Annotated in this window: 54 protein-coding genes (2 of these 54 only partly in view); 50 read left to right on the top strand and 4 right to left on the bottom strand. The window is 61.7% G+C overall.

The genetic code is table 11. The features are described 5' to 3' along the window. From flgE to ACI2KG_RS09745, 10 genes are all read left to right on the top strand, one after another. A protein-coding gene (gene flgE, locus ACI2KG_RS09790) for a flagellar hook protein FlgE (protein ID WP_404661730.1) crosses the window boundary here: on the top strand, positions 1-564 show its end. It extends 735 nt beyond the left edge of the window; only the last 564 of its 1,299 coding nucleotides appear in the window; its start codon lies off the left edge, out of view; the stop codon is at positions 562-564. Next, positions 564-752, top strand: coding sequence for a hypothetical protein (locus ACI2KG_RS09785; RefSeq protein WP_404661729.1), 189 nt, complete (start codon positions 564-566; stop codon positions 750-752). The genes flgE and ACI2KG_RS09785 overlap by 1 nt, the downstream gene beginning before the upstream one ends. Positions 753-962: 210 nt before the next feature. Continuing rightward, complete coding sequence (gene flgF, locus ACI2KG_RS09780) at positions 963-1,700, top strand: flagellar basal-body rod protein FlgF (RefSeq protein ID WP_404661728.1); 738 nt, start codon at positions 963-965, stop codon at positions 1,698-1,700. Between the two features lie 71 nt (positions 1,701-1,771). After that, positions 1,772-2,557, top strand: coding sequence for a flagellar basal-body rod protein FlgG (flgG, locus tag ACI2KG_RS09775; protein WP_404661727.1), 786 nt, complete (start codon positions 1,772-1,774; stop codon positions 2,555-2,557). A gap of 54 nt (positions 2,558-2,611) precedes the next feature. Further along, positions 2,612-3,307 carry a flagellar basal body L-ring protein FlgH gene (flgH, locus tag ACI2KG_RS09770; protein ID WP_404661726.1) on the top strand — a complete coding sequence of 232 codons (696 nt, stop codon included), beginning with the start codon at positions 2,612-2,614 and terminating at the stop codon, positions 3,305-3,307. Between the two features lie 12 nt (positions 3,308-3,319). Beyond that, positions 3,320-4,429 (top strand): flagellar basal body P-ring protein FlgI, encoded by a 1,110-nt coding sequence (locus tag ACI2KG_RS09765; protein ID WP_404661725.1) that lies wholly within the window; start codon positions 3,320-3,322, stop codon positions 4,427-4,429. Positions 4,430-4,466: 37 nt separating this feature from the next. Then, complete coding sequence (flgJ, locus tag ACI2KG_RS09760) at positions 4,467-5,636, top strand: flagellar assembly peptidoglycan hydrolase FlgJ (RefSeq protein ID WP_404661724.1); 1,170 nt, start codon at positions 4,467-4,469, stop codon at positions 5,634-5,636. A gap of 10 nt (positions 5,637-5,646) precedes the next feature. Next, positions 5,647-7,695: a flagellar hook-associated protein FlgK gene (gene flgK / locus ACI2KG_RS09755; protein WP_404661723.1), complete on the top strand. Its 2,049-nt coding sequence runs from the start codon at positions 5,647-5,649 to the stop codon at positions 7,693-7,695. A gap of 11 nt (positions 7,696-7,706) precedes the next feature. Beyond that, positions 7,707-9,275: a flagellar hook-associated protein 3 gene (locus tag ACI2KG_RS09750; RefSeq protein ID WP_404661722.1), complete on the top strand. Its 1,569-nt coding sequence runs from the start codon at positions 7,707-7,709 to the stop codon at positions 9,273-9,275. A 267-nt stretch (positions 9,276-9,542) separates the two neighbouring features. Then, positions 9,543-10,475, top strand: coding sequence for a ketoacyl-ACP synthase III (locus tag ACI2KG_RS09745; protein ID WP_404661721.1), 933 nt, complete (start codon positions 9,543-9,545; stop codon positions 10,473-10,475). A gap of 134 nt (positions 10,476-10,609) precedes the next feature. On the opposite strand, the gene ACI2KG_RS09740 is transcribed toward ACI2KG_RS09745, so the two are convergent. Together ACI2KG_RS09740 and ACI2KG_RS09735 are read right to left on the bottom strand one after the other, a co-directional pair. Beyond that, a complete protein-coding gene (locus ACI2KG_RS09740) occupies positions 10,610-12,469 on the bottom strand; it encodes an FkbM family methyltransferase (protein WP_404661720.1) in 1,860 nt (619 codons plus the stop codon). Beyond that, positions 12,466-14,205 carry a tetratricopeptide repeat protein gene (locus ACI2KG_RS09735; RefSeq protein ID WP_404661719.1) on the bottom strand — a complete coding sequence of 580 codons (1,740 nt, stop codon included), beginning with the start codon at positions 14,203-14,205 and terminating at the stop codon, positions 12,466-12,468. Before ACI2KG_RS09735 ends, ACI2KG_RS09740 begins: the two co-directional genes overlap by 4 nt. Before the next feature lie 170 nt (positions 14,206-14,375). On the opposite strand from ACI2KG_RS09735, the gene ACI2KG_RS09730 reads away from it, so the two are divergent. The 40 genes from ACI2KG_RS09730 (at position 14,376) to ACI2KG_RS09535 (ending at position 53,946) form a co-directional block, all read left to right on the top strand. Next, positions 14,376-15,512, top strand: coding sequence for a flagellin (locus ACI2KG_RS09730; protein WP_404661718.1), 1,137 nt, complete (start codon positions 14,376-14,378; stop codon positions 15,510-15,512). Positions 15,513-15,587: 75 nt separating this feature from the next. Continuing rightward, complete coding sequence (locus ACI2KG_RS09725; RefSeq protein ID WP_404661717.1) at positions 15,588-15,941, top strand: flagellar protein FlaG; 354 nt, start codon at positions 15,588-15,590, stop codon at positions 15,939-15,941. A gap of 93 nt (positions 15,942-16,034) precedes the next feature. Continuing rightward, on the top strand, positions 16,035-17,435 hold the full coding sequence (gene fliD, locus ACI2KG_RS09720) for a flagellar filament capping protein FliD (protein WP_404661716.1): 1,401 nt from the start codon (positions 16,035-16,037) through the stop codon (positions 17,433-17,435). Positions 17,436-17,527: 92 nt separating this feature from the next. Continuing rightward, positions 17,528-17,926, top strand: coding sequence for a flagellar export chaperone FliS (fliS, locus tag ACI2KG_RS09715; protein WP_404661715.1), 399 nt, complete (start codon positions 17,528-17,530; stop codon positions 17,924-17,926). After that, a complete protein-coding gene (locus ACI2KG_RS09710; RefSeq protein ID WP_404661714.1) occupies positions 17,923-18,306 on the top strand; it encodes a flagellar protein FliT in 384 nt (127 codons plus the stop codon). Before fliS ends, ACI2KG_RS09710 begins: the two co-directional genes overlap by 4 nt. A gap of 351 nt (positions 18,307-18,657) precedes the next feature. Further along, positions 18,658-20,133 (top strand): transcriptional regulator FleQ, encoded by a 1,476-nt coding sequence (gene fleQ / locus ACI2KG_RS09705; RefSeq protein ID WP_404661713.1) that lies wholly within the window; start codon positions 18,658-18,660, stop codon positions 20,131-20,133. 439 nt (positions 20,134-20,572) lie between these two features. Next, positions 20,573-21,790 (top strand): sensor histidine kinase, encoded by a 1,218-nt coding sequence (locus ACI2KG_RS09700; RefSeq protein WP_404661712.1) that lies wholly within the window; start codon positions 20,573-20,575, stop codon positions 21,788-21,790. After that, a complete protein-coding gene (locus ACI2KG_RS09695) occupies positions 21,790-23,145 on the top strand; it encodes a sigma-54-dependent transcriptional regulator (protein WP_404661711.1) in 1,356 nt (451 codons plus the stop codon). The genes ACI2KG_RS09700 and ACI2KG_RS09695 overlap by 1 nt, the downstream gene beginning before the upstream one ends. Before the next feature lie 206 nt (positions 23,146-23,351). Then, positions 23,352-23,684 carry a flagellar hook-basal body complex protein FliE gene (gene fliE, locus ACI2KG_RS09690; protein WP_003254438.1) on the top strand — a complete coding sequence of 111 codons (333 nt, stop codon included), beginning with the start codon at positions 23,352-23,354 and terminating at the stop codon, positions 23,682-23,684. Positions 23,685-23,699: 15 nt separating this feature from the next. Beyond that, positions 23,700-25,478: a flagellar basal-body MS-ring/collar protein FliF gene (gene fliF, locus ACI2KG_RS09685; RefSeq protein WP_404661710.1), complete on the top strand. Its 1,779-nt coding sequence runs from the start codon at positions 23,700-23,702 to the stop codon at positions 25,476-25,478. Then, positions 25,471-26,490 carry a flagellar motor switch protein FliG gene (gene fliG, locus ACI2KG_RS09680; protein WP_400613798.1) on the top strand — a complete coding sequence of 340 codons (1,020 nt, stop codon included), beginning with the start codon at positions 25,471-25,473 and terminating at the stop codon, positions 26,488-26,490. Before fliF ends, fliG begins: the two co-directional genes overlap by 8 nt. Positions 26,491-26,672: 182 nt before the next feature. Beyond that, complete coding sequence (gene fliH, locus ACI2KG_RS09675) at positions 26,673-27,467, top strand: flagellar assembly protein FliH (protein ID WP_404661709.1); 795 nt, start codon at positions 26,673-26,675, stop codon at positions 27,465-27,467. Next, entirely contained in the window at positions 27,457-28,812 is a 1,356-nt protein-coding gene (fliI, locus tag ACI2KG_RS09670) for a flagellar protein export ATPase FliI (protein ID WP_404661708.1), read from the top strand. The genes fliH and fliI overlap by 11 nt, the downstream gene beginning before the upstream one ends. Positions 28,813-28,818: 6 nt before the next feature. Continuing rightward, positions 28,819-29,271, top strand: a complete 453-nt coding sequence (gene fliJ / locus ACI2KG_RS09665; RefSeq protein WP_400613805.1) for a flagellar export protein FliJ — start codon at positions 28,819-28,821, stop codon at positions 29,269-29,271. A gap of 391 nt (positions 29,272-29,662) precedes the next feature. Continuing rightward, the gene (locus tag ACI2KG_RS09660) at positions 29,663-29,968 is read left to right on the top strand and encodes an STAS domain-containing protein (protein ID WP_400613807.1); all 306 of its coding nucleotides are present in this window, start codon (positions 29,663-29,665) and stop codon (positions 29,966-29,968) included. A gap of 8 nt (positions 29,969-29,976) precedes the next feature. Beyond that, on the top strand, positions 29,977-31,668 hold the full coding sequence (locus tag ACI2KG_RS09655; protein WP_404661707.1) for a SpoIIE family protein phosphatase: 1,692 nt from the start codon (positions 29,977-29,979) through the stop codon (positions 31,666-31,668). A 48-nt stretch (positions 31,669-31,716) separates the two neighbouring features. Continuing rightward, the gene (locus ACI2KG_RS09650) at positions 31,717-32,064 is read left to right on the top strand and encodes an Hpt domain-containing protein (RefSeq protein ID WP_400613812.1); all 348 of its coding nucleotides are present in this window, start codon (positions 31,717-31,719) and stop codon (positions 32,062-32,064) included. Between the two features lie 72 nt (positions 32,065-32,136). Continuing rightward, the gene (locus ACI2KG_RS09645; protein WP_404661706.1) at positions 32,137-33,396 is read left to right on the top strand and encodes a flagellar hook-length control protein FliK; all 1,260 of its coding nucleotides are present in this window, start codon (positions 32,137-32,139) and stop codon (positions 33,394-33,396) included. A 420-nt stretch (positions 33,397-33,816) separates the two neighbouring features. Continuing rightward, complete coding sequence (fliL, locus tag ACI2KG_RS09640) at positions 33,817-34,314, top strand: flagellar basal body-associated protein FliL (protein ID WP_400613816.1); 498 nt, start codon at positions 33,817-33,819, stop codon at positions 34,312-34,314. 9 nt (positions 34,315-34,323) lie between these two features. Beyond that, positions 34,324-35,292: a flagellar motor switch protein FliM gene (fliM, locus tag ACI2KG_RS09635; protein ID WP_003254418.1), complete on the top strand. Its 969-nt coding sequence runs from the start codon at positions 34,324-34,326 to the stop codon at positions 35,290-35,292. 47 nt (positions 35,293-35,339) lie between these two features. Further along, the gene (fliN, locus tag ACI2KG_RS09630) at positions 35,340-35,807 is read left to right on the top strand and encodes a flagellar motor switch protein FliN (RefSeq protein WP_400613818.1); all 468 of its coding nucleotides are present in this window, start codon (positions 35,340-35,342) and stop codon (positions 35,805-35,807) included. A gap of 12 nt (positions 35,808-35,819) precedes the next feature. Further along, positions 35,820-36,254, top strand: a complete 435-nt coding sequence (gene fliO / locus ACI2KG_RS09625) for a flagellar biosynthetic protein FliO (RefSeq protein WP_404661705.1) — start codon at positions 35,820-35,822, stop codon at positions 36,252-36,254. Further along, the gene (gene fliP / locus ACI2KG_RS09620) at positions 36,254-37,021 is read left to right on the top strand and encodes a flagellar type III secretion system pore protein FliP (protein ID WP_404661704.1); all 768 of its coding nucleotides are present in this window, start codon (positions 36,254-36,256) and stop codon (positions 37,019-37,021) included. Before fliO ends, fliP begins: the two co-directional genes overlap by 1 nt. A gap of 21 nt (positions 37,022-37,042) precedes the next feature. Further along, the gene (gene fliQ / locus ACI2KG_RS09615; protein WP_400613824.1) at positions 37,043-37,312 is read left to right on the top strand and encodes a flagellar biosynthesis protein FliQ; all 270 of its coding nucleotides are present in this window, start codon (positions 37,043-37,045) and stop codon (positions 37,310-37,312) included. 7 nt (positions 37,313-37,319) lie between these two features. Further along, positions 37,320-38,096: a flagellar biosynthetic protein FliR gene (gene fliR / locus ACI2KG_RS09610; RefSeq protein WP_404661703.1), complete on the top strand. Its 777-nt coding sequence runs from the start codon at positions 37,320-37,322 to the stop codon at positions 38,094-38,096. A gap of 2 nt (positions 38,097-38,098) precedes the next feature. Next, complete coding sequence (gene flhB, locus ACI2KG_RS09605; protein ID WP_404661702.1) at positions 38,099-39,241, top strand: flagellar biosynthesis protein FlhB; 1,143 nt, start codon at positions 38,099-38,101, stop codon at positions 39,239-39,241. Between the two features lie 422 nt (positions 39,242-39,663). Then, on the top strand, positions 39,664-41,793 hold the full coding sequence (gene flhA / locus ACI2KG_RS09600) for a flagellar biosynthesis protein FlhA (protein WP_404661701.1): 2,130 nt from the start codon (positions 39,664-39,666) through the stop codon (positions 41,791-41,793). An 11-nt stretch (positions 41,794-41,804) separates the two neighbouring features. Continuing rightward, entirely contained in the window at positions 41,805-43,112 is a 1,308-nt protein-coding gene (gene flhF / locus ACI2KG_RS09595; protein WP_404661700.1) for a flagellar biosynthesis protein FlhF, read from the top strand. 84 nt (positions 43,113-43,196) lie between these two features. Beyond that, positions 43,197-44,039, top strand: coding sequence for a flagellar synthesis regulator FleN (fleN, locus tag ACI2KG_RS09590; RefSeq protein ID WP_201206484.1), 843 nt, complete (start codon positions 43,197-43,199; stop codon positions 44,037-44,039). Next, positions 44,036-44,776, top strand: a complete 741-nt coding sequence (gene fliA / locus ACI2KG_RS09585) for an RNA polymerase sigma factor FliA (protein WP_400613835.1) — start codon at positions 44,036-44,038, stop codon at positions 44,774-44,776. Before fleN ends, fliA begins: the two co-directional genes overlap by 4 nt. Before the next feature lie 132 nt (positions 44,777-44,908). Further along, complete coding sequence (locus ACI2KG_RS09580) at positions 44,909-45,283, top strand: chemotaxis response regulator CheY (RefSeq protein ID WP_010955070.1); 375 nt, start codon at positions 44,909-44,911, stop codon at positions 45,281-45,283. A gap of 20 nt (positions 45,284-45,303) precedes the next feature. After that, positions 45,304-46,092 (top strand): protein phosphatase CheZ, encoded by a 789-nt coding sequence (locus tag ACI2KG_RS09575; protein WP_400613839.1) that lies wholly within the window; start codon positions 45,304-45,306, stop codon positions 46,090-46,092. Positions 46,093-46,104: 12 nt separating this feature from the next. Further along, positions 46,105-48,345 carry a chemotaxis protein CheA gene (locus tag ACI2KG_RS09570; protein WP_404661699.1) on the top strand — a complete coding sequence of 747 codons (2,241 nt, stop codon included), beginning with the start codon at positions 46,105-46,107 and terminating at the stop codon, positions 48,343-48,345. 46 nt (positions 48,346-48,391) lie between these two features. After that, a complete protein-coding gene (locus tag ACI2KG_RS09565; RefSeq protein ID WP_404661698.1) occupies positions 48,392-49,522 on the top strand; it encodes a chemotaxis response regulator protein-glutamate methylesterase in 1,131 nt (376 codons plus the stop codon). Beyond that, on the top strand, positions 49,522-50,262 hold the full coding sequence (locus tag ACI2KG_RS09560; protein WP_201206453.1) for a flagellar motor protein: 741 nt from the start codon (positions 49,522-49,524) through the stop codon (positions 50,260-50,262). Before ACI2KG_RS09565 ends, ACI2KG_RS09560 begins: the two co-directional genes overlap by 1 nt. Positions 50,263-50,265: 3 nt before the next feature. Next, the gene (gene motD / locus ACI2KG_RS09555; protein WP_400613845.1) at positions 50,266-51,123 is read left to right on the top strand and encodes a flagellar motor protein MotD; all 858 of its coding nucleotides are present in this window, start codon (positions 50,266-50,268) and stop codon (positions 51,121-51,123) included. Positions 51,124-51,343: 220 nt separating this feature from the next. Then, complete coding sequence (locus ACI2KG_RS09550; RefSeq protein WP_404661697.1) at positions 51,344-52,132, top strand: ParA family protein; 789 nt, start codon at positions 51,344-51,346, stop codon at positions 52,130-52,132. Continuing rightward, complete coding sequence (locus tag ACI2KG_RS09545) at positions 52,132-53,025, top strand: chemotaxis protein CheW (RefSeq protein ID WP_404661696.1); 894 nt, start codon at positions 52,132-52,134, stop codon at positions 53,023-53,025. Before ACI2KG_RS09550 ends, ACI2KG_RS09545 begins: the two co-directional genes overlap by 1 nt. Before the next feature lie 44 nt (positions 53,026-53,069). After that, positions 53,070-53,549 carry a chemotaxis protein CheW gene (locus tag ACI2KG_RS09540; RefSeq protein WP_400613852.1) on the top strand — a complete coding sequence of 160 codons (480 nt, stop codon included), beginning with the start codon at positions 53,070-53,072 and terminating at the stop codon, positions 53,547-53,549. Between the two features lies 1 nt (position 53,550). After that, positions 53,551-53,946 (top strand): DUF2802 domain-containing protein, encoded by a 396-nt coding sequence (locus ACI2KG_RS09535; RefSeq protein WP_300031043.1) that lies wholly within the window; start codon positions 53,551-53,553, stop codon positions 53,944-53,946. A 32-nt stretch (positions 53,947-53,978) separates the two neighbouring features. Here the strand turns inward: ACI2KG_RS09535 and ACI2KG_RS09530 are convergent, their stop codons facing one another. Both ACI2KG_RS09530 and ACI2KG_RS09525 read right to left on the bottom strand, forming a co-directional pair. Next, positions 53,979-56,663: a dermonecrotic toxin domain-containing protein gene (locus ACI2KG_RS09530; protein WP_404661695.1), complete on the bottom strand. Its 2,685-nt coding sequence runs from the start codon at positions 56,661-56,663 to the stop codon at positions 53,979-53,981. A gap of 171 nt (positions 56,664-56,834) precedes the next feature. Then, positions 56,835-57,181, bottom strand: partial view of a dermonecrotic toxin domain-containing protein gene (locus ACI2KG_RS09525; protein ID WP_404661694.1) — the 3' end only. Its footprint extends 2,362 nt past the window's final position; the window shows 347 of its 2,709 coding nt (coding positions 2,363-2,709); the start codon falls outside the window, past its right edge; it ends in the stop codon at positions 56,835-56,837.

The following is a 57,181-nucleotide window of genomic DNA, read 5'->3' as shown; positions in this document are numbered from 1 at the left end:
GTCGGTTCCACTAGTGACGACTTCACCGTCGACAACCTGGGCAAGCTCACCCTGATCGACTGGGTTCCGGCCTCTCAGAATGCTGATGGCGAGATGGTTGCCAATGGTGCTTCGCCGGCTTCCGGGGGCATGCTGCTGGATGTCGTGGCAACCACGCAGTACAACACCACATCGGCACAAACCGCCAAGGTGGTGGATGGTTATGCGCCTGGGAGCCTGTCCTCGCTGTCGATCGATGCTGATGGTTATCTGTTCGGTACGTACAGTAACGGCCAGTCCAAGGTAATCGGCCAGGTGGCGCTGGCGACCTTTGCCAACATGCAGGGTTTGACGCCGGCGGGTGGCACCAACTGGAAAGAGTCCTACGCTTCGGGCGTGCCGGTGGTTGGCGCGCCGAACGCGGGTGTGATGGGTGATATCACGGCTGGCGCCCTGGAAGACTCCAACGTGGACCTGACCTCAGAGCTGGTCAACCTGATCAAGGCGCAGAGCAACTACCAAGCCAACGCTAAGACCATCTCCACCGAAAGCACCCTGATGCAAACCATCCTCCAGATGACCTGATGAGCCGCGCTATTGGACTGGCGTTGGCGCTGCTATGCGGGTTGCCTCTGGGGGGGGCGCTGGCGGCGCCAGCGTCCTGGTACAAGTACCAGAGCATCAGTACCGGTAAGTTCATCTGCACACAGGTCGATCCTGGCAAGCCATTCATCCGTTTTGCCGGGCCCTTCCGCAACGCCGCCTGCCGCTGAGCACCAGGCGGCGTTGTTGCAAGCGTCAACACCTTGCCGCCAACCGGCAAGAGGGTGCCGGATTGCCGGCGCCCAGTCTCTGCTACTGACGGAGCTACAGTGCCGAGCGCCCGTACATTCAGGGGTTTGACGGGGTGTGAGGTTTTGGCCCGAGACTTGCTAAAGCTAAACCATTGTAGTGGCGGCAGTGGTCCGTCAAGGGAGACGCTAGTGGACAAGATGCTGTACGTGGCCATGACGGGTGCCAGCCAGAACGCGCTGGCGCAAAAAGCCCATGCCAACAACCTTGCCAACGTTTCGACCATGGGCTTCCAGCGCGATCTGGAACAGGCACGCTCGATGCCGGTGTTCGGTGAGAGCCTGCCGTCACGCGCCTATGCCATGACCGAACGACCGGCCACCGATTTCGATCATGGCCCGCTGGTGGAGACAGGGCGTGAACTGGATGTCGCTGTCGATGGCGATGGCTGGATCGCAGTCCAGGCGCCAGATGGCAGCGAAGCCTACACCCGCACTGGCAGCCTGAATGTCGATGCGCTCGGTGTGTTGCGCACCGGCAGTGGCCTGGCGGTGCTGGGCAACGGTGGCCCGATCGCCATTCCGCCTGAGGAAAAAGTCGAAATTGGCCAGGACGGCACCATCAGCATTCGCTCCCAGGGCGAAAGCCCTGCGGTAATGGCGGAAGTGGACCGGATCAAACTTGTCAAGCCGGACCTTGCCTCGTTGACCAAGGGCACGGATGGCTTGATCCACACGCGCAACGGCCAGCCAGCCGCGGCGGATGCCACGGTGAAGATGGTTTCGGGCTTCCAGGAAGGCAGCAACGTCAATGCCGTTGACGAAATGACCTCCATCATGGCGCTGTCCCGGCAGTTCGAGCTGCAGGTCAAGATGATGACCGCAGCGAAGGAAAACGACGAATCCATGGCGCGCGTCCTGCAGATGTGAGCCAGGCGACTCCGATCAAACACCCTGTTCGACACTGACAGCCGCAGGGCTGTCGCGTAAGGAGAATTCAGATGCTTCCGGCTCTTTGGGTCAGTAAGACCGGCCTGGCCGCTCAGGACATGAACCTGACGACCATTTCCAACAACCTGGCGAACGTCTCCACCACCGGCTTCAAGAAAGACCGTGCGGAGTTCCAGGACCTGCTCTACCAGATCAAGCGCCAGCCGGGTGCGCAGTCCACTCAGGACAGCGAACTGCCAAGCGGCTTGCAGTTGGGCACCGGTGTGCGCATCGTCGGCACGCAAAAGAACTTCACCGCTGGCAGCTTGCAGACCACTGACCAGCCGCTGGACATGGCCATCAACGGTCGCGGTTTTTTCCAGGTCATCCAGCCTGACGGCACCATTTCGTACACCCGTGACGGCACATTCCACCTGGACTCCAACGGCCAGATGGTCACCGCCAATGGCTTGGCGCTGGAGCCTGCTATTGTAGTGCCCGCAGACGCGCAAACCTTTACCGTAGGTACCGACGGTACCGTTTCGATCACCACCGCCGGCAGCGCGGCAGCGCAGGTGATCGGCAACTTGCAGACCGCTGACTTCATCAACCCGGCTGGCTTGCAGGCCATTGGCAACAACCTGTTCCTGGAAACCGCTTCGAGCGGTGCGCCCAACGTCAGCACGCCAGGCCTGAACGGCTTTGGCACGACGCTGCAGAACACCCTGGAAAACTCCAACGTCAGCACGGTCGAGGAACTGGTCAACATGATCACCACCCAGCGTGCCTACGAGATGAACTCCAAGGTGATCTCGACCGCCGACCAGATGCTGTCGTTCGTTACGCAGAACCTCTGATCATTTGAATCATTCAGTACCCTGAAGTAGCTGTAGCACCGTGAGGTCGTTGTCATGAACCGTTTGTCTGTCCTTTTCGCCGTGGCGGGTGCTTGTGTGTTGGCGGGTTGCATGGCGCCGCCGGCCAAGCCCAACGATCCTTACTACGCCCCGGTGCTACCGCGCACGCCACTGCCGGCGGCGGCGAACAATGGCTCGATCTATCAGGCCGGCTTCGACCAGAACCTGTACAGCGACCGCAAGGCGTTTCGTGTCGGTGACATCATCACCATCACCCTGAACGAGAAAATGGCGGCCAGTAAAAGCGCCAATTCCTCGGTGGGCAAGGACAGCAACACCAGCCTGGGCCTGAGCTCGCTGTTTGGTGGGGGCGTATCGACCAACAGCCCGTTTGGCAGCGGCTCGCTCAGCCTTGATGCGTCCTACAGCGGCACCCGTGACACCAAAGGTGATGCCAAGGCGGCGCAGGGCAACAGCCTGACCGGTTCCATTACCGTCACCGTGGCCGACGTGCTGCCCAACGGTATTCTCTCGGTACGCGGGGAAAAATGGATGACCCTCAACACCGGTGAGGAGCTGGTGCGTATCGCGGGCTTGATCAGGGCCGATGACATCGCAACGGACAACACAGTGTCCTCTACTCGTGTGGCTGATGCGCGCATCACGTATTCAGGGACCGGTTCGTTTGCCGATGCCAGCCAGCCGGGTTGGCTCGACCGGTTCTTCCTGAGCCCGTATTGGCCTTTCTGAGTGCGTATCGCCATGCTCAAATACAAACACATGCTGGCCTTTTGCGCGGTGATGCTGTGCACCTTCGGCGCACAGGCCGAGCGCCTGAAGGATATAGCCAGTATTTCCGGCGTGCGTAGCAACCAACTGATCGGCTATGGCCTGGTAGTCGGCCTCAATGGCACGGGTGACCAGACCACCCAGACGCCGTTCACGCTGCAAACCTTCAACAACATGCTGGCGCAGTTCGGCATCAAGGTGCCGAGCGGTTCCGGTACCGTGCAGCTCAAGAACGTTGCGGCTGTGTCGATCCATGCCGACCTGCCGCCGTTCGCCAAGCCGGGGCAGGTGGTGGATATCACGGTGTCCTCCATTGGTAACTCCAAGAGCCTGCGTGGCGGCAGCCTGTTGATGACTCCGCTCAAAGGTATCGACGGCAACGTCTACGCCATCGCGCAAGGTAACTTGGTGGTTGGCGGTTTCGATGCCGAGGGGCGCGACGGCTCCAAGATAACCGTCAACGTGCCGTCTGCTGGCCGTATTCCGGGTGGCGCAACCGTAGAGCGTGCCGTGCCGAGCGGTTTCAACCAGGGCAACAGCCTTACGCTGAACCTGAACAGGCCGGACTTCACCACGGCCAAGCGTATCGTCGACAAGGTCAATGACTTGCTGGGGCCTGGAGTTGCGCAGGCGGTGGATGGCGGCTCTGTGCGTGTCAGTGCGCCTATGGACCCAAGCCAGCGTGTCGACTACCTGTCGATTCTGGAGAACCTGGAAATCGACCCGGGCCAGGCCGTGGCCAAGGTCATCATCAACTCGCGCACCGGCACCATCGTCATTGGCCAGAACGTGAAGGTTTCACCGGCTGCGGTCACGCATGGCAGTTTGACCGTCACCATTACCGAAGACCCGATCGTCAGCCAGCCGGGGGCGTTCTCCAACGGCCAAACCGCCGTGGTGCCGCGTTCGCGCGTGAATGCCGAGCAGGAAGCCAAGCCGATGTTCAAGTTCGGCCCCGGTACCACCCTGGATGAGATCGTCCGGGCAGTGAACCAGGTTGGGGCTGCGCCTGGCGACCTGATGGCCATTCTCGAAGCCCTTAAGCAGGCCGGCGCTTTGCAGGCCGACCTTATTGTGATCTGAGGCCCGGTGACATGGATCAGTACTGGAGCGCTTGCTCATGAAAACCGTGGACACCGGCGCTTACACCGACCTCAACCGGCTCAACGCCTTGAAAGTGGGTGATCGCGACAGCGAAGCCAACCTGCGCAAGGTTGCGCAGGAGTTCGAGTCGTTGTTCGTCAGTGAGATGCTCAAGTCCATGCGTGCTGCCAACAACGTGCTGGCCAAGGACAACCCGCTCAACACCGAGACCACCAAGCAGTACCAGGAAATGTACGACCAGCAGTTGTCGGTTAGTTTGTCTCGGCAGGGTGGGGGTATCGGCCTGCAGGATGTGCTGATGCGCCAATTGTCCAAAGGCACATCGGCGCGGCCTGGCGCCAACCCGTTCAATCGCCCGGCCGATGGCGGTCATGCCCTTGGTGCGGTGCGTGATACGGCCGTGGAAGGGCAGCCCTCGGCTGAGTCGCGCAGCGACGTGGCCATGCTTAACCAGCGACGTCTTGCGCTGCCGGGCAAACTCGCTGACCGTCTGCTGGCCGGGATCGTGCCGGGGGCTGGAGCCAGTGCGCCGGCCAGTAGCCTGCGGCGCGGCGGCGGTGCTGCCACAACCGCAGTGGGGGCCGATGGCGAGTACGGTGACTGGACCCGCTCGCCGGCCTTTGCAGAACTTATGGCCGGCGGTCAGCGCAGTACCGTGCAGGTGCCGCTGGCGCCGGGCAAAAGCGCGTTCGCCAACGCTGACGAGTTTGTCGCCACCTTGCTGCCCATGGCCCAGGAGGCCGCGCAGCGCATTGGCGTCGACCCCAAGATGCTGGTGGCCCAGGCCGCCCTGGAGACCGGCTGGGGCAAGTCGATCTTGCGCCAGGGCAATGGCAGCAGCAGCTACAACCTGTTCAACATCAAGGCCACGGGTATCTGGCAGGGCGACCAGGCGAGGGCGGTCACCAGCGAGTTTCGCGATGGCCAGATGGTCAAGGAGTCAGCGGCATTCCGTGCCTATGGGTCCTTTAGCGAAAGTTTCCATGACCTGGCCAGCTTGTTGCTGAACAATGAGCGCTATCAAGAAGTGGTGAAGTCCGCCGATAACCCGGAACAGTTTGCCAATGAGTTGCAAAAGGCTGGCTATGCCACCGACCCGAACTATGCGCGGAAGATTTCCGCCATCGCCCGGCAGCTAGACAAGTACCAGCAATTTGCAGCCAACGGCAACCAAACGACTCTATAAGGCTTGAAGTATGTCGAATCTGATCTCTATCGGGCTTTCCGGCTTGTCGGTCAGCCAAAGTGCATTGGCGACTACCGGTAACAACATCACCAACGTTGCGACGTCGGGTTATTCGCGCCAGCAAACGGTGAATTCGGCAGGGGCCTTGCAGAGCATTGGCGGCGCCGGTTATGTCGGTAGCGGCACCACGCTGTCGGAAGTGCGCCGCATCTACAGCGAGTTCCTGCAACGCCAAGTCAACTCCAGCACTTCGCTCAGTTCGGAGGCCAGTACCTACGCCTCGCAGGTTTCGTCGCTGGACTCCTTGCTTTCGGATAGCACCACCGGCATCACCAGTGTGCTCTCGTCCTTCTTCAGTGCCTTGCAAACTGCGTCGTCAGCGCCAAGCGACACGGCATCGCGCCAGTTGTTGATGACGTCGGCACAGACCCTGAGCAATCGATTCAATTCGATCGCTTCGCAGATGACGCAGCAGAACAGCAGCAATAACGGCCAGTTGGCCACGTTGACGGGACAGGTGAACTCCATCACCTCGTCGATTGCAAAACTCAACCAGCAGATCGTTGCGCTCTCGGCCAATGGTACGCAGCCGAATAGCTTGTTGGATGCGCGTGATGAGGCCGTCCGCCAGCTGAACGAACTGGTTGGCGTGACCGTGCAAGAGACCAATGGCAGCTATGACGTTTTCCTGGGTACTGGCCAGGCGTTGGTGACGGGCAATACCTCCAATGCCCTATCCGCGCAGGCGAGCGCATCCGACCCCACCCAGTACAGCCTTGTCATTCACTATCAGAACTACAGCACAGACGTGACCTCGGTTGCCAGCGGGGGGGAGATTGGCGGCCTGCTGCGGTACCGCGAGGACGTGCTCAATCCTGCGCTCAACGAACTGGGCCGCATGGCCATTGTGGTCAGTGACACCGTCAACAGCCAGTTGGGCCAGGGGCTGGACCTGAATGGCGACTTTGGCTCGATGCTGTTTTCCAGCACCAACAGCGCTGCCGCAATCAGCCAGCGTAGCCTGGCTTCGGCCGGCAACAGCGCAGGCTCTGGCAACCTGGACGTCACCATCAAGGACTCCAGTGCGCTGACGGCGTACAACTACGAGGTGAAGTTCACCAGCGACACGGACTACACGGTGACGCGCTCGGACGGTACCAAGATGGGGTCGTTCAGCCTTGATGACGACCCGGCGCCGGTTATCGATGGTTTCAGCCTGGCACTCAATGGTGGCGGCTTGGCGAAGGGTGACGGCTTCAAGGTCATTCCCACCAAGACCGGTGCCATCAATATTGCCACGGTCATGACGGACTACAACAAGCTGGCCTTTGCCGGCGCGCTGAGCGGCGTGGCTGGCTCGAGCAACAGCGGCACCGGAACGTTTAGCCTGCCGACCCTGACCAGCGAGCTGGATATCTACGGTGGCACCGAGCTGGCGCAGCAGCAAAGCGGTATCGAAAATGCCAGCCCCGTGAAGCTGGTGTTCGGCAACGCCAACTCCGGCACCCAAGGCTATACCCTCTATAACGCCCAGGGTGTAAGTATTGGCAGCGGCACCATCGTGCCGAACCAAGACAACACCCTCAGTGTCACCGTGCCAATGCTCGATGATGACGGTAACGCCATGACCGATGCCGACGGCAACGTCATGACGTACAGCTTCGAAATGACGGTGAGCGGGTCGCCTGCGGCCAATGATACCTACAGCGTGTCCTTCAACAGTTCCGGTGCCACGGACAACCGCAACGCTCAGAGCGTGCTGGCGCTGCAAACCTCCAACACCGTGGGGGTCAGCGGCACGAACGCCGGCATGAGTATCACCAGTGTCTATGCAACGCTGGTCGAGGGTGTCGGTGCGTTGTCCAGCCAGGCATCGATCGATTCCACGGCAACCGCTGCGGTACTGACTTCTGCCACTGACAGCCGCGATTCGTTATCCGGCGTGAGCCTGGATGAAGAAGCCGCCGGCTTGGTCAAATTCCAGCAGTACTACACCGCCTCGTCGCAGATCATCAAAGCGGCACAGCAAATTTTCCAAACACTGATCAGCAGTCTGTAAGGAGGGCGATCATGCGTATTTCTACTGGCCAGTACTTTGCCAACAGCACGACCAGCTACTCCAAGGCGTTTGCCTCGGTCACCAAGACCCAGGAGCAGATTTCGTCGGGGACGCGTATCCAGACCGCAGCGGACGACCCCGTCGGCGCTGCCAAGCTGCTCAAGCTGCAGCAGCAGAGCGCCAAGCTCGATCAGTACAGTGGCAACATCACCACCATCAACAATGCGTTGAACAACGAAGAGTCGATCCTGAGCAGTGTTACCGACTCGCTTCAGCGCGCGCGTGAGCTGGCGCTGCGTGCAGGCAGTGGTGGGCTGTCCGATGAAGACAGGGCGTCCATCGCTGGCGAGATTGGCCAGATCGAAGAGACGGTCTTCAGCTTGCTCAACAGCAAGGACTCCAACGGCAACTACATCTTTGCCGGCTCCAAGAGCACCACCCATCCCTATGTGCGCAACAGCGACGGCACCTATACCTATCAGGGGGACCAGACGCAGCTGAGCCTGCAGGTGTCCGATACCCTGAGCATTGCCACCAATGACACCGGCTACAGCATCTTCGAGCAGGCGGCCAACGTTTCCCGCACTCAGACGGTACAAGCCACGCCCGCTACAGACAGCGGCTTGCTCACGCTGTCTGCAGGTACTCTGACGTCGGTGCGCAGTTACAACAGCACCTTTACATCGGGTGAGCCTTACAAGGTCTCGTTCACCAGTAGTACCGAATTCACCGTGACTGATGCATCAGGTAAAGATGTCACCTCCGAAACCAGTACTGGCGGCATCATCGACCCGAACGACGAGGCGGGTACGACGTTCAGCTTCCGTGGCGTGGAGTACGCGGTCAACGTGACGCTGGATGAAGATCAGGCGGCAGATGCCGATAACCTGGTCAGCCAGTACAGCTTCAATTTGTCCAGTGTTCCGGACAGCATCACGTCCACGCGCTTGCCGAGCAACACCTCGACCGCGCAAGTTACCAGTGGCAGCGTTACCGATGCCCAGGCCTACGCGGCGGGTTTCCCTGGCGGTGGGGCGGTAATCAAGTTCACCAGTGCTACGGCCTATGAGGTCTATGCTGCACCGCTCAGCGAGTCTAGCAAGGCCATCGGCAACGGCACGCTAACCGGCTCCTCGGTTACCGTCGCTGGGGTTACGTTGAATGTTGCGGGTACGCCGGCGACTGGCGACCAGTTCACCGTTTCGGCTGATTCGCACGAAAACCAGAACGTTCTCAATACCCTCAACACATTGAAGACTGTGCTGAACGTACCCACGTCCGACGGCGCTACGTCGGTGTCTATCACCAATGCGGTGGCGTCTGCGATCGGCAACCTGGACTCGGCAAGCGATCAGATCGACATCGTCCGTGGCTCGATCGGTGCGCGTGGCAATGCCCTGGAGATTCAGTCGACTGAAAACTCCAGCCTGGGCCTCGTGAACGCCGCAACCCAATCCACTATCGCAGACACCGACATGGCAGAAGCCAGCGTCCAGCTGACGTTGCAGCAAACCATGCTGCAAGCTGCCCAGCTGGCGTTCTCACGCATCTCGCAACTAAGCCTGTTCGACAAGCTCTGACCATCGAGGCCGAACCGGGTCGCTGCCTTTTTAATTTAAAAGCAGCGCTCGATTCGGCTTTTTTGTATCTTAGTGTTCGGATGTGACGTCCCATTTTCAGTTGTGACCCATGGGTCAAAACGCGCATCTCCACTGTATTGTGCAGGCTGGCTCAGGCTGCGGGTGTATTGTGGCTTGTGCCAACCCCGGTTAATGTGGCCAGTTTTTCAGGCACCCCTCGATTCAGGCGAGCGGTGATCATCAGCTATTCAGTATTGGGAAGCCAGAATGATTGGCATTAAAAGCATCGCGAGCTACGTGCCCTCGGCCGGCCTTGATAATTACGCCCAAGGCGCAAAATTCGGCAAGGATGATGCCTTCATCCTGGGCAAGATCGGCTCGGCTTTCCTGCCGCGCAAGGATGATGACCAGGAAACCTCCGACCTGTGTGTCGAGGCCGTCAAAAACCTGTTCGCCAATAACCCGCAGTTGAACCCGGATTCTATCGATGCGCTTATCGTCGTTACCCAGAACGGTGATGAAGAAGGGCTGCCACACACCTCTGCGATTGTGCAAAGCAAGCTTGGCCTGCCGACTACCATTGCGGCGTTCGACATTTCCCTGGGTTGTTCGGGCTATGTCTATGGCCTGTATGCGATGAAGGGCTTCATGGAGGCGGCGGGGCTGAAGAACGGCTTGTTGATTACTGCTGACCCGTATTCGAAGATTGTCGACCCTGAAGACCGCAACACCACCATGCTATTTGGTGATGCCGCCACAGCCACCTGGATGGGTGAAGACCCGTCCTGGGTGCTCGGTAAGTCGAAGTTCGGCACGGATGGCTCCGGGGCGCCGCACCTCAAAGTCTCCGATGGCACCTTCTTCATGAACGGCCGCCAGGTGTTCAACTTCGCCTTGCTCAAGGTCCCGGCGCATTTGCAGGAACTGCTGGCAGACTCGAACCTGCAGCCCGGCGATATCGATGCCTTCTGCATCCATCAGGGCAGTGCGGCTATTGTCGATGCCGTGGCGCGGCGCTTCGACGAAGAGCAGCCAGAAAAATTCGTCAAGGATATGGTCGAGACGGGGAATACCGTGTCGTCCAGCATTGCCTTGCTGCTGGAGAAGCACATGTTCGACTCGAGCTGGAATCGCGTGGCGATCAGCGGGTTTGGCGTGGGGTTGTCGTGGGGTTCGGCGATTATCGAGCGGCGTGGCTGATCGGCATTCATCATGAAAAAAACCCGCTCGTAGAAGCGGGTTTTTTGTTAGTGAGCTAAGGCGCAGGCTGATGGCGGGTAGTCAAAAACCCGCCTTCGCTGTCGAATTTACGCTCACTTGGGGCGCTTGGGTCATCAAGCCTTTTTGAAGTGTAGCAAGGTGATGCGGCTATCCAGTTGCTCACCAGCGCCCATTGCAGCCTTGTGGGGTAGTTTCTGATACGTCTCCAGGCGGTACCCAAGTCGTGCCAGCCGGCAGATATACCATTCGGCATCTCTATAGCGGTGATTGAGCTTGAATGCGCGGTCCCAGCGAGTATCCATCAGGTCAAACAGGATGATTTCCGGTGTGGATCTGGAGAGCCCTTCCAGGATTTTTTCCAGCAGTGCGTCCGTGACAGCACCGAGCAATTCGCCCACGAGCGCAATCGTGCCGGGGAACCGCAGGCCAAAGTCCTCGGAGCCATTGGGTAGTGCCTCCTGAGCCTGGGTGGCGACGTCCACGGCAATGAGCAGTCCATCTGCAGCCAGCAATTCCAGTGTGCGGCGGCTCTCCAGATAACCGGTCAGAAACTCGGAGATCGACCAGCCGCATGGTGCCTGATCCTGGGCGAGTGGAACCTTGGGTGCCCAGTCGCGAGTTGCAGTCATGCCTGCATCGTAAAAGCCTTCACGAGGTGTATTGGGAACAAGCAGATAATTGGACGCAAAAACCAGCTCGAATGCCCGGTGTATCCGATAATCATTTTTGCTTACCCACGCCAAGAACCGCCCTTTGTTGGCATTGGCGATTTCGATAAGCAGAACCGGACGATTGCGCTGGATTAACTGCTGGGCGCCTTCCAGTACCTCCATCTCCATGCCTTCGACGTCAATTTTCAGAAGATCGACTGTAGTATCAGGGAAGCGATTGTCCAACGCGTCGATCTCAAGGCCGCCACCTGCATCTAGCTTGATGCTGGTAGCGCCAAGGTTGCTCGGGTCGACGTTGGCATAACTGGCTTTGGCAGGCGCAGCGCCGACGCCGATGCGTTCAATCGCAAAGCGCTCGGCGGGCACCTCATTGAGATTGAAGTTGGTTTCAAGCAAGTCCGCGATTGCATCGGCCGGTTCGAAGCAATGCACGTGAGCTGCATTGGCAATCTGGCTGAAGAAGAGTGCGTGGTTGCCGATGTTGGAGCCCACGTCGAAAACGCGGGCTTGACGCGGTAGGACAAGCAGGGTTTCGGTGAGTTCTTTTATCTCGAAAAACTGCTCGCGAGCAAGCTGGTTCTGGATCAGGTCCAGTGTATTGCTGAGGCGGAACTTTACCTCTTTGCCATTGAATGGCACGCCTGCAATAACTTCGTTGACGCTGCAGAACTCGCCGAATACACGTGGCATCGCAAGGTTCCAGTCGCTACCTGTTGCTGCCCTTGGACCGGTAGAGTGCTGCCCGCGAATGTTGTAAAACAGCGGCCTCTCAATTTTGATGGCGCGATAATTTCGCCAGATGCGCAGGTAGTACTCGAAGTCTTCACCGCAGTCCATTTCAGTGTTGAACGGCTGATTGGCAGCCGCTTCATAACGTACGAAGTGGCCGTTGTGCAGTGTCAGAAACGGATGGTTGATGAGCACTTGCTCCAGCGAAGTCAGCGGGCTGATCTCGTTTGGGCGGCGATCGATTTTTTGAGTGGCCAGATCAGCTTCGAAAATGGCGCCCCAGATCGCGTCATGTTCTTCGACCAGGTGTTCAACTTGTATGAAGGCGTCGGGGGCCATCAAGTCGTCTGCATCTACGAAAAAGATCCAGTCTGCTTGAAGTTTTCCGGCTTCTTGCACGCCCAGGTTGCGAGCACGAGATCGGCCTTGCCCCTGGGAATCATTAACAGGAATTATGTGAACTTCAGAGAACGGGCCGGTGCCATTGTCTATGGCTTGCTGAACCGATGCGATCAGGCGCTTCGAAAGTTCTTCGTGGCCCGGGCCGACGGGGGTAATTACGCAACATTTCATGCTTTGATCCCTGCAGATGATTGGGGGATGACACCGTCGACGGCCAGCTTTTCAATGACGCGATCGATCACATCCCTCCAGCTGAGAATTTCCCGGTTTCGGAATATCTGTACGCTGTTGTACCAATAGCTTGGCCCCTCGTTCATGCCCCAGCGCCAGTTCGGATTGAGTTGAATCAAGGCGTAGGTCGGCACGCCCAGTGCGCCTGCCAAGTGTACGGTCGAGTTGTCGACACTGATGACGGCGTCCAAAGTGCAAAGTTGTGCAGCTTGCGCTTCCATGATCGCAGTAGGGTCAACAGAGTCGTCGTGATAAATCGAAATGCCCGCCTCTCGAAGTGAAGCGAGGTCCGCCTCGGTGCTGTCGTACTGAAGGTCGATGAGCTGAACGTTTTCAAGTTTCGACAATGCTTTCAGGTCGTCGACCCCGACTCGCCTGCTCTGACGTTCGGTGTGTGCTGCCTTACCGCCGCGCCAGGAAATACCGATGAGCTTTTTGCCAGGGAAGAGCGCCTTGTAGCGATCTCGGGTTACCTGGATAAGCGCAGGGTCGGGTTTCAGATAGGCTGCGCCTTCACCGAAAGATTCACGGGTAGTCCGGAAGATTGCGGCAAGGCTGCCCATCGGGATCTGATAGTCTGCGTTCGGCCAGCGCTGCTTGAATACCCGGGTGCCGAGGTGTGCAATTTCGCCATCGGATTCTCTTCGCAAGAAGGTGACATCGGGGAACGTGCGTTCGAACAAGCTGTCCAGCCGAGCGTAAATTTCGTAGCACAGATTGCCGCCACGTTGCCGCAATTCGGCAAGCATGGTGCTGAACATGATGTGATCGCCGATTCCCTGCTCGGCCCATACCAACAACGTTTTTCCTTCAAGTGGCTCCCCGGTCCAGCGGGGGATGTTGAAGTGCTGGTTCTGCTCGCGCAATGCAATATCCCAGCGCCATTCGTACTGCCGCCAGCCATCCTCGAATTGGCCAAGGCGTAGCATTACGATGGCCAGATTGTTATGGATGCCCCCATGGTTTGGCTCCAGTTCGAGGACTTTCTGGTACTGGCTCACCGCTTCGGGGTAGCGACCCACCTGTTCCAAGGCTGTACCAAGATTGAAGTGCTGGGTTTGATTGTCGGGCGTCAACTCCAAGCCGGCTTGATAGCAACCAATGCAATCGTGGTAGCGCGCCAGTTGGTAATACGCCTGTGCCAGCAAGGTTAGCAGGTGGGATTGTTCAACCTTGCTAAACGGTTCTTCCAGTGCTTTGAGAACGAGTGGCTCTACTTCGTTGTAAGCCTGAGCGAGCATCAAGGCTTCATATAAAAGTTTGAATCGCCAAATATTGGGTTGGGCTTTATACAAGGCCTTGGCTTTCGCCAGCTGGGCAACATAGGGCTTGTGTTTATGCAGGTGTTGAAAAATCAGTTGATCAGCCGCTTTGTCGTAGGGTAGCGCCAAAGCTTGTTCTGCGTGCGAAACAGCTCTTTCGTAGTCTTCACGTTCAAACAGCAGATGAGCAAGTTGAGCATGGGCGAGGGTGCATGCGGGCGTCAGGCGAGTCAGCTTCTCATATAGTTGCAGTTGGGCGTCGACATCTTGGGTGCGCTCGGCCTTGACGAGGGCGGCGCCAATGCTTTGGATCTCGGCTTGAAGGTTTCTGCTTTGCATGAGGGCTTCCGTCTGCGTGGCGAGGTTTTGACGTTTGAGCGGGCCAAGCAAGAACGAGGCCAGCCATGTCTGCACACGTGGATACTGGCTTTGAGCCAGTTTTCAGAAAAAAATCAAAAAAAATTTAAAGTGCGTACGGATCCAGACGATAACCCCTACGAAGGTTCTGTGAGGCGCACCGCCGGATATCAAGCTCGGCCGCCCTGGACCCCATCTCCGTTTGGCTTATCGCAAGGAAATTAGTCATGGCTCTTACCGTCAACACCAACATCGCCTCTCTGTCGGTTCAAAAGAACCTGACCAAGGCCTCCGATTCGCTCAGCACCTCTATGACTCGCCTGTCGACCGGCCTGCGTATCAACAGCGCCAAGGACGATGCTGCAGGGTCCCAGATCTCCAACCGCCTCACCAGCCAGGTCAGCGGCCTGAACGTTGCGATCAAAAACGCCCAAGATGCGAACTCCATCGCGACCGCCGCCGAAGGCGCCCTGCAAGAATCGACCAGCATCCTGCAGCGTATGCGTGAACTGTCCCTGCAGTCGGCCAACGGTTCGAACAGCGCCGAAGACCAAGGTGCACTGAACCAGGAATTCAAATCCCTGACCGCAGAGCTGACCCGTATTTCCAAAACCACAACGTTTGGTGGTGGCAACTCGGGTATCAACCTGCTGGATGGTACTGCCGGTAACCAAGGTACTCTGACCTTCCAGGTCGGCGCGAATGCCAACGAAACTGTTTCGTTCACCTTGGGCGACATGGGCGCTAGCGCCCTCAAGGGTACAGCTGGTCTGGCAACTACCTCCCTGACTATTGATAGCACCGCCTATATCACGAGCACCACCACCCTTGCGGCAACCACGATCAGCATCGCAGGTGTCGATGTGGATATTGCCAGCGGCTCGTCGCTGTCCGATGCTGTTGCTGCAATCAACACCAATGTCAGTGGTATGACTGCTACTCTGAGTGCTACTGGCGGTTCGATCGTTCTGACTTCCAGCGAAGCGATTGATGTCATTGGCTCTGGCGGCACTATCAGCGGCGCTGCTGCGGCTGTCTCCACCTCCAGCTTCACCGTTCAGCAGTTGAACATCAGCGATGCTTCCGGTGCCCAGAAGGCTACCCAGGTCATCGACGCCGCCCTGAAGCAGATCGACACCCAGCGTTCGGCCCTGGGCGCCATCCAGAACCGTCTGGACAGCACCATCTCCAACCTGCAGAACGTTTCCGAGAGCGCCACTGCGGCCCTGTCGACCATCCAGGACGTGGACTTCGCGGCAGAAACCGCCGAGATGACCAAGCAGCAAACCCTGCAGTCCGCGGCAACAGCTGTTCTGGCCCAGGCCAACCAGCTGCCTTCCGCCGTACTGAAGCTGCTGCAATAAGGTTGGCCTGACGGCCGATAGTTGAGAAGGGGCGCATCGCGCCCTTTCTTGCTTTTCGCTTGAGAGGTGTGGTCTATGGACGTGAATCTCAATGTGAACGCTGCCGCAGGCAATGCCGCCAGCGCTCCAACGGTCGGCGCCATTGCCGGTCGGCAGGCCGCTGCTAGCGCACCTGCATCAACGCAAGACGATGCCCCTGCCTATTCGGCAGATGCGTTGAACCAAGCGGTAGAAGGGCTTCGTTCCCTGGCGCAGGCCTCGCACCGCAATCTCGACTTTTCCATTGATGAAGGCTCCGGTCAGACCGTGGTCAAAGTCGTTGCGAGCGACACCGGTGAGGTCATCCGGCAGATTCCTTCAGAGGTGGCGCTGAAGCTGGCGCAAAACCTGAAAGATGCCGACGGGCTGTTGCTGAACGTCGAGGCCTGAAGGGGTGGCGCGGATTTTGTATGCCTATTCCAAAGGCGTCGGAAATCCGCTGCTGCACAGTGCTGAGCGTCAAATTTTAAGGGAGTCTGAATAATGGGCACTTCCATTAATGGAGTCGGGTCTGGGTATGACATCGACACGATCGTATCGGCCTTGGTCAACGCGCAAAAAGCGCCAAGGCAAAGTCAGATCGATAAGGCGACCACGTCAGCCAACACCACGTTGTCGGCTATCGGATCGCTGAAAAGCGCGCTGTCAAAATTCCAGACCGCCATGGAAGACTTGGGCGAAAACAGCTCGTTCACAGGGTTGACCGCCAAATCGTCCAATGAAGAGGCATTGACAGCCAAGGTGAGCGCTGGTGCTGCCACTGGCACCTACGTTATCAAGACGACTTCGATCGCCACCAGCTCGAAGGTTGCCACGCGGTACATCGATACCGGTACCACGTTCGAGGCTGGGACCTTGAGCGTCAAGCAGGGCTCCGGCACAGCAACCACCATCAAGGTGGCCGCAGGAGCGTCGCTGTCCGATATCCGTGACAGCATCAACACCCAACTGAAGTCCAGTGGTATTACGGCCAACATCATCTCCGACTCGGAAGGCCAGCGACTTGTGCTGAGCTCTACCAAGACGGGTGAAGGTACTGACATCAGTATTACCTCCAGCAGTGATGCCCTGAAGGCGCTGACAATCGATGGTTCGGGTACCCAGGCCTCTGACGATGTCGGCGGTTATGTTGTTGCTCCGGCTGCTGATGCGGTCTACACCATCGACGGCCTTTCGATGAAAAGCGCCACTAACGAAATCACGACGGCAATCAGTGGCGTCGAGTTCACTTTGCTGGAAGACGATACCAAAGCCACGATCACGGTCGATACCAACACCGACGGTTTGAAGAAATCCATCAACACCTTCGTGGATGCTTACAACTCCCTGATGGCGTCGATCAAATCGTTGACCAAGGTGACCTCTACCACGGATGATGATGGTAATGCGACATCCACGGCTGCGGCGCTGACCAGTGATTCGTCAGTTCGTAGTATTGTGAGCGGCCTGCGCAATCAGTTGATCGGCAACTCCACGGATGGCGGCACGATCAAATTGTTGTCGCAGCTGGGTGTTTCGACCCAGAACGACGGTACCCTGTCCATCGATGACGACAAACTTGAAGCTGCGCTGGAAACCAATGCCGCCTCGGTGGAAGGGTTCTTCACGGGTTCGGGTGGTTTGTTGACGCGGATGTCCTCCACGCTGGATCTCTACGTCGCTGATGATGGCCTGCTGGACAAGCGCACCGATACTTTGAACGATACGCTGTCTGATCTGGCTACGCAGCAGACCAGCCTCGATCGCCGTATCACCAAGTACGAAGCAACGATGTACTCAAAGTACAACGCGATGGATACCCTGATCGCGCAGCTCAAGGCGACGAGCAGTAGCGTAATGACGACCTTGAACGCGTTGAACAACGCCAGCTCTGACGATTCATAGGTCGCAGTTGCCCTGGGGTTAAAGAGTGACGTTCCAGGGCCGATACAATGTTCAGTGGCGACCATCGCCGAATACATGATAGGGGCAGCGTAATGAACCGTATGGCCGCGCTTCGGCAATACCAGAATGTGAACACCCAGTCGGAAATCCACGGCGCTTCGCCACATCGGTTGATCCAGTTGCTGATGGAAGGCGGGTTGAGCCGTATCGCTCAGGCGCGTGGAAGCATGGAGCGGGGTGAGCATCTGGAAAAAGCCAAGCTGATCACCAAGGCCATGGGGATCGTCGCCGGGTTGCGTGAAAGCCTTGATTTCCAGCAGGGCGGGCAGTTGGCGATGGATTATGCGCGCCTCTATGACTTCATGACGCGTCGTCTGGTAGAGGCCAACCGTTCCAGCGACCCTCGGATTCTGGATGAAGTCACCAAGGTGTTGCTTGAGCTGAAGATGGGGTGGGATGGTATCGCTCAGCAAGCCGCGGAGGTGTCATGAGCCAGGATAGCGGGGACGCTGATCGCCGCGCTCTCGAGGCTGCGACGGCGATGCAGGAGGGTGGCCAAGGTACACTCTCTGTGTCGCAGCGCGTCAGCGCTTCTCGCATTGCTTTGGCCGATGCGCTGGCCAGGGAAGACTGGGAGGCCGTCAGTGCGCTGGATATCGAATGCCGGGCTTGTGTGGAGGCCGTGCTGAACGAACCAGGTATAGACCGTGCGCGAGTGCATGCCGACCTGGAAGCACTGCTGGAGATCTATCGCTCGCTGGTCGCAGACGCCAGCGAGGCCCTCCAGGCTATCGCCCGGGAAGTGTCCGAGTTTCGGAAGTCGACCAGCCAGGCGAAAATCTACAGCCTCTTCTCCAATCAGGGTGCATGAGTCCGTCGCGCGTTTTCAGGCTGGGCCGGCTTGACTGAATTGACCTGTGTCACCGTTCGGGCATTTTTTTGTCGGCGCGGTCTGCTGCCGGGTCATCGGGACGGCAAGTGCTTCAATTTCGTGAGAGAATTCGCCTGTCGCGTTAAGCTCAAGCCGCTATGGTATACCATCCCTTTCAGTCGGAGGCGCATTTGTAAACTTCTGTGCGCCATTAATTTGACTACGCAATCTTTTTTGACTTTACTAGTGTCTGATCTCGAATTCCAGGCGTCCGAACACTGACCATTCAGTCGGAATGATGTCAAGCACGCCCCTGCAGGGCGCCGATATGACTAGGGAAGTTGCTATTGCATGTGGCGTGAAACTAAGATTCTGCTGATCGATGACGACAGCGCACGCCGCCGCGACCTTGCGGTGGTGTTGAACTTCCTCGGCGAAGATAACCTCGCGTGCGCCAGCCATGACTGGCAGCAGGCGGTCGAGCCATTGTCCTCGAGTCGCGAAGTGCTATGCGTACTCATCGGCACCGTCAATGCTCCGGGCAATCTTCTGGGGCTGCTTAAGACAGTGGCTGGTTGGGATGAGTTCCTTCCGGTTCTGCTTTTAGCTGAAATTTCTTCTGCCGAGCTGCCGGAAGACCTGCGCCGCCGGGTGCTTTCCAACCTGGAAATGCCGCCCAGCTACAGCCAGCTGCTGGATTCGCTGCACCGTGCCCAGGTCTACCGCGAGATGTACGACCAGGCCCGCGAGCGCGGCCGCCAGCGCGAACCCAACCTGTTCCGCAGCCTGGTCGGCACCAGCCGTGCCATCCAGCATGTGCGGCAGATGATGCAGCAAGTGGCCGATACCGACGCCAGCGTGCTGATCCTGGGTGAATCGGGCACCGGCAAGGAAGTGGTGGCGCGCAACCTGCACTACCACTCCAAGCGCCGCGAAGCGCCGTTTGTGCCGGTCAACTGCGGCGCGATCCCGGCCGAGTTGCTGGAGAGCGAACTGTTCGGCCACGAGAAGGGCGCCTTTACCGGGGCGATCACCAGCCGTGCCGGGCGTTTCGAGCTGGCCAACGGCGGTACCCTGTTCCTCGACGAAATCGGCGACATGCCGCTGCCGATGCAGGTCAAGCTGCTGCGCGTGCTGCAAGAGCGCACCTTCGAGCGCGTGGGCAGCAACAAGACCCAGAGCATCGATGTGCGCATCATTGCCGCGACGCATAAAAACCTCGAGACCATGATCGAGGGCGGCACCTTCCGCGAAGACCTGTACTACCGGCTGAACGTGTTCCCCATCGAGATGGCGCCGTTGCGTGAGCGGGTGGAAGACATCCCGCTGCTGATGAACGAGCTGATCTCGCGCATGGAACACGAAAAGCGCGGCTCCATCCGTTTCAACTCAGCCTCGATCATGTCGCTGTGCCGCCACGGCTGGCCGGGCAACGTGCGCGAGCTGGCCAACCTGGTCGAGCGCATGGCGATCATGCACCCGTACGGGGTGATTGGCGTGTCCGAGCTGCCGAAGAAATTCCGCTACGTCGATGATGAAGACGAGCAGATGGTCGACAGCCTGCGCAGCGACCTGGAAGAGCGCGTGGCAATCAATGGCCACACGCCGAACTTCAGCAGCCACGCCATGCTGCCGCCCGAAGGCCTGGACCTCAAGGACTACCTGGGCAGCCTGGAGCAGGGTCTGATACAACAGGCGCTGGACGATGCCAACGGTATCGTTGCGCGCGCAGCTGAACGTTTGCGCATTCGCCGGACCACCCTGGTCGAGAAGATGCGCAAGTATGGTATGAGCCGCCAGGGCGGCGAGGACCAGGCAGAGGATTGATGGATAGGCCGGGGTGTTTGCCTTGGCCTTTCTGGCGCCTGTGAGATCGAGCGCCGCCCGCGCGGCGCTTCGCGGGACAAGCCCGCTCCCACAGTCTGTTTCGGGCCAGTCACTTCTGTGAAGTCTCCACTGTCCGCCTTGTTTGTTTCCTTCGATTTAGGGGGCGCAACTGCTTTCCACTTATCTCCAGTCGTTCACCAAGGCGGGTACCGGTAATTGCACAGGAGAGATTGGCCCGAAACAGACTGTGGGAGCGGGCTTGTCCCGCGAAGCGCCGCGCGGGCGGCGCTCGATCTCGCAGGCCCTGCAAACCTCCCGGTAACCACCTTCCAGCCCTCGTACTGCCTTCCTCTCGCTAAACCCCCATCTCCGGCACGGCTATTGCTACACCGCTGGCAACATACCGTTTTTATGACGGTCAGCCACGCGAGAGAGCACGATGCCCCAGGCCGCCCACGTATCCCGAGCCCCCGATCAGCAGGGGCAAACCCCGGTCGAGCAGGACAGCCGCCAGGGTATCGAGCACGCCTTCGCCCTGTTCAACCAGGTGTCCAGCCAGCTCAGCCAGTCCTATAGCCTGCTCGAAGCCCGGGTCAGCGAACTCAAGGGCGAGCTGGCTGTGGTCAGCGCCCAGCGCATCGCCGAACTGAGTGAAAAGGAGCGCCTGGCCAACCGCCTGCAGAACCTGCTGGACCTGCTGCCCGGTGGGGTGATCGTGATCGATGGCCAGGGCCTGGTGCGTGAAGCCAACCCGGCGGCCTGCGAGCTGCTCGGTGAGCCGCTGATCGGTGAGTTATGGCGCCAGGTGATCGCTCGCAGCTTTGCCCCGCGAAAGGACGACGGCCACGAGGTCTCGCTGCGCGACGGCCGCCGCCTGTCGATCGCCACGCGCTCGCTGGACGCCGAACCCGGCCAGCTGGTGCTGCTCAACGACCTGACTGAAACCCGTCGCCTGCAAGACCAGCTGGCGCGTCACGAGCGCCTGTCATCGCTGGGGCGTATGGTCGCCTCGCTGGCGCATCAGATCCGCACGCCGCTGTCGGCTGCCATGCTCTACGCCAGTCACCTGGCCGATAGCGAGCAACCGCTAAGCGAGGAAACCCGCCAGCGTTTTGCCGGCACCCTGAAGGAGCGCCTGCACGAGCTGGAACACCAGGTGCGCGACATGCTGGTGTTCGCCCGTGGCGAGCTGCCGCTGGGTGATCGGGTTACCCCCAAAGCCTTGTTCCAGGCCCTGCAGCAGGCAGCCCAGACCCATGTGCAAGGGCATGCCATACGTTGGCAGTGCGACAGCCACTTGGGCGAGCTGTTGTGCAACCGCGATACCCTGGTCGGTGCCTTGCTCAACCTGATCGAGAATGCCATACAGGCCAGCGTCGGTGCGGCGCGGTTGAAGGTGCACCTGTTCCGCCGCGAGCGCACCTTGCACCTGTGCGTGAGTGATGCCGGCAGCGGCATCGACGCCGAGTTGCTGGCGCGTCTGGGTGAACCGTTCCTGACCACCAAGGCCACGGGCACCGGCCTGGGCCTGGCGGTGGTCAAGGCTGTGGTGCGTGCGCATCAGGGTACGGTCAGCCTGCGTTCGAAAGTGGGCCGTGGTACCTGCGTGCGGGTGGAGCTGCCACTGATCGACGGGCAATGGGCGGAGACCGTGTAATGGCAATCAATGTGCTGCTGGTCGAGGACGACCGCGTCTTGCGCCAGGCGTTGGGAGACACCCTGGAAATCGGCGGTTTTGCCTACCGTGCGGTGGGTTCTGCTGAAGAAGCGCTGCAGGCAGTGCAGGATGATGCATTCAGCCTGGTGGTCAGCGATGTGAACATGCCTGGCATGGATGGCCACCAGTTGCTTGGCCATCTGCGTCGCCAGCAACCGCAGCTGCCGGTGCTGTTGATGACGGCGCACGCGGCTGTCGAGCGGGCGGTCGAGGCCATGCGCCAAGGCGCCGCCGATTACCTGGTCAAGCCGTTCGAACCCAAGGCGCTGCTCAGCCTGGTCGAGCGGCATGCGGCCGGGCGGGTAAGCGGCGAAGAAGGCCCGGTGGCCTGCGAGCCGGCCAGCCGCCAGTTGCTGGAGCTGGCTGCGCGGGTAGCGCGCAGTGACTCCACCGTATTGATTTCCGGCGAGTCCGGTACCGGCAAGGAAGTGTTGGCCCGCTACATTCACCAGCAATCGTCGCGGGCGACGCAGCCCTTTGTGGCGATCAACTGCGCGGCGATCCCCGACAACATGCTTGAAGCCACCCTGTTCGGCCACGAGAAGGGCGCCTTCACCGGCGCCATTGCCGCCCAGGCCGGCAAGTTCGAGCAGGCCGAAGGCGGCACCTTGCTGCTCGATGAAATTTCCGAAATGCCCATGGCCTTGCAGGCCAAGCTGCTGCGCGTGTTGCAGGAGCGTGAGGTGGAGCGGGTAGGTGGGCGCAAGCCGATCAGCCTCGATATCCGCGTGCTGGCCACCACCAACCGCGATCTGGCAGGCGAAGTGGCAGCCGGGCGTTTCCGTGAAGATCTTTTCTACCGGCTGTCGGTGTTCCCACTGGCCTGGCGGCCGCTGCGCGAGCGCCCGGGTGACATCCTGCAGTTGGCCGAGCGCCTGCTGGCACGGCATGTAGCCAAGATGAAACACGCCCCGGTGCGCCTCTCACCGCAGGCACGGGCGTGCCTGCAGGCGCATGCCTGGCCGGGCAACGTGCGTGAGCTGGACAACGCCCTGCAGCGGGCGCTGATTCTGCAGCAGGGTGGGGTGATCGAGGCGGCGGATTTCTGTCTGGCAGGCGCCATTCCGTTGTCAGCTGGCACTGCGCCATTAGCTGAGGTGACTGCTGAGGCGAGTGGCCTGGGTGATGACGTGCGCCGCCACGAGTACCAGATGATCATCGACACCCTGCGCGCCGAGCGCGGCCGCCGCAAAGAGGCGGCCGAACGCCTGGGCATCAGCCCGCGCACCCTGCGCTACAAGCTGGCGCAGATGCGCGATGCCGGGTTTGACGTCGAGGCCAGCCTGTTCGGCTGAAGATCGAAGGGGCTGCTGCGCAGCCCATCGCCGGCAAGCCAGCTCCCACAGAGGCTCCCGCTGTACATGTGGGAGCTGGCTTGCCGGCGATGGGGCGCGAAGCGGCCCTGTTTAACCGAGATTCAAGGCTGGCACCTTTGTTGCTTTACGTAGGCTATTCGCCGCATGAGTGTCAAAAAAATGCGGCCGCAGGAGAGAGAAGGGTCATGAGCCAAGGTGTTGAATTCAATCGTCTGATGTTGGACATGCGGGCCATGCAGGCCGATGCCATGTCGCTGCCCAAGGTCACTGCCGCGCCCGAGCTGGCGCCGGGGCAGAGTACCTTTGCCGACATGCTCGGCCAGGCTATCGGCAAGGTGCATGAAACCCAGCAGGCCTCGACCCAGCTGGCCAATGCCTTCGAAATCGGCAAGAGCGGCGTCGACCTGACCGACGTGATGATCGCGTCGCAAAAGGCCAGCGTGTCGATGCAGGCCATGACCCAGGTACGCAACAAGCTGGTCCAGGCGTACCAGGACATCATGCAGATGCCGGTTTGAGGGCGGACGTAAACCATGGCTGAAGCAGTCGTCGACAACGTCCCTGCCAAACCCGGCAAGCCTGCGGGCAAAGCGCCGATCCCGGGCATGGCGTTTCTGGAAAACATTTCGCAGATGCCAATGCTGCGTCAGATGGGCCTCATGGTCGGCCTGGCGGCCAGCGTGGCGATCGGTTTTGCCGTGGTGCTGTGGTCGCAACAACCCGATTACCGTCCGCTGTACGGCAGCCTGTCGGGCATGGACACCAAGCAGGTCATGGACACCCTGGCCGCTGCCGACATCCCCTACAACGTAGAGCCCAACTCCGGTGCGCTGCTGGTCAAGGCCGACGACCTCTCCCGCGCGCGCCTGAAACTGGCTGCTGCCGGCGTGGCGCCAAGTGACGGCAACGTCGGCTTCGAACTGCTCGACAAGGAGCAAGGCCTGGGCACCAGCCAGTTCATGGAGGCCACCCGTTACCGCCGCAGCCTTGAAGGCGAGCTGGCGCGTACTGTGTCCAGCCTGAACAACGTCAAGGCCGCACGCGTGCACCTGGCCATCCCGAAGAGCTCGGTGTTCGTGCGTGACGAACGTAAGCCAAGCGCTTCGGTACTGGTCGAGCTGTACCCGGGCCGCGCCCTGGAAGCCGGGCAGGTGATGGCCATCGTCAACCTGGTCGCCACCAGTGTGCCGGAGCTCGACAAGTCCCAGGTCACCGTGGTCGACCAGAAGGGCAACCTGCTGTCCGAGCAGTTGCAGGATTCTGCCCTGACCGAGGCCGGCAAGCAGTACGACTACAGCCGCCGCATGGAAAGCATGCTCACCCAGCGTGTGCGCAACATTCTGCAGCCAGTACTGGGCAATGACCGCTACAAGGCCGAAGTGTCTGCCGACCTGGACTTCAGCGCGGTCGAATCGACTGCCGAGCAGTTCAACCCCGACCAGCCGGCGCTGCGCAGTGAGCAGTCGGTAGAGGAGCAGCGTGCCAGCAGCCAGGGCCCGCAAGGTGTACCCGGCGCGCTGAGCAACCAGCCGCCAGGCGCTGCTTCGGCACCGCAGACCACCGGTGGTGCCGCTACCCCGGCTGCGGCCATCCAGCCAGGCCAGCCGCTGGTGGATGCCAACGGCCAGCAAATCATGGACCCGGCCACCGGCCAGCCAATGCTCGCGCCGTACCCGTCAGATAAACGTCAGCAAAGCACCAAAAACTTCGAGCTGGACCGCTCCATCAGCCACACCCGCCAGCAACAGGGGCGCATGACCCGCCTGTCGGTGGCGGTGGTGGTGGACGACCAGGTCAAGATCGACCCGGCCACCGGCGACACCACCCGTGCGCCATGGGCGGCAGAAGACCTGGCGCGCTTTACCCGCCTGGTGCAGGACGCGGTCGGCTTCGACGCCAGCCGTGGCGACAGCGTGACGGTGATCAACGTGCCGTTCGCCGCCGACCGTGGCGAAGAAATTGCCGATATCGCCTTCTACCAGCAGCCGTGGTTCTGGGACATCGTCAAGCAGGTGCTGGGTGTGGTGTTCATCCTGGTGCTGGTGTTCGGTGTGCTGCGTCCGGTGCTGAACAACATTACAGGGGGCGGCAAGCAGGCTGCCTCGGATAGCGACATGGAGCTGGGCGGCATGATCGGTCTGGATGGCGAACTGGCCAACGACCGCGTCAGCCTGGGTGGCCCGACAAGCATTCTGCTGCCTAGCCCGAGCGAGGGTTACGAGGCACAGCTCAACGCAATCAAAGGCCTGGTGGCCGAAGACCCGGGCCGTGTGGCCCAGGTCGTGAAAGACTGGATCAACGCCGATGAGTGACAACCGAGCCGTTACCGCCAAGCTGAGCCGCGTCGACAAAGCGGCGATCCTGTTGCTGTCGCTGGGCGAGACCGATGCGGCCCAGGTACTGCGGCACATGGGCCCCAAGGAAGTGCAGCGGGTGGGTGTGGCCATGGCGCAGATGGGCAATGTGCACCGTGACCAGGTCGAGCAGGTGATGAGCGAGTTCGTCGACATCGTCGGCGACCAGACCAGCCTGGGCGTGGGCTCCGATGCCTATATCCGCAAGATGCTCAACCAGGCCCTGGGCGAGGACAAGGCCAACGGCCTGGTCGACCGCATCCTGCTGGGTGGCAACACCAGCGGCCTGGACAGCCTGAAGTGGATGGAGCCACGCGCCGTGGCCGACGTGATCCGCTACGAGCACCCGCAGATCCAGGCCATCGTGGTTGCCTACCTTGACCCGGACCAGGCCGGTGAAGTGCTGAGCAACTTCGACCACAAGGTGCGCCTGGACATCGTCCTGCGCGTGTCGTCGCTGAACACCGTGCAGCCGGCAGCCCTGAAAGAACTGAACCAGATCCTCGAGAAGCAGTTCTCGGGCAACTCCAACGCAGCGCGCACCACCCTGGGGGGTATCAAGCGTGCGGCCGACATCATGAACTTCCTCGACAGCTCGGTGGAAGGTGCGCTGATGGACGCAATCCGCGAAATCGATACCGACCTGTCGGAGCAGATCGAAGACCTGATGTTCGTCTTCAACAACCTGGCCGACGTCGACGACCGGGGTATCCAGGCGCTGCTGCGCGAGGTGTCCTCCGACGTGCTGGTGGTGTCGCTCAAGGGTGCCGACGAGCGGGTCAAGGACAAGATCTTCAAGAACATGTCCAAGCGTGCCTCGGAGCTGCTGCGCGACGACCTGGAAGCCAAGGGGCCGGTGCGGGTCAGCGACGTCGAAACGGCGCAAAAGGAAATCCTCACCATTGCCCGGCGCATGGCCGAGGCCGGCGAGATCGTGCTTGGCGGCAAAGGCGCCGAGGAAATGATCTGATCCTGCCGGCGACGCGGCCCCCTGTAGGAGCGGCCTTGTGTCGCGATAGGGCTGCAAAGCAGCCCCAGGATTTCAGCTTCGCAGCATAAAGTGCTGGGGCTGCTTTGCAGCCCTATCGCGACACAAGGCCGCTCCTACAGGGGGCGCGTTGGTTGCTAAAAGGCTTTTGAGTATTTGAAAACATGCCCACCAAAGAACATCACCCCAGCGACCTGATCCGCGCCCGCGACCTCGAGGGCGTGGACGTGTGGGCGCTGCCCAGCTTCGACCCGCAACCCGAGCACGTTCCGGAGCCACAGCCGGAACCTGAAGTGGTCGAGGATGAGATCGAGGAAGTGCCGCTGGAAGAAGTCCAGCCACTGACCCTGGAAGAGCTCGAAGCCATCCGCCAGGAAGCCTACAACGAGGGCTTCGCCACCGGTGAGCGCGAAGGCTTCCACAGCACCCAGCTCAAGGTCCGCCAGGAGGCCGAAGAGGCCCTGAAGGCCAAACTCGGCAGCCTTGAGCGGCTGATGGCCAACCTGATGGAGCCAATCGCCGAGCAGGACACGCAAATAGAGAAAACCCTGGTGCACCTGGTTGCGCACATGACCCGCCAGGTAATTGGCCGTGAGCTGCGCAACGACTCCAGCCAGATCACCCAGGTGCTGCGCGAGGCACTCAAGCTGCTGCCCATGGGCGCCGACAACATCCGCATCCACCTCAACCCCCAGGATTTCGAGCTGGCCAAGGCCCTGCGCGAACGCCATGAAGAAAACTGGCGGCTGCTGGAAGACAGCGCACTGCTGCCCGGTGGTTGCCGTATCGAAACCGCGCACAGCCGCATCGACGCGAGCATGGAAACGCGCATCGAGAAAGCGGTGGCGCAGTTGTTCGACCAGTTGCACGACCATTCCCTGCACCCGGCGGCGCCGGACGTGTCGGTAAACCTGGATGCGCCGCTTGAGCGCGCCGTGGATAACCCCGATGCGCCTTGAACGCACCAGTTTCGGCAAGCGCCTGGGCAGCTACGCCGAGGCCATCGAGCTGCCGGCCCAGCCCATCGTTGAGGGCCGCCTGCTGCGCATGGTCGGCCTGACCCTGGAGGCCGAAGGCCTGCGCGCCGCAGTCGGCAGCCGCTGCCTGGTAATCAACGACGACAGTTACCACCCGGTACAGGTCGAAGCCGAAGTCATGGGCTTTGCCGGCTCCAAGGTGTTCCTCATGCCGGTTGGCAGCATTGTCGGTATCGCCCCTGGCGCCCGTGTGGTGCCACTGGATGATGGCGGCCGCCTGCCGATGGGCATGAGCATGCTCGGCCGGGTGCTGGATGGTGCCGGCCGTGCGCTGGATGGCAAGGGTGGGATGAAGGCCGAGGACTGGGTGCCGATGGACGGCCCGGTGATCAACCCGCTCAACCGCGACCCCATCAGCAAGCCACTGGATGTAGGTATCCGCAGCATCAACGGGCTGCTCACGGTCGGCCGTGGCCAGCGCCTGGGGCTGTTCGCCGGTACCGGCGTGGGTAAGTCGGTATTGCTGGGCATGATGACCCGTTTCACCGAGGCCGAAATTATTGTGGTCGGCCTGATCGGTGAGCGGGGCCGCGAAGTGAAGGAGTTCATCGAGCACATTCTCGGTGAAGAGGGCCTGAAGCGCTCGGTGGTGGTGGCGTCGCCTGCCGACGATGCGCCCCTGATGCGCCTGCGTGCGGCCATGTACTGCACGCGCATTGCCGAGTACTTCCGCGACAAGGGCAAGAACGTGTTGTTGTTGATGGACTCGCTGACCCGTTTCGCCCAGGCCCAGCGGGAAATCGCCCTGGCCATCGGCGAGCCGCCGGCCACGCGCGGTTACCCGCCGTCGGTGTTTGCCAAACTGCCCAAGCTGGTGGAGCGGGCCGGTAACGGCGAGCCGGGTGGTGGATCGATCACGGCGTTTTATACCGTGCTGTCCGAAGGTGACGACCAGCAAGACCCGATCGCTGACTCGGCGCGGGGCGTGCTCGACGGGCACTTCGTGCTGTCGCGGCGGCTGGCGGAGGAAGGCCATTACCCGGCGATCGATATCGAAGCGTCGATCAGCCGGGTAATGCCGCAAGTGGTCGATGCCGACCACTTGCGCCAGGCGCAGAAGTTCAAGCAGTTGTGGTCACGCCTGTCGCAAAGCCGCGACCTGATCAGCGTGGGCGCCTATGTGGCCGGCGGCGACCCGGAGACCGACCTGGCCATTGCCCTGCAGTCGAGGCTGGTGGAGTATCTGCGCCAGGGCCTGCGCGAGAACGTGGGCATGGCGCAGAGCCGCGAACAGCTGGGGGCGATCTTCACGCCCCCGGCGGGCTGATAGGCCATGGCGCTGCCCGGACGCGCCGCGCGCCTGGCGCCGGTGGTGGACATGGCCGAAGAGGCCGAGCGCAAGGCCGCCCAGCGCCTGGGCCACTTTCAGCAGCAGGTGGCCACGGCCCAGGCCAAGCTGGCCGAGCTGGAACGCTTTCGCGAGGACTACCAGCAGCAGTGGATCAACCGTGGCGGGCAGGGGGTCAATGGCAGCTGGCTGGTCAATTACCAGCGCTTCCTCGGGCAGTTGGAAACGGCCATGACCCAGCAGCGCCAGAGCCTGGTCTGGCACCAGAACAACCTCAACAACGCCCGCGGTACCTGGCAGCAGGCCTATGCCCGGGTGGAGGGCTTGCGCAAGCTGGTGCAGCGCTACATGGACGAGGCCCGGCGCGCCGAGGACAAGCGCGAGCAGCGCTTGCTGGACGAGCTGTCCCAGCGGTTGCCGCGGCAGAATTATTTGTAGGGTTTGGGGTGTTCGCCTTGAGGTGGTTGTCGCCTGTGAGATCGAGCGCCGCCGGCGCGGCGCTTCGCGGGGCAAGCCCGCTCCCACATTTGTTGCAACGTGCCGAACCTGTCAGGCCATGGTTGCCAGCTTGGTGAAGCTGACTGGATTCCTGAGTGGCACCAATTCCGCCCCGCATGTCTCAAGCCTTACACCAAGGCTGACATCGCCTCTCCCACAGGCATGGCCACGTTGCAACAAATGTGGGAGCGGGCTTGCCCCGCGAAGCGCCGCGCGGGCGGCGCTCGATCTCCCAGGCGCTGGAGCATCCACGGCGAACACTTGCCACCCCTATCATCGCCTGCTAAACCTTAAAAGTGTTGCATCCGCCATCATCGAAGGAATCGCTAGCATGGCCGTCGAGACTGATTTTTCGCAGGATGGGAAAAAGCTGACGATCAAGATCAAGGGGCGTTTCGATTTCGGCAAGCATCAGGAATTTCGTGACGCTTACGAACGCCAGCCCAAAAAGCCCGATTCGGTAGTCGTCGATTTGAGGGACACCACCTACCTCGACAGCTCCGCGCTCGGCATGCTGCTGTTGCTGCGCGACCACGCGGGCGGCGATGAGTCGGATGTGCGGGTGGTGCACGCCAGCTCCGACGTGCGCAAGATCCTCGCCATTTCCAACTTCGAAAAACTCTTCGATATCAGTTGAGCGCCAGCATGCCTGCCGAACAGGCGTTGACCGTGCTGGTCGCCGAAGACGGTGCTGCCGACCGCCTGCTGCTGGCGCAAATCGTGCGCCGCCAGGGCCACCAGGTATTCACCGCAGAAAACGGCGAGCAGGCAGTGGCGCTGTTTGTCGAGCGGCGCCCGCAGCTGGTGCTGCTGGACGCGCTGATGCCAGTCATGGACGGCTTCGAGGCGGCGCGGCAGATCAAGGCCCTGGCTGGCGAAGCGCTGGTGCCGATCATTTTCCTCACCTCGCTGAACGAAGAAGAGGGCCTGGTGCGCTGCCTGGAGGCGGGCGGCGATGACTTCATGGCCAAACCCTACAGCGCGGTGATTCTGGCGGCCAAGATCCGCGCCATGGACCGCCTGCGCCGCTTGCAGGCCACCGTGCTGGAGCAGCGCGACCAGATCACCCGGCATCACCACCACCTGCTCAACGAGCAGCGGGTGGCCAAGGCGGTATTCGACAAGGTCGCCCACTCCGGCTGCCTGTCGGCGCCGAACATCCGCTACCTGCAGTCGCCTTATGCGCTGTTCAATGGCGACCTGATGCTGGCGGCATTCACCCCGGCAGGCGACATGCGCGTGCTGCTGGGCGATTTTACCGGCCATGGCTTGCCGGCGGCGGTCGGCGCCATGCCGCTGGCCGAGGTGTTCTACGGCATGACCGCCAAGGGCTATGGCATGGCGCAGATCCTGCGCGAGATGAACGTCAAGCTCAAGCGCATCCTGCCGGTGGACATGTTCTGCTGCGCGCTGCTGCTCAACCTCAGCATGCAGCGCGGCTCGGTCGAGGTGTGGAATGGCGGCATGCCCGATGGTTATCGTCTGTCGGTGGATGGGCAGGTGCTGTCGGTGCTGAGTTCGCGGCATCTGCCGCTGGGCATTCTCGCCGCCGAGCGCTTCGATGACAGCACCGAAGTGCTGCCGATGGTGTCGGGCGAGCGCCTGTTGTTGCTGTCGGATGGCGTGCTCGATACTGCCGATGACGAAGAGCGCCTGTTTGGCGTGCAGCGCCTGCTTACGGTGCTGGCCAACAACCGTGAACCGGCCCAGCTGTTCGACGAGCTGATGCAGGCCCTGGAGCGTTTTGGCGGGCGCCCGCGCGATGACATCAGCTTGTGTGACATCCGCATGTTCGGTGCCCAAGAGCGGGTGCCGGCGCCCATGATCTACGCTGATAGTGGCCGCTCCAGCCCATTGGACTGGTCGCTGGGCTTCGAGGTGCGTGGCGAGAGCCTGAAGCGCTTCAATCCGGTGCCGTACCTGGTGCAGTTGTTGCAAGAAATACACGGCCTGCGCGCACGTACCGGTAGCCTGCACAGCGTGCTCAGCGAACTGTATTCCAACGCCCTGGAACATGGTGTGCTGGGCCTGGACTCGCAGCTGAAAAGCGATGTACAGGGCTTTGCCGACTATTATCAGGAGCGCGCCCGGCGCCTGGGGTCGTTGACCGACGGTTTTGTAAGCATCAATTTCAGGGTTGAACCCCATGGCGACGGCGGGCGTCTGATGATCGAGGTCCGCGACAGTGGTGCCGGTTTCGATGTGCAGCGCGTGCTGGCGCGGCCTGCGCGCGACCAGGGGCTGAGCGGTCGTGGCCTGAACCTGGTACAGCGGCTGGCCAGTGAGGCGCGCTGGAGTGAGGGCGGGCGTTGCGCGCATGTGGCGTTCGTATGGTGAGCCACTGGGTGGCTCGGGCATAATCTGGCTTGATCAAGGAGTGAACAAGTGGCTGAAAAGCATATTGACCAGAAGGTAATCAGTGACCTGCGTGAGGTCATGGAGGATGGTTACCTGCAGTTGGTGCAGACGTTTCTCGACGACTCTGAGCGCCGGCTGGGCCAGCTGCATGCGGCCAAGAGTGCCGAGGAGCTTGGTGCGGCCGCTCACAGTTTCAAGGGCAGCAGCAGCAACATGGGGGCGCTGATCCTGGCCAGCCTGTGCCACCAGCTGGAAGAGCGTGCGCGGGATCGCCCGTTGTATGGCATTGAAGACCTGATCAGCCGCATTGATCAGGAATTCGTCGAGGTGCAGCGCTTCTATCGCGGTGAGCAACAAGGTATTTCCGCCGGTTGATAGGCGAGTTGGCGCGAGTCTTGCAATTCTCCGCCCGGATGATTTTCAAGTTCCATGCGCGGAGACCGCTCGATGCCTGTCGCACCCAACCCATTGTTGCAAGCCAATGCCATTGCCAACACCTCGCGTTCGGCCGCTGTGCAGGCGGACAAACCGCTGCAGGCGCTGGGCGACAAGGGTGATGGCTTTGGCCAGGTGATGGCCAGGCAGGGCCGCGACAAGGCTGCTGGGGCGGATGACAAGGTGGCCCAGGCCAAGCCCAAGGACAAGCCTGATGCGGCAGCGGGCGGCAAGAAAGACCCGGCCGACAAAAACGCTGTTGCCGATGACGGCAATAAATTGCCAGCAGACGATGCGGCGCAGGCCGATACCGGTTTGCGTGATGCCAGCCTGGTAGCTGGGCAGGTCACCGACGCCCAGCCGGGCGCGCAACTGATCCAGGCCCAGGCCGAGGCGGTAGCGCCGGTGCTGCAGGCCGCTACGGCGCAAGCCCAGGTGGCGCTGCCTGAAGGCTCTCCTGTTGAAGAAGCTTTCGACCCGGATGCCGACCCCTTAGCCAACCTGCCCACCCTGCGCCTGGCGCTGGAGCACAGTGCCCAGGCCAAGGGCAGTACCTCAGCACATGCTCTTGATCCTGCTCAGGCTCAAGGCGAGGATGGGCGGGCAGCCGTCAATACCTTGGCGAATCTGGTCGAGAATGCCGAGGGCGATAGCGGCGAGCCGGGTGACAAGGCCTTCGGCGCCTTGCTTGAAGAGGGCCTGAAGGACACCAAGAGCGCCAGCAGCGACACCCGTGTCGACGATTTCGCCAACCGCCTGGCCAGCCTGACCCAGGCGGCCACGGCCAAGACCGCCAACGCCGTGCCAGCCAGTGCCAGCCCATTGCACCAGCCGTTGCCGATGAACCAGAGCGCCTGGGCCGAGGGCTTGGTCAACCGGGTCATGTACCTGTCCAGCCAGAACCTCAAGTCGGCTGACATCCAGCTGGAGCCGGCCGAGCTGGGTCGCCTGGACATTCGCGTCAATGTTGCGGCGGACCAGGCCACCCAGGTCACCTTCATCAGCGGCCACGCCGGTGTGCGTGACGCCCTCGACAGCCAGGTTCACCGCCTGCGTGAGCTGTTCGCCCAGCAGGGGCTGGCACAGCCGGATGTCAATGTTGCCGACCAGTCGCGCGGGCAGCAACAGCAGCAGGGGCAGGCGCAGGGCAGCAACCTGTCCGGGGTGGCTGCACGCCGGGCCGAGCAGGGGCGCGGTGAGGTGGCCGACGGTGCCCGGCCGGTGGAGCGGCAGGTGGTTGTGGGTGACAGTGCGGTGGATTATTACGCCTGAGGCCGGGGTGCATGGCTTTAGGTTTTTAGCGCCTGTGAGATCGAGCGCCGCCCGCGCGGCGCTTCGCGGGGCAAGCCCGCTCCCACAGTCTGTTTCGGGCCAGTTACTCCTTTGAGATTGCCTCTGGCCGCCTTGTTTGTTTCACTCGATATCGGCTGTGCCGCTGTTCTTCATCAATCTCCAGCCATACACCCGGGGGGGGCGCGCCAAAGGCACAGGAATAATTGGCCCGAAACAGATGTGGGAGCGGGCTTGTCCCGCGAAGCGCCGCGCGGGCGGCGCTCGATCTCACAGGCGCCACACCTCTGCCGGTGGACCCATCCCGACCCCAACACAATCTAACAAGCCCGAAACTGGCATAACACTTGCTCAAGCCAAGCCATCCTCCCTTGAACCCCCGATGGACGACGGATTATTGGCATGGCGAAGAGCGAAGCAGTCAAAGACCCCGCCACTAAAGGCAAACTCAAGCTGATCATCATGGCCGTGGTAGGCCTGTTGCTGGCGATCGGCCTTTCGGTGGGCGCTACCTGGTTCATCATGCACAAGGGCGAGCCGGCGCCGGCCGCCGAAGCAGCAGCCAGCAACGCCAAGCCTGCGGCCATCTACGTGCCGCTGACCCCGGCTTTCGTGGTCAATTTCAACCAGAACGGCCGCCAGCGCTACATGCAGGTGAGCATCGCCATGCAGGCGCGCAACCAGGCCGACCTGGACGCGCTCAAGGTGCACATGCCGGTGATTCGCAACAACCTGGTGATGATGTTCTCCGGGCAAGGTTTCGACACCCTCGCCAGCAGCCCGGTAGGCCAGGAAATGCTGCGCCAGAAAGCGACCGCCGTGGTTCAGGAAGTGGCGCAGAAGGAACTTGGCAAGCCGGTCATCGACCAGCTGCTGTTCACCAATTTCGTATTGCAGTAGGAGTCCGCAATGGCCGTACAGGACCTGCTGTCCCAGGATGAGATCGATGCCCTGTTGCATGGCGTCGACGACGGGCTGGTGCAGACCGAGAGTGCATCCGAGCCTGGCAGTATCAAAAGCTACGACCTGACCAGTCAGGACCGTATCGTGCGGGGTCGCATGCCGACCCTGGAAATGATCAACGAGCGTTTCGCCCGTTACACCCGTATCAGTATGTTCAACCTGCTGCGCCGTTCGGCCGACGTGGCCGTGGGGGGCGTGCAGGTGATGAAATTCGGCGAATACGTGCATTCGCTGTATGTGCCGACCAGCCTCAATCTGGTCAAGATCAAGCCTCTGCGTGGCACTTCGCTGTTCATCCTCGACGCCAAGCTGGTGTTCAAGCTGGTGGACAACTTCTTCGGTGGCGATGGCCGCCACGCCAAGATCGAAGGCCGCGAGTTCACCCCGACCGAGCTGCGCGTGGTGCGCATGGTGCTGGACCAGTGCTTCGTCGACCTCAAGGAAGCCTGGCAGGCGATCATGCCGGTGTCCTTCGAGTACATGAACTCCGAGGTCAACCCGGCCATGGCCAACATCGTCGGCCCCAGCGAGGCGGTGGTGGTCTCCACCTTCCACATCGAGCTGGATGGCGGTGGCGGCGACCTGCACGTGACCATGCCGTATTCGATGATCGAGCCGGTACGGGAAATGCTCGATGCCGGTTTCCAGTCTGACCTGGACGACCAGGACGAGCGTTGGGTCAAGGCCCTGCGCGAAGACGTGCTGGATGTCGCCGTGCCAATGACCGCCACGGTCGCCCGGCGCCAACTGAAGCTGCGCGACATCCTGCACATGCAGCCTGGCGATGTAATCCCGGTGGAGCTGCCCGAGCACCTGGTGCTGCGCGCCAACGGCGTGCCGGCGTTCAAGGCGCGGCTGGGTTCGCACAAGGGCAACCTGGCCCTGCAGATCATCGACCCGATCGAACGCCGCTGACGGCGTGCCGGTCGCTTACAACGAATTGAATGCCTGTCGAGGAAACCATGGCTAACGAAAACGAGATCACCTCCCCAGATGACCAGGCACTGGCCGATGAGTGGGCTGCCGCGCTGGAAGAAACCGGTGCGGCCGGCCAGGCCGACATTGATGCACTGCTGGGCGGTGACACCGGCAGCAGCGGTGGCCCCGGCCGCCTGCCGATGGAAGAGTTCGCCAGCTCGCCGAAGCCGAACGAAAACGTCAGCCTCGAAGGCCCGAACCTGGACGTGATCCTGGACATCCCGGTGAACATTTCCATGGAAGTGGGCAGCACCGAGATCAACATCCGCAACCTGCTGCAGCTCAACCAGGGTTCGGTGATCGAACTCGACCGCCTGGCCGGCGAGCCACTTGATGTGCTGGTCAACGGTACGCTGATCGCCCATGGCGAAGTGGTCGTGGTCAACGAGAAGTTCGGCATCCGCCTGACCGACGTGATCAGCCCTAGCGAACGCATCAAGAAGCTGCGCTGAGTGAAGGGCACGATGCGCGCCATCGCGGCGCTTGCCGCGCTGCTGGCCAGCCACGCCTGCCTTGCCGCCGCTACGCCAGCCGCCACCCCGGTGGCTGCACCCGGCAGCCTCGGCGGGCAGCTGGCACAAATGGTGTTCGGTCTGCTGCTGGTAGTGGGCCTGATCTTCTTCCTGGCTTGGTTGCTGCGGCGCCTGCAGAGCACGGCGGTGAAGGGCGGGCAGCTGATCGAGATTGTCGGCAGCCGGGCCATCGGCCCGCGTGACCGCCTGCTGCTGGTTCAGGTAGGCAAGGAGCAGATCCTGATCGGCCATACCCCCGGCAGCATCGAGGCCCTGCATGTGCTGGCCGAACCTGTGCAGGTGCCGGATAACGCCCGTCAGGCGACGCCGGAGTTTGCCCAGCGGTTGATCGAGTTGATGGGCAAGAACCCTAAGGACAACAAGTGATGAGCGGCGCGCTGCGTACGTTGTTGGGCTCGTTATTGGCGGTGGCGCTGCTGCTGGCCGCGCCATTGGCCCTGGCCGCCGACCCGCTGTCGATCCCGGCCATTACCCTGTCCAATACTGCGGACGGGCAGCAGGAGTATTCGGTCAGCCTGCAAATTCTGCTGATCATGACCGCGCTGAGCTTCATCCCGGCGTTCGTCATCCTGATGACCAGCTTCACCCGCATCATCATCGTGTTCTCGATTTTGCGCCAGGCCCTGGGCCTGCAGCAGACGCCGTCGAACCAGTTGCTGACCGGCATGGCGCTGTTCCTGACCATGTTCATCATGGCCCCGGTGTTCGACCGGGTGAACCAGAGCGCGCTGCAGCCGTACCTGAACGAGCAGCTGACGGCCCAGCAGGCCATCGACACAGCCCAGGGGCCACTCAAGGACTTCATGCTGGCGCAAACCCGGCAAAGCGACCTTGACCTGTTCATGCGCCTGTCCAAGCGCACTGACATCGCCGGCCCCGACCAGGTGCCGCTGACCATTCTGGTGCCAGCGTTCGTCACCTCCGAGCTGAAGACCGCGTTCCAGATCGGCTTCATGATCTTCATCCCGTTCCTGATCATCGACATGGTGGTGGCCAGTGTGCTGATGGCCATGGGTATGATGATGCTGTCGCCGCTGATCATCTCGTTGCCGTTCAAGATCATGCTGTTCGTGCTGGTCGATGGCTGGGCGCTGATCATGGGCACCCTGGCCAGCAGTTTCGGCGGCGTCTGACGCCGTCAAGGAGAGCCGCCGATGACACCTGAAATTGCTGTCGACCTGTTCCGTGACGCCCTGTGGTTGACCACCCTGATGGTGGCCGTGCTGGTGGTGCCGAGCCTGCTGGTGGGCCTGGTGGTGGCGATGTTCCAGGCGGCCACGCAGATCAACGAACAGACCCTTAGCTTTCTGCCGCGCCTGTTGGTGATGCTGATCACCCTGATCGTTGCCGGGCCGTGGCTGGTGCAGAAGTTCATGGAATACATCACCACGCTTTACACCAACATTCCGCAGCTCATAGGTTGATGCGGCAATGCTGGAGCTGACCGACACGCAGATCGGCACCTGGGTCGCCACCTTCATCCTGCCGTTGTTCAGGGTGACGGCGGTGTTGATGACCATGCCGATCTTCGGCACCCGCATGCTGCCGGCGCGGGTGCGCCTGTACGTGGCTGTGGCCATTACCGTGGTGATCGTGCCGGCGTTGCCGCCGCTGCCCGAATTCGACCCGCTGAGCCTGCGTGGCCTGTTGCTGTGCGCCGAGCAGATCATTGTCGGTGCGCTGTTCGGCTTGGCGCTGCAGTTGCTGTTTCAGGCCTTTGTGGTTGCCGGGCAGATTGTTGCGGTGCAGATGGGCATGGCCTTCGCCTCGATGGTCGACCCTGCCAACGGCGTCAACGTCACGGTGATCAGCCAGTTCATGACCATGCTGGTGAGCGTGCTGTTCCTGCTGATGAACGGCCACCTGGTGGTGTTCGAGGTATTGACGGAAAGCTTTACTACCTTGCCGGTGGGCAGTGCGCTGGTGGTCAACCACTTCTGGGCGCTGGCCGGGCGCATGGGTTGGGTATTTGCGGCCGGCTTGCTGCTGATCCTGCCGGTGATCGCTGCGTTGCTGGTGGTGAACATCGCCTTTGGCGTGATGACCCGCGCGGCGCCGCAGCTGAACATTTTCTCTATCGGTTTTCCGCTGACCCTGGTCATGGGCATGTTCATCTTCTGGGTCGGCCTGGCCGATATCCTGTCGCACTACCAGGCGCTGGCCAGCGAAGCGCTGCAATGGCTGCGTGACCTGGCGAAGGCGGGCTGAGCATGGCAGAGAGCGAGAGCGGCCAGGACAAGACAGAAGACCCCACCGATAAGCGCAAGCGCGACAGCCGCGAAAAGGGCGAGGTTGCGCGCTCCAAGGAACTCAATACGGTGGCCGTGACCCTGGCGGGTGCCGGCGGCCTGTTGGCATTCGGCGGCCATCTGGCCGAAACGTTGCTGGCCCTGATGCGCATGAACTTCAGCCTGACCCGTGAGGTGATCGTCGACGAACGGGCCATGGGCGCCTTCCTGCTGGCCTCGGGCAAGATGGCGATCTGGGCGGTGCAGCCGGTACTCATCCTGTTGTTCGTGATTTCCTTCGTGGCACCTATCGCCCTCAGCGGTTTCTTGTTCTCCGGTAGCCTGCTGCAGCCCAAGTTCAGCCGCATGAACCCGCTGTCCGGGATCAAACGCATGTTCTCGATGAACAGCCTGACCGAGTTGCTCAAGGCGCTGGCCAAGTTTTTCGTGATCCTTATCGTGGCGCTGGTGGTGTTGTCCAGCGACCGCCAGGCCTTGCTGTCGATTGCCAACGAGCCGCTGGAGCAGGCGATCATCCACAGCCTGCAGGTGGTCGGCTGGAGTGCGTTGTGGATGTCGGCCGGGCTGCTGCTGATTGCGGCGGCAGATGTGCCGTTCCAGCTGTACCAGACGCACAAGAAAATGAAGATGACCAAGCAGGAGGTCAAGGACGAGTACAAGGACAGCGAGGGCAAGCCCGAGGTCAAGCAGCGCATTCGCCAGTTGCAGCGTGAAATGTCGCAGCGGCGCATGATGGCGGCGGTACCGCAGGCCGATGTGATCATCACCAACCCGACGCACTATGCGGTGGCCTTGCAGTATGACCCCGAAAAGGGTGGGGCGGCGCCGTTGCTGTTGGCCAAGGGCACAGACTTCATGGCCTTGAAGATTCGCGAGATTGGCGTGGAGCACAAGGTGCAGATCCTCGAGTCGCCGGCGCTGGCGCGGGCAATTTATTACTCCACTGAAATCGAGCAGGAAATCCCGGCCGGCTTGTACCTGGCGGTGGCGCAGGTGCTGGCTTATGTGTTCCAGATCCGCCAGTACCGCGCGGGCAGGGGCAAGCGGCCGGAGCCGTTGAAAGATGACCTGCCGATTCCGCCGGACTTGCGGCGCGACAGTTGATTGGTGGTAGGTGGCGGGTGTTCGCCTTGAGGTTTTTGTCGCCTATGAGATCGAGCGCCGCCCGCGCGGCGCTTCGCGGGGCAAGCCCGCTCCCACATCGGTTCGGGCCAATTTTTCCTGCCTCCTTCGCACTCGCGCCCTGGTGCATGGCTGGAGACTGATGAAGAGCAGTGGCGCAGCCGATATCGAAGGGAACAAACAAGGCGGGCAGAGGTGACCTCACAGGATGGATTGGCCCGAAACAGATGTGGGAGCGGGCTTGCCCCGCGAAGCGCCGCGCGGGCGGCGCTCGATCTCATAGACAACAAAAACCTCAAGGCGAAACCCCCGATTCACCCCAAACCACAAAGTTGGAAAGCTTCTTGCAATGCCAGCCGCAGGCGCCCCCTGGGCGTCAAAGTTTTGCATCAAGAGGACTCGCGGTGGATCGCACTCAGTTAATCAGCAACGCCCGTAACAACCTGGCCGGGCTCGGCCGGGGCAACCTGGGTGTGCCGCTGTTGCTGCTGGTGATGTTGGCAATGATGATGTTGCCGATACCGCCGTTCCTGCTCGACGTGTTCTTCACCTTCAACATCGCCCTGTCGATCGTGGTGCTGCTGGTCTGCGTCTATGCACTGCGCCCGCTGGACTTCGCCGCGTTCCCCACCATCCTGCTGGTGGCTACGTTGCTGCGCCTGGCGCTGAACGTGGCCTCTACCCGGGTGGTCATGCTGCACGGCCAGGAAGGTCACGGCGCGGCGGGCAAGGTGATCCAGGCCTTCGGCGAGGTGGTGATCGGCGGCAACTACGTGGTCGGTGGCGTGGTCTTCGCCATCCTCATGATCATCAACTTCGTGGTGGTGACCAAGGGTGCCGGGCGTATCTCGGAAGTGAGCGCGCGTTTCACCCTCGACGCCATGCCCGGCAAGCAGATGGCCATCGACGCTGACCTCAACGCCGGCCTGATCGACCAGGCCCAGGCCAAGCACCGCCGTGCCGAGGTGGCCCAGGAGGCCGAGTTCTACGGCTCGATGGACGGTGCCAGCAAGTTTGTCCGCGGTGACGCCATCGCCGGCCTGCTGATCCTGTTCATCAACCTGATCGGCGGCATGCTGATCGGCATGCTGCAGCATGGCATGAGCTTCGGCGATGCCGGCAAGGTGTACGCCCTGCTGACCATTGGTGACGGTTTGGTGGCGCAATTGCCATCACTGCTGCTGTCCACGGCCGCCGCGATCATGGTGACCCGCGCCTCGGGCTCCGAGGACATGGGCAAGCTGATCAACCGGCAGATGTTCGACTCGCCCAAGGCGTTGGCCGTGTCGGCGGCGTTGATGATTGTCATGGGCCTGGTCCCGGGCATGCCGCATGTCGCCTTCATCGGCTTGGGTCTGCTGGCCGGCGGCGGGGCTTACCTGGTGTGGAAAAAACAGCAGAAAGCCGAGGCCCAGGCATTGCAGGAGGCGCAGCGCCAGCAGGACCTGCTGCCTTCACCGCAGCGTGCGCAGGAAACCAAGGAACTGGGCTGGGACGACGTCACGCCGATCGACATGATCGGCCTGGAAGTCGGCTACCGGCTGATCCCGTTGGTCGACCGCAACCAGGGCGGCCAGCTGCTGGCGCGGATCAAGGGCGTGCGCAAAAAGCTGTCGCAGGACCTGGGCTTCCTCATGCCAACTGTGCACATCCGCGATAACCTCGACCTGCAGCCCAGCGCTTATCGCCTGACCCTGATGGGGGTAATCCTGGCCGAAGCGGAGATCTACCCAGACCGCGAGCTGGCGATCAACCCGGGCCAGGTGTTCGGCACCCTCAACGGCATTGCCGCGCGTGACCCGGCGTTTGGCCTGGAGGCGGTGTGGATCGACGTTGGCCAGCGTTCGCAGGCGCAGTCGTTGGGCTACACCGTGGTCGATGCCAGTACCGTGGTGGCCACCCACCTCAACCAGATCCTGCAGAAGCACTGCCATGAGCTGATCGGCCATGAAGAGGTCCAGCAACTGTTGCAGGTATTGGGCAAGGCCTCGCCTAAACTTGCAGAAGAGCTGGTGCCGGGTGTCATTTCCTTGTCGGGGCTGCTCAAGGTGTTGCAAGCCCTGTTGTCGGAACAGGTGCCAGTGCGCGATATTCGCAGTATTGCCGAGGCCATCGCGAATAACGCCGGCAAGAGTCAAGATACCGCCGCGCTGGTGGCGGTGGTGCGCGTCGGATTGTGTCGCGCCATCGTGCAAAGCATTGTCGGCGTTGAGTCCGAGCTGCCAGTGATTACCCTGGAGCCAAGGTTGGAACAGATTTTGCTCAATAGTCTGCAAAGGGCCGGGCAGGGTCAGGAAGACGGTGTTCTTCTGGAGCCTAGCATGGCCGAGAAGCTGCAACGTTCGCTGATCGAAGCGGCCCAGCGCCAGGAAATGCAGGGCCAACCGGCCATCCTGCTGGTCGCCGGCCCGATCCGCGCCATGCTGTCGCGTTTCGGTCGCCTGGCTGTACCGAATTTGCATGTTCTGGCGTATCAGGAAATACCGGACAACAAGCAAGTCACCATCGTTGCCACCGTGGGCCCTAACGGCTGAGGTAGTGGATAATGCAAGTTAAGCGATTTTTCGCCGCCGATATGCGTCAGGCCATGAAACTGGTCCGTGATGAGCTGGGCGCCGATGCCGCGATCATTGGCAACCGCCGCATTGCCGGCGGTGTCGAACTGACGGCCGCGCTGGACTACAAGCTGTCCGCCCTGGCCCCGCGTGTGCCCAACGCCGAGCTGGAAGAAGAGCTGCGCAAGACCCACACGCGCATCGCCACTGCCCAGGCCGAGCTGGATCACCGCCAGGACAGCAGCGACAACAACCGCCAATTGTTTGCCGGGCAGTCGCTGACCGCCGCCGAGCCGTTGGTCGAGCCGCATGTGGATGCCCCTGATACGCCCGTTGCCCCGGCTGCCGCGCCAGTCGACCCGCGCCTGTTCGATGCCATGCGCTCCGAGCTGTCGGGCCTGCGCGAACTGCTCGAAGTGCAGCTCGGCTCGCTGGCCTGGACCCAGCTGCAAGGCAGCAAGCCGCAACAGGCCAACCTCTGGCGGCGCCTGCAGCGTATCGGCCTGTCCGGGCCGATTGCCCGCGAACTGCTCGACCTGACCGCCAAGATCGAAGAGCCACGCCAGGCCTGGCGCATGCTGCTGGCGCACCTGGCGCGCATGATTGAAATCCCTGAGGTCGAGCCGATCGAAGAGGGCGGCGTGATTGCCATGGTCGGCCCGGCCGGCATGGGCAAGACCACCACCCTGGCCAAGCTGGCCGCGCGCTACGTGCTCAAGTACGGCGCACAGAACCTGGCGCTGGTGAGCATGGACAGCTTCCGCATCGGTGCCCAGGAGCAGCTCAAGACCCTCGGCCGCATCCTCAATGTGCCGGTCACCTATGTCGACCCGGGCCAGTCGCTGGCCGCGGCACTGGAACCGCTGCTGCGCAAGCGCGTGGTGCTGATCGATACCGCCGGCCTGCAGGCCAGCGACCCGGCCCTGCGCATGCAGCTGGAAACCCTGGCCGGGCGTGGCATAGCCGCGAAGAATTACCTGGTGCTGGCCACCACCAGCCAGAAGCAGGTGCTGACCGCCGCCTACCACAGCTACAAGCGCTGTGGCCTGGCCGGCTGCATCCTGACCAAACTCGATGAAACGGCAAGCCTTGGCGACGTGCTGAGCCTTGCCATCAGTCATGAACTGCCCGTGGCCTACCTGACCGACGGCCCGCGCATTCCTGACGACCTGCACCTGCCACGGGGCCACCAGCTGGTCACCCGGGCGGTCAATGTGCAACAACAGGACGAGCCCAGCGAAGAGGCCATGGCCGACATGTTCGCTGATCTCTATCACAACCCACGGCGAGCGGGTTGAGCATGAAGCGTGTGCAAAGTAGCTATACCAAAGGGTACGCAGAATTGCCCTACGTGTGGCCCGAGCCCCAGCGAGACAAGGTAAATTTCAGACATGGGTAGCATGCATCCCGTACAGGTGATCGCCGTGACCGGTGGCAAAGGTGGCGTCGGCAAGACTAACGTTTCAGTGAACCTGTCCCTGGCGCTGGCCGAGCTTGGCCGCAGGGTCATGCTGCTGGACGCCGACCTGGGCCTGGCCAATGTCGACGTGTTGCTGGGTCTTACCCCCAAACGTACCCTCGCCGATGTCATCGAAGGGCGCTGTGAGCTGCGTGACGTGATGCTGCAGGGCCCTGGCGGTGTACGCATCGTGCCGGCAGCTTCGGGCACCCAGAGCATGGTGCACCTGGCGCCGGCCCAGCATGCCGGGCTGATCCAGGCGTTCAGCGAAATTGGCGACAACCTTGACGTGCTGGTGATCGATACCGCTGCGGGTATCGGTGATTCGGTCGTCAGCTTTGTTCGCGCTGCCCAGGAAGTGCTGCTGGTGGTGTGCGACGAACCCACCTCGATTACCGACGCCTACGCGCTGATCAAGTTGCTCAACCGCGATTACGGCATGAACCGCTTCCGTGTGCTGGCCAACATGGCGCAGAGCCCGCAGGAAGGGCGCAACCTGTTTGCCAAGCTGACCAAAGTCACCGACCGCTTCCTTGACGTTGCCCTGCAGTACGTGGGCGCCGTGCCGTACGACGAATGCGTGCGCAAGGCGGTGCAAAAGCAGCGTGCCGTGTACGAAGCCTTCCCTCGCTCCAAGTGTGCGCTGGCCTTCAAAGCGATTGCCCAGAAGGTCGACAGCTGGCCGCTGCCGGCTAACCCGCGTGGCCACCTGGAGTTCTTTGTCGAGCGCCTGGTGCAACCCACCAGCGCGGGACCCGTGCTATGAGCGCCAGTGGCTTCAAGATGTACAGCCGGGCGGCGAAAGACGCCCAGTACGAACTGATCGAACGCTACGCACCGCTGGTCAAGCGCATCGCCTACCACTTGCTGGCGCGCTTGCCGGCCAACGTCCAGGTCGAGGACCTGATCCAGGCCGGCATGATCGGCCTGCTGGAAGTGGCCAACAAGTATGACGCCAGCAAGGGCGCCAGTTTTGAAACCTACGCCGGCATCCGCATCCGCGGGGCGATGCTGGATGAAGTGCGCAAAGGCGACTGGGCACCGCGTTCGGTGCACCGCAACACCCGCATGGTCAGTGACGCGATGCGTGCAGTTGAGGCCAGAACAGGCCGTGACGCTAAAGATCATGAAGTTGCTGCCGAACTCCAATTGAGTCTCGATGATTACTACGGGATCTTGAACGATACCTTGGGCAGCCGCCTGTTCAGCTTCGACGACCTGCTGCAGGACGGCGAGCACGAAGGGCTGCATGAGGATGGCGCCAGCGGCCAGGTCGAACCTGCCCGTGGGCTGGAGGACGAGCGCTTCCAGATCGCCCTGACCGAGGCCATTGCCAACCTGCCGGAGCGTGAACGCCTGGTGCTGGCGCTGTACTACGACGAAGAGTTGAACCTCAAGGAAATCGGTGAGGTGCTGGGGGTCAGCGAGTCGCGGGTCAGTCAGTTGCACAGCCAGTGTGCCGCGCGTTTGCGCAGCCGCCTGGGGGAATGGCGGGCACGCTGAGCCTGCTGTCGTTGCAGTCGTTTTCCACGTGTGTTGCCACGTGCATTTCCACGTTGTACCGAATTGAATGAGTGCGTGCCCGGTAGGCCGGGCGCGTTTGAGACTGCTTGGAGGTCTAGATTGGACAAAAACATGAAAATCCTCATCGTTGACGACTTTTCGACGATGCGGCGGATCATCAAGAACCTGTTGCGTGACCTGGGCTTCACCAACACCGACGAGGCCGACGACGGCACCACGGCGCTGCCGATGCTGGAGAACGGCCATTACGACTTCCTGGTGACCGACTGGAACATGCCTGGCATGTCCGGCATCGACCTGCTGCGCAAAGTGCGCGCCAGCGACAAGCTGAAAAGCATGCCGGTACTGATGGTGACCGCCGAAGCCAAGCGTGACCAGATCATCGAAGCGGCCCAGGCCGGCGTCAATGGTTACGTGGTCAAGCCGTTCACCGCCCAGGTGCTCAAAGAAAAGATCGAGAAGATCTTCGAACGCGTCAACGGCTGAGTCACGTCAGGGGGCGCGCCATGGATTCATCACAAAACTCTTTGGGCGAGTTCGAATCGACCCTGAAGAAACATGCCCAGGAGTTGGTCGAAAGCCTGGAGCGGGGCCGTTTCGGCGAGGCGGTGCAGCTGATTCACGAGCTGAACCAGACCCGCGACCGCGGCCTGTACCAGGAAGTCGGCAAGCTGACCCGCGAGCTGCACAGTGCGATTGTCAGCTTCCAGATCGACCCGACCATGCCGCAGGCCGAGGAGGTGTCGCAGATTACCGACGCCACCGAGCGCCTGTCGTATGTGGTCAAGCTCACCGAAGGCGCGGCCAACCGCACCATGGACCTGGTCGAAGAAAGCACCCCGGTGCTCAACGACCTGGCCAGCGAGGCCAAGGCCCTGAGCACCGATTGGCAGCGCTTCATGCGCCGCGAAGTGGCGGCGCCGGAATTCCGTGACCTTGTCAAACGGGTCGACAGTTTTCTGACGCACAGCGCCACCGGTAACCGCAAGGTCGCGGGCCACCTCAATGACATTCTGTTGGCCCAGGACTATCAAGACCTGACCGGGCAGGTGATCAAGCGCGTCACCAACCTGGTGACCGAAGTGGAAAGCAACCTGCTCAAACTGGTGTTGATGGCCAGCCAGGTCGACCGCTTTGCGGGCATCCAGCATGACCACGATCAATTGCGCGCAGAAAAAGATGCAGAAAAACATCCGACTCGGGGTGAAGGTCCGCAGATTCATGCCGATAAGCGTGAAGACGTCGTGTCCGGTCAGGACGATGTCGATGATCTGCTGTCCAGCCTGGGTTTTTAAGGAGCACGTTTGATGAGCTTCGGCGCCGATGAAGAAATCCTCCAGGATTTCCTGGTAGAAGCCGGCGAAATTCTTGAGCAACTGTCCGAGCAACTGGTCGAGCTGGAAAGCCGACCCGATGATGCCGACCTGCTCAATGCGATCTTTCGCGGTTTCCACACTGTAAAAGGGGGCGCCGGCTTCCTTCAGCTGAACGAGCTGGTGGAGTGCTGCCATATCGCCGAGAACGTGTTCGACGTCCTGCGCAAAGGTGAGCGCCGGGTCGACGCGGAACTGATGGACGTGGTGCTCGAAGCGCTGGACACGGTCAACAGCATGTTTGGCCAGGTGCGCGAGCGCGCCGAAGTGACCCCGGCCACCCCCGAGTTGCTGGCGGCGCTGGCGCGCCTGGCCGAGCCGGGCGGTGCCGAGGCTGCTGCAGCGCCAGTGCCTGCCCCGGAGCCGGTCGCCGAGGCGCCGGTGGTGGCCGAGGAGCAGCACCAGGACATCACCGACAGCGAGTTCGAGCAGCTGCTCGATTCGCTCGACGCGGTCAAGGCTCAGGCTGCGGCCGACGAGCAGATGCAGGGTGAGGTTGTAAGTGGTGCAGGTGATGAAATCACCGATGCCGAGTTCGAATCGCTGCTGGACCAGTTGCATGGCAAAGGCCAGTTCAGTGCCGAGGTTGCCGCGCCGGTGGCTGCCGCAAGTGCCGAACCGCTCAGTGACGAAATCACTGACGCCGAATTCGAATCGCTGCTCGACCAGCTGCATGGCAAGGGCACCTTCCAGGCCGATGCCTTGCCTGCTGCCAAGGCGCCAGCGCCTGACGTGGCAGAGCTTGGCGCATCGGCCAGCGACGAAATCAGCGAACACGAGTTCGAAGCACTGCTCGACCAGTTGCATGGCAAGGGCAAGTTCGGTGGCGATGCAGCGGCTGTCGAAGCCCCGGTTGCGGCCAAGGTGCAAGCCCCGGCCGCAGCCAAGGCCGACAGCCAGCCGGTGGCCAAGCCAGTTGTCGCGGCAGCGCCTGCGCCAGCCAGCAAACCGGCAGCGGCACCGCGCGCGCCGGCCCCGGCTGCCGACAAGCATGCCGTCAGCGAAGCGGAAACCACGGTGCGCGTCGATACCGCGCGCCTGGACGAGATCATGAACATGGTCGGCGAACTGGTGCTGGTGCGAAACCGCCTGGTACGCCTGGGCCTGAACAGCGGTGACGAGGCCATGTCCAAGGCCGTTTCCAACCTTGATGTGGTCACTGCCGACCTGCAGACCGCGGTGATGAAAACCCGCATGCAGCCGATCAAGAAAGTCTTCGGCCGCTTCCCGCGCCTGGTCCGCGACCTGGCCCGCCAGCTGAAGAAAGAGATCAACCTGGAGCTGGTCGGTGAAGAAACCGACCTGGACAAGAACCTGGTCGAGGCCTTGGCCGACCCGTTGGTGCACTTGGTGCGCAACGCCGTCGACCACGGCATCGAGATGCCCGATGAGCGCGAAGCGTCGGGCAAGGCACGCACCGGCCGCGTAGTGCTGTCGGCGGAGCAGGAAGGCGACCACATCCTGCTGTCGATTTCGGACGACGGCAAGGGCATGGACCCGAACATCCTGCGCGCCAAGGCGGTGGAAAAGGGCCTGATGGACAAGGACGCCGCCGATCGCCTGAGCGAATCGGACTGCTACAACCTGATCTTTGCCCCGGGTTTCTCGACCAAGACCGAGATTTCCGACGTGTCGGGGCGTGGCGTGGGCATGGACGTGGTGAAAACCAAGATCTCCCAGCTCAACGGCTCGATCAACATCTTCTCGGCCAAGGGCCAGGGCTCGAAGATCGTCATCAAGGTGCCGCTGACCCTGGCGATCATGCCCACCCTGATGGTGATGCTGGGCAACCAGGCGTTTGCCTTCCCGCTGGTCAACGTCAACGAAATCTTCCACCTCGACCTGTCGCGCACCAACGTGGTCGACGGCCAGGAAGTGGTGATCGTGCGCGACAAGGCGCTGCCGCTGTTCTACCTCAAGCGCTGGCTGGTGCAGGGCCAGGTGCACGAAGAGCAGCACGAGGGCCACGTGGTGATCCTGTCGGTCGGCACCCAGCGCATCGGCTTTGTCGTCGATCAACTGGTGGGCCAGGAAGAAGTGGTCATCAAGCCGCTGGGCAAGATGCTGCAGGGTACCCCGGGCATGTCCGGGGCCACCATTACCGGCGACGGTCGCATCGCGTTGATTCTCGACGTCCCGAGCATGCTCAAGCGTTACGCCGCGCGGCGTATTTGATTTCGGTGGCGCACCCTGGCGGGTCGCGCCGCCTAATGGAGTGTTTATGGCAGTCAAGGTCCTGGTGGTGGATGATTCCGGTTTCTTCCGCCGCCGCGTCTCGGAAATCCTCTCGGCGGACCCGACGATCCAGGTAGTAGGTACCGCGACCAACGGCAAGGAAGCAATCGACCAGGCGCTGGCGCTCAAGCCCGATGTCATCACCATGGACTACGAAATGCCCATGATGGATGGCATTACCGCGGTGCGGCACATCATGCAGCGTTGCCCGACGCCGGTGTTGATGTTTTCCTCGCTGACCCATGAAGGTGCCCGGGTCACCCTCGATGCGCTGGATGCCGGCGCGGTGGATTACCTGCCGAAAAACTTCGAGGACATCTCGCGCAACCCCGACAAGGTCAAGCAGATGCTGTGCGAGAAGGTGCATACCCTTTCGCGCAGCAACCGCCGTTTTGGCAGCTATGCCAGCCATGCACCGGTGGCTGCAGCCGCGCCCGCCAGCAGCCACGCGCCTGCCAGCAATTTCAGCAGCCCGACAGCGGCACGCGCCCCTGTGCCTGCCCGTGCGCCGGCCCCAGCCGCCGCACCAGCGCATTCACCAGCCCCCAAGCGCAAGCCGTACAAGCTGGTGGCTATCGGTACCTCCACCGGGGGGCCGGTGGCCTTGCAGCGGGTGTTGACCCAGTTGCCAGCCAACTTCCCGGCGCCGATCGTGCTGATCCAGCACATGCCGGCGGCGTTCACCAAAGCCTTTGCCGAACGCCTCGACAAACTGTGCCGCATCAGCGTCAAGGAAGCCGAAGACGGCGACATGCTGCGCCCGGGCCTGGCCCTGTTGGCGCCTGGTGGCAAGCAGATGATGATCGACGGCCGTGGCACGGTGAAGATCCTGCCCGGTGACGAGCGCCTGAACTACAAGCCATGCGTGGACATCACCTTCGGTTCGGCGGCCAAGTCGTATGGCGACAAGGTGCTGTCGGTGGTGCTCACCGGCATGGGCGCCGATGGCCGCGAAGGCGCACGCCTGCTCAAGCAGGGTGGCAGCACGGTGTGGGCCCAGGATGAAGCCAGCTGCGTGATCTATGGCATGCCCATGGCCATCGTCAAGGCCAACCTGGCCGACGCGGTGTACAGCCTGGACGAGATCGGCAAGCACCTGGTAGAGGCGTGCGTCTGATGGACGTCCTCAGCCTGATCGGCCTGATCCTCGCCTTTGTTGCCATCGTCGGTGGCAACTTTCTTGAGGGCGGCCATGTCGGTGCCCTGATCAATGGCCCTGCGGCCTTGATCGTGCTGGGCGGTACCTTGGCGGCGGCTTTGTTGCAGTCGCCGCTGTCCTCATTCAAGCGCGCCTTGCAGATTTTGCGCTGGATCCTGTTCCCGCCGCGGGTTGACCTGGCCGGCGGTATCGACCGCGTGGTGAACTGGAGCCTGACCGCACGCAAGGAGGGCCTGCTAGGCCTGGAAGGGGTGGCCGACAGCGAGCCCGACCCCTATGCGCGCAAGGGCTTGCAGTTGCTGGTGGACGGCGCCGAGCCGGAAGCCATCCGCAGCATCCTCGAAGTCGATTTCCTGACCCAGGAAGGCCGTGACATCCAGGCGGCCAAGGTATTCGAGAGCATGGGCGGCTACGCGCCGACCATCGGTATCATTGGCGCGGTGATGGGCCTGATCCACGTGATGGGCAACCTGGCCGACCCGTCGCAGCTGGGCAACGGCATTGCTGTAGCCTTCGTGGCCACCATTTATGGCGTGGCCAGTGCCAACCTGATCCTGCTGCCGGTTGCCAGCAAGCTCAAGGCCATTGTCATGCGCCAGTCGCGCTACCGCGAGATGCTGCTCGAAGGCTTGTTGTCGATCGCCGAAGGCGAGAACCCGCGCTCTATCGAGCTGAAGCTGCAAGGCTTCATGGAGTAACCCATGCGTCGCCGTCGTCATACCGAGGAACACGAAAACCACGAACGCTGGCTGGTGTCGTACGCCGACTTCATTACCTTGCTGTTCGCCTTTTTCGTGGTGATGTACTCGATTTCCTCGATCAACGAGGGCAAGTACAAGGTCATTTCCCAGGCATTGCTGGGGGTGTTCAACGACCCTGAGCGGGCGGTCAAGCCGATCCCCATCGGCGAAGAGAAGCCGCTGAGCGTGCGCCCGGCCGAGCCGCTGGTCAATGACAGCGAGCAGACCGAGGCGGGCCTTGCGGCGACCAATGTCGACCCGTTGAAAACCATCAGTGACGACGTGCGCGATGCCTTTGGCGACCTGATCAACAGCGACCAGATGACCGTGCGCGGCAACGAGCTGTGGATCGAGATCGAGCTCAATTCGTCGCTGCTGTTCGGCAGCGGTGATGCCATGCCCAGTGACAAGGCGTTTGCCATCATCGAGAAGGTCGCCAACATTCTCAAGCCGTTCGCCAACCCGGTGCACGTCGAGGGTTTCACCGACAACCTGCCGATCCGCACCGCGCAGTACCCGACCAACTGGGAGCTGTCGTCGGCGCGGGCGGCGAGCATCGTGCGCCTGCTGGCCATGGAAGGGGTGAACCCGGCGCGCATGGCCTCGGTCGGCTACGGCGAGTACCAGCCGGTGGCCAGCAACGACACCGCCGACGGCCGTGCGCGTAACCGCCGGGTGGTGCTGGTGATTTCCCGTAACCTCGAAGTGCGCCGTAGCCTGACCGGCTCGGGCAGTGCCAACGCCACACCGGATGCTGCATTACGCCGGGCTGGCACACAAAGTGCACCGGCAACGGCAGCAACGGTGGCGGGGCAGTAACTCGTCAATTCTCTGTCACCGTTGCAGGGTAGGTAGGATTACCGCCGATCTTTGTAGGAGCGGGTTTACCCGCGAATCAGACGACGCGGTGTATGGCACCGGCTGCGCCGGTGTTCGCGGCGGTTCGACGCTTCGATGAACCCGCTCCTACATTGAGCGCGTGCGCTTTCGAAATTTGAGCAAGACAGTCCCTGCCAAATCAATAGATAGAGTTTGCTTGATGAGAGTCTGGGCAGTAGCCAATCAAAAAGGTGGCGTCGGCAAGACCACCACGACCATCGCCCTGGCCGGCCTGCTGGCCGAGGCCGGCAAGCGCGTGGTCGTTGTCGACCTCGACCCGCACGGGTCGATGACCAGCTATTTCGGGCACAACCCGGATGCCCTGGAGCACAGTTGCTACGACCTGTTCCTGCACAAGGGTACGGTGCCGGAGGGCTTACCCGGGCAACTGTTGCTGCCTACCAGTGACGAGCGCATTTCACTGTTGCCGTCGAGCACCGCGCTGGCCGTGCTGGAGCGCCAGTCGCCGGGGCAGAATGGCCTGGGCCTGGTGATCGCCAAGAGTCTGGCGCAGCTGTGGCAAGATTTCGACTTTGCCCTGATCGACAGCCCGCCCTTGCTGGGTGTGCTGATGGTCAATGCCCTGGCCGCCAGCCAGCAGCTGGTCATTCCGGTGCAAACCGAGTTTCTCGCGGTCAAGGGCCTGGAGCGCATGGTGGGTACCCTGGCCATGATCAACCGCTCGCGCAAGCAGGCGCTGCCGTACCAGATCGTGCCGACCCTGTTCGACCGCCGCACCCAGGCCTCGCTGGGCACCCTCAAGCAGCTGCGTGACAGCTACGGCCAACAGGTATGGCAAGGTTACATCCCGGTGGACACGCGCCTGCGCGATGCCAGCCGCAAGGGTGTCACGCCTTCGCAGTTCGACAGCAAGAGCCGCGGGCTGGTTGCCTACCGGGCGCTGCTCAAGCACCTGCTGACCTACAAAACTGCAGCGCAGGTGGCCTGATGACCCGAATCCAACAAGCCGGCACTCGGCCACAGATGGCCTTGCAGTCGTACCTGGATGGCCTGCTGCAAGAGGCCACCGAAGCCCAAGTGCTGGACGAGCTGCCGGCCGCGACGGACGAGTTCGCCGAGGCCGTGCGCGAAGAGCAGGCCCGCGATGCCCGCCAACCGGCCCGGCCTGAACCTGCCGAAGCCCTGGCAAGCCTTGCCCCGCGGCCCTTCGCCGAGCCCCGGCCGGTGGTGTTGCCCAGCCTGGTACCGGTGGAAGCCCCGGTAGTGACAGTGGTCGAGCAAACGGTGGTGGCCGAGGCGGCCATACCGGTGCTGGTTGAAGAACCGGTGGTGGCACCGGCCGTGCCGCTGGTTGATGTGCACCTGCCGGCGCCCGATTTTCCGGTGCCGCCTGCCAGCGTCGACGGTCGCCCGGTGTGGGCGGCTGAACCGTTCGAATGCCTGCTGTTCGATGTGGCCGGGCTGACCCTGGCCGTGCCGCTGGTGTGCCTGGGCTCGATCTACAACCTGGCCGGCCAGGAACTGACGCCGCTGTTCGGCCAGCCGGACTGGTTTCTCGGCATCCTGACCTGCCAGGCCGGCAACCTGAAGGTGCTGGACACCGCGCGTTGGGTGATGCCAGACCGCTACCGCGAGGATTTTCGCCAGGGCCTGCAATACGTGATTTCCGTGCAGGGCTACGAATGGGGGCTGGCGGTGCACCAAGTCAGCCGCTCGTTGCGCCTGGACCCGTCCGAGATCAAGTGGCGCAGCCAGCGGGGCCAGCGCCCGTGGCTGGCCGGCACGGTAATAGAACACATGTGTGCATTGCTCGACGTCGCCGCACTGGCCGAGCTGATCGCCAGCGGCGCGGTCAAGCAGCTGCATGCCAAACACAAATGACACCGAACACAACCGCCAGACAGCGGATTTAGAGGGCTAGGGGAATGAAAAAGTCGTCTGCACAAGGTACCGAAGATCCGATCCTGCAGTGGGTCACCTTCCGGCTCGATAACGAGTCCTACGGCATCAATGTGATGCAGGTGCAGGAAGTGCTGCGCTACACCGAGATTGCCCCGGTGCCGGGTGCGCCAAGCTACGTGCTGGGCATCATCAACCTGCGCGGCAACGTGGTGACGGTGATCGACACCCGCCAGCGCTTTGGCCTGATGCCGACCGAAGTCACCGACAACACCCGTATCGTCATCATCGAGGCTGACAAGCAAGTGGTCGGCATTCTGGTCGACAGCGTGGCCGAGGTGGTGTACCTGCGTCAGTCGGAAATCGAGACCGCGCCGAACGTGGGCAACGAAGAGTCGGCCAAGTTCATCCAGGGCGTGTGCAACAAGAATGGCGAGCTGCTGATTCTGGTCGAACTGGACAAGATGATGACCGAGGAAGAGTGGTCCGAGCTGGAGAACATCTGAGTTGATCCTACAGGTGGCTGTCATCTTCCTGGCGCTGGTCTGGGCGCTGAGCCTGTGGTTCTTCCTCAACTACAGCAAGCGCCAGCGCGAGCTGGCCGCACAACAGGCCGAAGGCGATGCGCTGCGCGACCAGCGCATCAAGGACCTGGCCAAGCGCCTGGACGACTACCAGAACGGTACCGTGCGCATGGGCGAGGCGCTGCACGAGCTGAGCGTGACGGTGGCACCGCTGACTGACAAGATCCAGCAGCTTGAGCAGCGCGACCCCAGCAATGTCACCTTCAGCCAGGCCGCCAAACTGGTGGGCATGGGGGCCAGTGTCGCCGAGCTGACCGAAAGCTGCGGCCTGACCCAGGCCGAGGCCGAGCTGATGAGCAAGTTGCACCGCAGCGGCTGAGGAAACGGGCGACGCAAGTCGCCCGGTTTGTTTCAGGGCCTGCCCCATGAGTGGTAGTTGCCGATAGTCGCTACGCTGCCCAACGCCTGGTCGATGTTGCGCGCCTGGGCAACAGGTAAGGCCAGATCTGCCATAAGGGAGCGATAACCGGTTTCCGGTATCGACTCCAGCTTGCTCAGTTGCCGCAGGAACTGCAGCCTGGGCAGGTGCCGGGCAACCATATCATTGAGCAGGCCAGGGCCGGTCATACGGCTCAGTTCCTGAGCGTAGGCTTCGTAACCGTGGGTGCCGGCCAGCGGCCTGGTGTCGTAGAACGACGGGTTGCTGCGCAAGCGTGCGTTCATCTCGGCGGAAATCGCGCGCAGGGTAGGGTTGTTGGCGTGGCTGCCGATGATGTTGCTGTTGTAGTCACAATGCATGCCCAGCAGCTCGTTGTTCACCGGGCTGCCGAGGACCAGGCCATCGGGCGTGGTTTTCACGGCCACCGAGCTGATCATCGCGAAGCTGTCGGGGTTGTCTTCAAAGCTGCGCAAGGTGTCATCGACGTCCATGTAAATGCCGCCCTGCGCATCGAGCAACGGGTAGCGCAGGATGTCGGAGGCTGACGCGAAGTTTGCCCCGTCGCTGTCCAGGGCCTGGCGGTACTGATGGTAGAACTCAGACTGCTCGAAAGCGGTGTAGAAGGGCTGTTCTTCCAGCGTCTTGACCTGAAGGTTCGACGCCGCGGTCAGCTTGGCCCGGTTCTTCATGAACGCTTTGGGGTTGGCCTTCGACAGATAGAAGTCATAGGTGAAGCCCGTGCCCTCAAGGCGTTTGGCATTGCTGGCGATGTTCTCTACCAGCTCATCGGGAATGCTTTTGTTGCCGACCCAGATGCTGAGGATTTGCTTCGGCAGCGGCGTTACGTGCGCGCTGTCGACCAGTGGCACGCTAAGTGGCAGTTGCAGCTCGACATCCAGATTACGCAAGGTGTACATGCGCATCGCATCGCTGGCGCCGCGCGTGACCGGGTTGACCTCGTACAGATCGCGAGTGCCCGCAGTTACCTGGTAGTAGTTGGGCAGCACTTCGTTGGCATCCTCTTTGAGGATGAAGACATCGTGTTGAATGTAGTACAGAACTTCGACTTCGTTGCCGTCCCTGAGTGCCAGCAGCGCGTTGGTCCCCGTTGCATGATTCAACGGGCCTCTGGCTATTCGTGCAGCGGCCACCGGTGGTTCGGCCGGCACGAAGAAGTCTGCCACAGCCTCTTCAGGCAACCGCGGAGGGCTATTGGGGCTCATGGGGTAACCCCACTGATCGTTCAAGCGCGTGGGCACGATGAAGCGCGAGCTTTTGCCAGGGAACAGCATTCGCGGGCGGGCTGCCGGGAGCATGGCGAACGGGGCGGCATTGAGCAGGCCGAAGGCGATGTCGCCAACGCCTGCGTCTTTGTCTGCAAGGCTTTTACCGTTGATCGCCTGATCAAGCCCCAGGCCAAACTGCGCGATACCGCCAACCGCCAGTAACGGTATGAGCTCGGGCACTACCAGGGCCAGCGGCGCCAGCAGGTTGAGCGTGGTCACCAGGTAGCCGCGCCAGCGCGCCTTGGTCACTTGCGCATCGCTAGTAATGATGAAGTCGGCATCCGCATAGCTGCGTTCGCGTTGGCGCTGTGTCAGGGCGGCGAACAGGTCGCCCTCCAGCTGCGGGCTGTACTTGTCGGCCTTGTAGTTGACGTACTCGCCCGGAGGCCAGTGGCCATCAACGGTAAACCCTGGCCGGTTGGGCGATCGATGGTGCATGCCCGGATAGGCGCCAAGGCCGTCCAGGGCTGTGTCCAGGCCACTGAAGTCCAGGCCGTCAGGGGTGTCGGCCAGTTTGAAGTACTGGCGCAGGCTCAGACGCTTGTCGTCGCTTCGGCACTGTTCGGCGAACCAGTCCTGCATGGCCGCCATGTTGTCGAACGCATGCAAGGGCGATGCGTTGCCCGGCAGGTACAGCACTACTTGCGGTTTGGCCGGGTCAGCGATGTAGATCAGGTCGGTGGCGGCATAGCCATAAACGTTCAGGGGCCTGACCTGCAGGCCAGGTGCTTTAGCCATTAGCCCTGCCGCTTGCCAGGCCAGTTGACGGCCGATGTCACTCAACGAGCCTTCCTCGACCTGCTTGTTGCAGGCGGCGATGAAGCTTATCTGCAGGGATTGCCCATGACTCCCTGCTGCCTGCTGCCAGTAAGTGTCGAGCATCGCAATGAATTGGCTGTGGAAGTCCAGGTTCCAGATGAATCGCTGCATGGCTTCGACATCGACCGACAGGTGCGTGGTGCTGTCGTAGCGGACCGGGCTGGTTCTGCGGAACAGGCCGTTGAAAACCGCGTAGTGGCCACCGTTGTCAAGCACCCCGGGTGCTGGCAGGCGTTCGACGATAGTCAACGGGCCGTTTGGCGAAGTGCCTGCCCAGTGGCCGGGGAACAGCTGGCCGATCAAGTTCTTGTCGGTTTCACCTTGCCAGTTCGCGAGTACCGCCTGGGTGAGAGAAAGGCGCTGCGTGATGACGGCCTTGTCGCCCCGGTAGTGCAGGGTGACGACGTCGGTCTTATCGGGGTCGAGGTCATGGCCCTGTTGTCTGGCCCATTCACGGATAGCCTGGCAAGCCAGGCGGTCAGGGCGGGGAATGTGCTGCAGGTGGGTGCGGACGAACTGCTCGCCCGCGTGGTTTACCAGGGTGCCTGCCATGGGGATCTGCCTGTGCGGATAAATGAAGCACTACGGTAGCCAGGCTGAGGCTTCAGGTTGTTCTACATGGTTACCACCTTGCGCGACTGTTCGTCTTGCGCGGTCCCTGTAGGAGCGGCCTTGTGTCGCGATAGGGCCGCTCCTACAGGGACCGCGCAAGGCTGGCACAGCTTAAGTCCTGCTCCAGGAATGATTGCCGCCAACCTTGGCAAAGCGGTTCAGTGGCAACAGTGTGCGGATCGCTTCCTGGCTGCGCGGCAGGTCGACGAACTTGTAGGCGTTGATCCGCGGCATGCCGTACAGGTTGATAAGCTGGCGCAAGGTACGCAGCGCCGGCAGGTGGCGGTCGACTACATCGCTGAACATGGCTGGGCCGGTCATGCGGCTGAGTCGGTTGGCATAGCGGTAAAAGTTTGCCGGGTCATCGGTCAGGCTTGGCTTGTTGTCGTAGAAATCCTGGTTGGTCTGGTAACGCGCATGCATCTCTTCGGAAATGGCTTCCAGGGTGGGGTTACCGG

This window comes from Pseudomonas sp. NPDC089407, from assembly GCF_044900445.1.
Classification (GTDB): Bacteria; Pseudomonadota; Gammaproteobacteria; order Pseudomonadales; family Pseudomonadaceae; genus Aquipseudomonas.
The sequence above is the reverse complement of the archived record's forward strand: the minus strand, read 5'-3'. Positions and strand labels throughout refer to the sequence as shown.

What these genes read in the sequence shown, in the direction of transcription:
- ACI2KG_RS09785 (WP_404661729.1), top strand. Translation starts at nt 564, where the DNA reads ATGAGCCGCGCTATTGGACTGGCGTTGGCGCTGCTATGCGGGTTGCCT.
- flgG (WP_404661727.1), top strand. Translation starts at nt 1,772, where the DNA reads ATGCTTCCGGCTCTTTGGGTCAGTAAGACCGGCCTGGCCGCTCAGGAC.
- flgH (WP_404661726.1), top strand. Translation starts at nt 2,612, where the DNA reads ATGAACCGTTTGTCTGTCCTTTTCGCCGTGGCGGGTGCTTGTGTGTTG.
- ACI2KG_RS09765 (WP_404661725.1), top strand. Translation starts at nt 3,320, where the DNA reads ATGCTCAAATACAAACACATGCTGGCCTTTTGCGCGGTGATGCTGTGC.
- flgJ (WP_404661724.1), top strand. Translation starts at nt 4,467, where the DNA reads ATGAAAACCGTGGACACCGGCGCTTACACCGACCTCAACCGGCTCAAC.
- flgK (WP_404661723.1), top strand. Translation starts at nt 5,647, where the DNA reads ATGTCGAATCTGATCTCTATCGGGCTTTCCGGCTTGTCGGTCAGCCAA.
- ACI2KG_RS09750 (WP_404661722.1), top strand. Translation starts at nt 7,707, where the DNA reads ATGCGTATTTCTACTGGCCAGTACTTTGCCAACAGCACGACCAGCTAC.
- ACI2KG_RS09745 (WP_404661721.1), top strand. Translation starts at nt 9,543, where the DNA reads ATGATTGGCATTAAAAGCATCGCGAGCTACGTGCCCTCGGCCGGCCTT.
- ACI2KG_RS09740 (WP_404661720.1), bottom strand. Translation starts at nt 12,469, where the DNA reads ATGAAATGTTGCGTAATTACCCCCGTCGGCCCGGGCCACGAAGAACTT.
- ACI2KG_RS09730 (WP_404661718.1), top strand. Translation starts at nt 14,376, where the DNA reads ATGGCTCTTACCGTCAACACCAACATCGCCTCTCTGTCGGTTCAAAAG.
- ACI2KG_RS09725 (WP_404661717.1), top strand. Translation starts at nt 15,588, where the DNA reads ATGGACGTGAATCTCAATGTGAACGCTGCCGCAGGCAATGCCGCCAGC.
- fliD (WP_404661716.1), top strand. Translation starts at nt 16,035, where the DNA reads ATGGGCACTTCCATTAATGGAGTCGGGTCTGGGTATGACATCGACACG.
- fliS (WP_404661715.1), top strand. Translation starts at nt 17,528, where the DNA reads ATGAACCGTATGGCCGCGCTTCGGCAATACCAGAATGTGAACACCCAG.
- ACI2KG_RS09710 (WP_404661714.1), top strand. Translation starts at nt 17,923, where the DNA reads ATGAGCCAGGATAGCGGGGACGCTGATCGCCGCGCTCTCGAGGCTGCG.
- fleQ (WP_404661713.1), top strand. Translation starts at nt 18,658, where the DNA reads ATGTGGCGTGAAACTAAGATTCTGCTGATCGATGACGACAGCGCACGC.
- ACI2KG_RS09700 (WP_404661712.1), top strand. Translation starts at nt 20,573, where the DNA reads ATGCCCCAGGCCGCCCACGTATCCCGAGCCCCCGATCAGCAGGGGCAA.
- ACI2KG_RS09695 (WP_404661711.1), top strand. Translation starts at nt 21,790, where the DNA reads ATGGCAATCAATGTGCTGCTGGTCGAGGACGACCGCGTCTTGCGCCAG.
- fliE (WP_003254438.1), top strand. Translation starts at nt 23,352, where the DNA reads ATGAGCCAAGGTGTTGAATTCAATCGTCTGATGTTGGACATGCGGGCC.
- fliF (WP_404661710.1), top strand. Translation starts at nt 23,700, where the DNA reads ATGGCTGAAGCAGTCGTCGACAACGTCCCTGCCAAACCCGGCAAGCCT.
- fliG (WP_400613798.1), top strand. Translation starts at nt 25,471, where the DNA reads ATGAGTGACAACCGAGCCGTTACCGCCAAGCTGAGCCGCGTCGACAAA.
- fliH (WP_404661709.1), top strand. Translation starts at nt 26,673, where the DNA reads ATGCCCACCAAAGAACATCACCCCAGCGACCTGATCCGCGCCCGCGAC.
- fliI (WP_404661708.1), top strand. Translation starts at nt 27,457, where the DNA reads ATGCGCCTTGAACGCACCAGTTTCGGCAAGCGCCTGGGCAGCTACGCC.
- fliJ (WP_400613805.1), top strand. Translation starts at nt 28,819, where the DNA reads ATGGCGCTGCCCGGACGCGCCGCGCGCCTGGCGCCGGTGGTGGACATG.
- ACI2KG_RS09660 (WP_400613807.1), top strand. Translation starts at nt 29,663, where the DNA reads ATGGCCGTCGAGACTGATTTTTCGCAGGATGGGAAAAAGCTGACGATC.
- ACI2KG_RS09655 (WP_404661707.1), top strand. Translation starts at nt 29,977, where the DNA reads ATGCCTGCCGAACAGGCGTTGACCGTGCTGGTCGCCGAAGACGGTGCT.
- ACI2KG_RS09645 (WP_404661706.1), top strand. Translation starts at nt 32,137, where the DNA reads ATGCCTGTCGCACCCAACCCATTGTTGCAAGCCAATGCCATTGCCAAC.
- fliL (WP_400613816.1), top strand. Translation starts at nt 33,817, where the DNA reads ATGGCGAAGAGCGAAGCAGTCAAAGACCCCGCCACTAAAGGCAAACTC.
- fliM (WP_003254418.1), top strand. Translation starts at nt 34,324, where the DNA reads ATGGCCGTACAGGACCTGCTGTCCCAGGATGAGATCGATGCCCTGTTG.
- fliN (WP_400613818.1), top strand. Translation starts at nt 35,340, where the DNA reads ATGGCTAACGAAAACGAGATCACCTCCCCAGATGACCAGGCACTGGCC.
- fliO (WP_404661705.1), top strand. Translation starts at nt 35,820, where the DNA reads ATGCGCGCCATCGCGGCGCTTGCCGCGCTGCTGGCCAGCCACGCCTGC.
- fliP (WP_404661704.1), top strand. Translation starts at nt 36,254, where the DNA reads ATGAGCGGCGCGCTGCGTACGTTGTTGGGCTCGTTATTGGCGGTGGCG.
- fliQ (WP_400613824.1), top strand. Translation starts at nt 37,043, where the DNA reads ATGACACCTGAAATTGCTGTCGACCTGTTCCGTGACGCCCTGTGGTTG.
- fliR (WP_404661703.1), top strand. Translation starts at nt 37,320, where the DNA reads ATGCTGGAGCTGACCGACACGCAGATCGGCACCTGGGTCGCCACCTTC.
- flhB (WP_404661702.1), top strand. Translation starts at nt 38,099, where the DNA reads ATGGCAGAGAGCGAGAGCGGCCAGGACAAGACAGAAGACCCCACCGAT.
- flhF (WP_404661700.1), top strand. Translation starts at nt 41,805, where the DNA reads ATGCAAGTTAAGCGATTTTTCGCCGCCGATATGCGTCAGGCCATGAAA.
- fliA (WP_400613835.1), top strand. Translation starts at nt 44,036, where the DNA reads ATGAGCGCCAGTGGCTTCAAGATGTACAGCCGGGCGGCGAAAGACGCC.
- ACI2KG_RS09580 (WP_010955070.1), top strand. Translation starts at nt 44,909, where the DNA reads ATGAAAATCCTCATCGTTGACGACTTTTCGACGATGCGGCGGATCATC.
- ACI2KG_RS09575 (WP_400613839.1), top strand. Translation starts at nt 45,304, where the DNA reads ATGGATTCATCACAAAACTCTTTGGGCGAGTTCGAATCGACCCTGAAG.
- ACI2KG_RS09570 (WP_404661699.1), top strand. Translation starts at nt 46,105, where the DNA reads ATGAGCTTCGGCGCCGATGAAGAAATCCTCCAGGATTTCCTGGTAGAA.
- ACI2KG_RS09565 (WP_404661698.1), top strand. Translation starts at nt 48,392, where the DNA reads ATGGCAGTCAAGGTCCTGGTGGTGGATGATTCCGGTTTCTTCCGCCGC.
- ACI2KG_RS09560 (WP_201206453.1), top strand. Translation starts at nt 49,522, where the DNA reads ATGGACGTCCTCAGCCTGATCGGCCTGATCCTCGCCTTTGTTGCCATC.
- motD (WP_400613845.1), top strand. Translation starts at nt 50,266, where the DNA reads ATGCGTCGCCGTCGTCATACCGAGGAACACGAAAACCACGAACGCTGG.
- ACI2KG_RS09550 (WP_404661697.1), top strand. Translation starts at nt 51,344, where the DNA reads ATGAGAGTCTGGGCAGTAGCCAATCAAAAAGGTGGCGTCGGCAAGACC.
- ACI2KG_RS09545 (WP_404661696.1), top strand. Translation starts at nt 52,132, where the DNA reads ATGACCCGAATCCAACAAGCCGGCACTCGGCCACAGATGGCCTTGCAG.
- ACI2KG_RS09540 (WP_400613852.1), top strand. Translation starts at nt 53,070, where the DNA reads ATGAAAAAGTCGTCTGCACAAGGTACCGAAGATCCGATCCTGCAGTGG.
- ACI2KG_RS09530 (WP_404661695.1), bottom strand. Translation starts at nt 56,663, where the DNA reads ATGGCAGGCACCCTGGTAAACCACGCGGGCGAGCAGTTCGTCCGCACC.